This window comes from Rhodococcus sp. 320_ES (assembly GCF_059691855.1).
In genome coordinates this window covers 382518-440188 of record NZ_JCAWAG010000005.1, presented here as the reverse complement: position 1 = coordinate 440188, position 57671 = coordinate 382518, and the positions used below count along the sequence as shown (strand labels likewise).

General features: G+C 67.4%; 55 protein-coding genes (2 of these 55 cut by a window edge). 20 read left to right on the top strand and 35 right to left on the bottom strand.

What is annotated here, in order from left to right; all coding sequences use genetic code 11:
• The 3 genes in view from AC59JP_RS19755 to AC59JP_RS19745 are tightly spaced (at most 49 nt apart) and all read right to left on the bottom strand, a layout consistent with a single transcriptional unit that may run on beyond the window.
• Nucleotides 1-807, bottom strand: the 5' portion of a protein-coding gene (locus AC59JP_RS19755; RefSeq protein ID WP_497327670.1) for a ferredoxin reductase. Its footprint begins 309 nt before the window's first position; 807 of the gene's 1116 nt are visible here — the first part of the coding sequence; it begins with the start codon at nt 805-807; the stop codon falls past the left edge of the window.
• Between the two features lie 46 nt (nt 808-853).
• The gene (locus AC59JP_RS19750; RefSeq protein WP_497327669.1) at nt 854-1366 is read right to left on the bottom strand and encodes a DUF6912 family protein; all 513 of its coding nucleotides are present in this window, start codon (nt 1364-1366) and stop codon (nt 854-856) included.
• Nucleotides 1367-1415: 49 nt separating this feature from the next.
• Entirely contained in the window at nt 1416-2831 is a 1416-nt protein-coding gene (locus tag AC59JP_RS19745) for a WS/DGAT/MGAT family O-acyltransferase (RefSeq protein WP_497327501.1), read from the bottom strand.
• 204 nt (nt 2832-3035) lie between these two features.
• On the opposite strand from AC59JP_RS19745, the gene AC59JP_RS19740 reads away from it, so the two are divergent.
• A complete protein-coding gene (locus AC59JP_RS19740) occupies nt 3036-3569 on the top strand; it encodes an Rv3235 family protein (protein WP_497327500.1) in 534 nt (177 codons plus the stop codon).
• Between the two features lie 16 nt (nt 3570-3585).
• Here AC59JP_RS19740 and secA read toward each other — a convergent pair whose 3' ends face one another.
• From secA to AC59JP_RS19670, 14 genes are all read right to left on the bottom strand, one after another.
• Nucleotides 3586-6537 carry a preprotein translocase subunit SecA gene (secA, locus tag AC59JP_RS19735; RefSeq protein ID WP_497327499.1) on the bottom strand — a complete coding sequence of 984 codons (2952 nt, stop codon included), beginning with the start codon at nt 6535-6537 and terminating at the stop codon, nt 3586-3588.
• 149 nt (nt 6538-6686) lie between these two features.
• Complete coding sequence (gene hpf, locus AC59JP_RS19730; RefSeq protein ID WP_497327498.1) at nt 6687-7355, bottom strand: ribosome hibernation-promoting factor, HPF/YfiA family; 669 nt, start codon at nt 7353-7355, stop codon at nt 6687-6689.
• Between the two features lie 305 nt (nt 7356-7660).
• Nucleotides 7661-8332, bottom strand: coding sequence for a ComF family protein (locus AC59JP_RS19725; RefSeq protein WP_497327497.1), 672 nt, complete (start codon nt 8330-8332; stop codon nt 7661-7663).
• Nucleotides 8333-8370: 38 nt separating this feature from the next.
• Nucleotides 8371-10140, bottom strand: a complete 1770-nt coding sequence (gene lpqB / locus AC59JP_RS19720) for an MtrAB system accessory lipoprotein LpqB (protein ID WP_497327496.1) — start codon at nt 10138-10140, stop codon at nt 8371-8373.
• Nucleotides 10137-11837, bottom strand: coding sequence for an MtrAB system histidine kinase MtrB (gene mtrB / locus AC59JP_RS19715; protein WP_497327495.1), 1701 nt, complete (start codon nt 11835-11837; stop codon nt 10137-10139). Before mtrB ends, lpqB begins: the two co-directional genes overlap by 4 nt.
• 13 nt (nt 11838-11850) lie before the next feature.
• The gene (gene mtrA / locus AC59JP_RS19710) at nt 11851-12528 is read right to left on the bottom strand and encodes an MtrAB system response regulator MtrA (protein WP_497327494.1); all 678 of its coding nucleotides are present in this window, start codon (nt 12526-12528) and stop codon (nt 11851-11853) included.
• 4 nt (nt 12529-12532) lie between these two features.
• Nucleotides 12533-13210, bottom strand: a complete 678-nt coding sequence (locus AC59JP_RS19705; protein ID WP_497327493.1) for a dTMP kinase — start codon at nt 13208-13210, stop codon at nt 12533-12535.
• A gap of 16 nt (nt 13211-13226) precedes the next feature.
• Nucleotides 13227-14708 (bottom strand): adenosylhomocysteinase, encoded by a 1482-nt coding sequence (gene ahcY / locus AC59JP_RS19700; protein ID WP_497327492.1) that lies wholly within the window; start codon nt 14706-14708, stop codon nt 13227-13229.
• 16 nt (nt 14709-14724) lie between these two features.
• Nucleotides 14725-16029 carry an alkane 1-monooxygenase gene (locus AC59JP_RS19695; protein ID WP_497327491.1) on the bottom strand — a complete coding sequence of 435 codons (1305 nt, stop codon included), beginning with the start codon at nt 16027-16029 and terminating at the stop codon, nt 14725-14727.
• A 204-nt stretch (nt 16030-16233) separates the two neighbouring features.
• The gene (locus tag AC59JP_RS19690) at nt 16234-17703 is read right to left on the bottom strand and encodes an amino acid permease (RefSeq protein WP_497327490.1); all 1470 of its coding nucleotides are present in this window, start codon (nt 17701-17703) and stop codon (nt 16234-16236) included.
• 54 nt (nt 17704-17757) lie between these two features.
• On the bottom strand, nt 17758-18978 hold the full coding sequence (gene manA / locus AC59JP_RS19685) for a mannose-6-phosphate isomerase, class I (RefSeq protein ID WP_497327489.1): 1221 nt from the start codon (nt 18976-18978) through the stop codon (nt 17758-17760).
• Nucleotides 18978-20096 carry a tobH protein gene (locus AC59JP_RS19680; RefSeq protein WP_497327488.1) on the bottom strand — a complete coding sequence of 373 codons (1119 nt, stop codon included), beginning with the start codon at nt 20094-20096 and terminating at the stop codon, nt 18978-18980. The genes manA and AC59JP_RS19680 overlap by 1 nt, the downstream gene beginning before the upstream one ends.
• A 79-nt stretch (nt 20097-20175) precedes the next feature.
• Nucleotides 20176-21543, bottom strand: coding sequence for a phosphomannomutase/phosphoglucomutase (locus AC59JP_RS19675; RefSeq protein ID WP_497327487.1), 1368 nt, complete (start codon nt 21541-21543; stop codon nt 20176-20178).
• A gap of 126 nt (nt 21544-21669) precedes the next feature.
• Nucleotides 21670-22086, bottom strand: coding sequence for a DUF3499 domain-containing protein (locus tag AC59JP_RS19670; protein ID WP_497327486.1), 417 nt, complete (start codon nt 22084-22086; stop codon nt 21670-21672).
• A 144-nt stretch (nt 22087-22230) separates the two neighbouring features.
• On the opposite strand from AC59JP_RS19670, the gene AC59JP_RS19665 reads away from it, so the two are divergent.
• The gene (locus AC59JP_RS19665; RefSeq protein WP_497327668.1) at nt 22231-22647 is read left to right on the top strand and encodes a metallopeptidase family protein; all 417 of its coding nucleotides are present in this window, start codon (nt 22231-22233) and stop codon (nt 22645-22647) included.
• A gap of 26 nt (nt 22648-22673) precedes the next feature.
• Here AC59JP_RS19665 and AC59JP_RS19660 read toward each other — a convergent pair whose 3' ends face one another.
• The gene (locus tag AC59JP_RS19660; protein WP_497327485.1) at nt 22674-22991 is read right to left on the bottom strand and encodes a WhiB family transcriptional regulator; all 318 of its coding nucleotides are present in this window, start codon (nt 22989-22991) and stop codon (nt 22674-22676) included.
• 312 nt (nt 22992-23303) lie between these two features.
• Between AC59JP_RS19660 and cofD the strand changes: the two genes are divergently transcribed.
• Genes cofD through AC59JP_RS19645 form a run of 3 tightly spaced genes read left to right on the top strand, consistent with a single transcriptional unit; the run spans nt 23304 to nt 26213 of the window.
• Nucleotides 23304-24275, top strand: a complete 972-nt coding sequence (gene cofD, locus AC59JP_RS19655) for a 2-phospho-L-lactate transferase (protein WP_497327484.1) — start codon at nt 23304-23306, stop codon at nt 24273-24275.
• The gene (locus AC59JP_RS19650) at nt 24272-25645 is read left to right on the top strand and encodes a coenzyme F420-0:L-glutamate ligase (protein WP_497327483.1); all 1374 of its coding nucleotides are present in this window, start codon (nt 24272-24274) and stop codon (nt 25643-25645) included. The genes cofD and AC59JP_RS19650 overlap by 4 nt, the downstream gene beginning before the upstream one ends.
• Before the next feature lie 16 nt (nt 25646-25661).
• Entirely contained in the window at nt 25662-26213 is a 552-nt protein-coding gene (locus tag AC59JP_RS19645; protein ID WP_497327482.1) for an NUDIX hydrolase, read from the top strand.
• A gap of 3 nt (nt 26214-26216) precedes the next feature.
• Here the strand turns inward: AC59JP_RS19645 and manB are convergent, their stop codons facing one another.
• From manB to rfbD, 3 genes are read right to left on the bottom strand one after another with little or no spacing between them, the layout of a single operon-like run.
• The gene (gene manB, locus AC59JP_RS19640) at nt 26217-27293 is read right to left on the bottom strand and encodes a mannose-1-phosphate guanylyltransferase (protein ID WP_497327481.1); all 1077 of its coding nucleotides are present in this window, start codon (nt 27291-27293) and stop codon (nt 26217-26219) included.
• The gene (locus AC59JP_RS19635) at nt 27290-28192 is read right to left on the bottom strand and encodes a glycosyltransferase family 2 protein (RefSeq protein ID WP_497327480.1); all 903 of its coding nucleotides are present in this window, start codon (nt 28190-28192) and stop codon (nt 27290-27292) included. Before AC59JP_RS19635 ends, manB begins: the two co-directional genes overlap by 4 nt.
• Nucleotides 28193-28202: 10 nt before the next feature.
• Nucleotides 28203-29006, bottom strand: coding sequence for a dTDP-4-dehydrorhamnose reductase (rfbD, locus tag AC59JP_RS19630; protein ID WP_497327667.1), 804 nt, complete (start codon nt 29004-29006; stop codon nt 28203-28205).
• A 376-nt stretch (nt 29007-29382) separates the two neighbouring features.
• Between rfbD and AC59JP_RS19625 the strand changes: the two genes are divergently transcribed.
• Together AC59JP_RS19625 and AC59JP_RS19620 are read left to right on the top strand one after the other, a co-directional pair.
• Nucleotides 29383-30813 carry an LCP family protein gene (locus AC59JP_RS19625; protein WP_497327666.1) on the top strand — a complete coding sequence of 477 codons (1431 nt, stop codon included), beginning with the start codon at nt 29383-29385 and terminating at the stop codon, nt 30811-30813.
• 15 nt (nt 30814-30828) lie between these two features.
• The gene (locus AC59JP_RS19620; protein ID WP_497327479.1) at nt 30829-31542 is read left to right on the top strand and encodes a TIGR03089 family protein; all 714 of its coding nucleotides are present in this window, start codon (nt 30829-30831) and stop codon (nt 31540-31542) included.
• Here the strand turns inward: AC59JP_RS19620 and AC59JP_RS19615 are convergent.
• The 5 genes from AC59JP_RS19615 to AC59JP_RS19595 are packed head-to-tail and all read right to left on the bottom strand — an operon-like array spanning nt 31539 to nt 34536.
• A complete protein-coding gene (locus tag AC59JP_RS19615) occupies nt 31539-31892 on the bottom strand; it encodes a hypothetical protein (RefSeq protein WP_497327665.1) in 354 nt (117 codons plus the stop codon). The genes AC59JP_RS19620 and AC59JP_RS19615 overlap by 4 nt on opposite strands.
• Nucleotides 31893-31937: 45 nt before the next feature.
• Nucleotides 31938-32306, bottom strand: coding sequence for a fluoride efflux transporter CrcB (crcB, locus tag AC59JP_RS19610; protein WP_497327478.1), 369 nt, complete (start codon nt 32304-32306; stop codon nt 31938-31940).
• A complete protein-coding gene (crcB, locus tag AC59JP_RS19605) occupies nt 32303-32761 on the bottom strand; it encodes a fluoride efflux transporter CrcB (protein WP_497327477.1) in 459 nt (152 codons plus the stop codon). The genes crcB (AC59JP_RS19610) and crcB (AC59JP_RS19605) overlap by 4 nt, the downstream gene beginning before the upstream one ends.
• 7 nt (nt 32762-32768) lie before the next feature.
• On the bottom strand, nt 32769-33290 hold the full coding sequence (gene purE / locus AC59JP_RS19600; protein ID WP_497327476.1) for a 5-(carboxyamino)imidazole ribonucleotide mutase: 522 nt from the start codon (nt 33288-33290) through the stop codon (nt 32769-32771).
• Nucleotides 33283-34536: a 5-(carboxyamino)imidazole ribonucleotide synthase gene (locus AC59JP_RS19595; RefSeq protein WP_497327475.1), complete on the bottom strand. Its 1254-nt coding sequence runs from the start codon at nt 34534-34536 to the stop codon at nt 33283-33285. Before AC59JP_RS19595 ends, purE begins: the two co-directional genes overlap by 8 nt.
• Before the next feature lie 111 nt (nt 34537-34647).
• Between AC59JP_RS19595 and AC59JP_RS19590 the strand changes: the two genes are divergently transcribed.
• The gene (locus AC59JP_RS19590; RefSeq protein ID WP_497327474.1) at nt 34648-35193 is read left to right on the top strand and encodes a GtrA family protein; all 546 of its coding nucleotides are present in this window, start codon (nt 34648-34650) and stop codon (nt 35191-35193) included.
• 67 nt (nt 35194-35260) lie between these two features.
• On the opposite strand, the gene AC59JP_RS19585 is transcribed toward AC59JP_RS19590, so the two are convergent.
• Genes AC59JP_RS19585 through AC59JP_RS19570 form a run of 4 tightly spaced genes read right to left on the bottom strand, consistent with a single transcriptional unit; the run spans nt 35261 to nt 38684 of the window.
• Nucleotides 35261-36586, bottom strand: coding sequence for an ATP-binding protein (locus tag AC59JP_RS19585; RefSeq protein ID WP_497327473.1), 1326 nt, complete (start codon nt 36584-36586; stop codon nt 35261-35263).
• Nucleotides 36587-36593: 7 nt separating this feature from the next.
• On the bottom strand, nt 36594-37277 hold the full coding sequence (locus AC59JP_RS19580; protein WP_497327472.1) for a response regulator transcription factor: 684 nt from the start codon (nt 37275-37277) through the stop codon (nt 36594-36596).
• Between the two features lie 10 nt (nt 37278-37287).
• Nucleotides 37288-37842, bottom strand: coding sequence for a PH domain-containing protein (locus AC59JP_RS19575; protein ID WP_497327471.1), 555 nt, complete (start codon nt 37840-37842; stop codon nt 37288-37290).
• 14 nt (nt 37843-37856) lie between these two features.
• A complete protein-coding gene (locus tag AC59JP_RS19570) occupies nt 37857-38684 on the bottom strand; it encodes a biotin--[acetyl-CoA-carboxylase] ligase (RefSeq protein WP_497327664.1) in 828 nt (275 codons plus the stop codon).
• Between the two features lie 77 nt (nt 38685-38761).
• Here AC59JP_RS19570 and AC59JP_RS19565 point away from each other — a divergent pair, with 77 nt between their 5' ends.
• Entirely contained in the window at nt 38762-40423 is a 1662-nt protein-coding gene (locus AC59JP_RS19565; RefSeq protein WP_497327470.1) for an acyl-CoA carboxylase subunit beta, read from the top strand.
• Between the two features lie 18 nt (nt 40424-40441).
• Here the strand turns inward: AC59JP_RS19565 and AC59JP_RS19560 are convergent, their stop codons facing one another.
• The 3 genes from AC59JP_RS19560 to AC59JP_RS19550 are packed head-to-tail and all read right to left on the bottom strand — an operon-like array spanning nt 40442 to nt 44428.
• The gene (locus AC59JP_RS19560) at nt 40442-41776 is read right to left on the bottom strand and encodes a hypothetical protein (RefSeq protein ID WP_497327469.1); all 1335 of its coding nucleotides are present in this window, start codon (nt 41774-41776) and stop codon (nt 40442-40444) included.
• Between the two features lie 34 nt (nt 41777-41810).
• A complete protein-coding gene (locus tag AC59JP_RS19555; protein WP_497327468.1) occupies nt 41811-43154 on the bottom strand; it encodes a hypothetical protein in 1344 nt (447 codons plus the stop codon).
• Entirely contained in the window at nt 43151-44428 is a 1278-nt protein-coding gene (locus AC59JP_RS19550) for a glycosyltransferase (protein ID WP_497327467.1), read from the bottom strand. The genes AC59JP_RS19555 and AC59JP_RS19550 overlap by 4 nt, the downstream gene beginning before the upstream one ends.
• A gap of 211 nt (nt 44429-44639) precedes the next feature.
• Between AC59JP_RS19550 and AC59JP_RS19545 the strand changes: the two genes are divergently transcribed.
• Both AC59JP_RS19545 and AC59JP_RS19540 read left to right on the top strand, forming a co-directional pair.
• Nucleotides 44640-45929: a glycosyltransferase gene (locus AC59JP_RS19545; RefSeq protein WP_497327466.1), complete on the top strand. Its 1290-nt coding sequence runs from the start codon at nt 44640-44642 to the stop codon at nt 45927-45929.
• Nucleotides 45926-46801, top strand: coding sequence for a glycosyltransferase family 2 protein (locus AC59JP_RS19540; RefSeq protein WP_497327465.1), 876 nt, complete (start codon nt 45926-45928; stop codon nt 46799-46801). Before AC59JP_RS19545 ends, AC59JP_RS19540 begins: the two co-directional genes overlap by 4 nt.
• On the opposite strand, the gene AC59JP_RS19535 is transcribed toward AC59JP_RS19540, so the two are convergent.
• Both AC59JP_RS19535 and AC59JP_RS19530 read right to left on the bottom strand, forming a co-directional pair.
• A complete protein-coding gene (locus AC59JP_RS19535) occupies nt 46802-47629 on the bottom strand; it encodes an ABC transporter permease (protein ID WP_497327464.1) in 828 nt (275 codons plus the stop codon). It abuts the gene before it with no gap.
• Nucleotides 47626-48612: an ATP-binding cassette domain-containing protein gene (locus AC59JP_RS19530; protein WP_497327463.1), complete on the bottom strand. Its 987-nt coding sequence runs from the start codon at nt 48610-48612 to the stop codon at nt 47626-47628. The genes AC59JP_RS19535 and AC59JP_RS19530 overlap by 4 nt, the downstream gene beginning before the upstream one ends.
• 525 nt (nt 48613-49137) lie before the next feature.
• Here AC59JP_RS19530 and AC59JP_RS19525 point away from each other — a divergent pair.
• The 9 genes from AC59JP_RS19525 to AC59JP_RS19485 form a co-directional block, all read left to right on the top strand.
• The gene (locus AC59JP_RS19525) at nt 49138-50526 is read left to right on the top strand and encodes a condensation domain-containing protein (RefSeq protein WP_497327462.1); all 1389 of its coding nucleotides are present in this window, start codon (nt 49138-49140) and stop codon (nt 50524-50526) included.
• Nucleotides 50523-51977 (top strand): condensation domain-containing protein, encoded by a 1455-nt coding sequence (locus AC59JP_RS19520; RefSeq protein ID WP_497327461.1) that lies wholly within the window; start codon nt 50523-50525, stop codon nt 51975-51977. Before AC59JP_RS19525 ends, AC59JP_RS19520 begins: the two co-directional genes overlap by 4 nt.
• Entirely contained in the window at nt 51958-53322 is a 1365-nt protein-coding gene (locus AC59JP_RS19515; protein WP_497327460.1) for a condensation domain-containing protein, read from the top strand. The genes AC59JP_RS19520 and AC59JP_RS19515 overlap by 20 nt, the downstream gene beginning before the upstream one ends.
• Nucleotides 53323-53368: 46 nt before the next feature.
• Nucleotides 53369-53602: an acyl-CoA carboxylase epsilon subunit gene (locus AC59JP_RS19510; protein WP_497327459.1), complete on the top strand. Its 234-nt coding sequence runs from the start codon at nt 53369-53371 to the stop codon at nt 53600-53602.
• Nucleotides 53603-53635: 33 nt separating this feature from the next.
• A complete protein-coding gene (locus AC59JP_RS19505; protein ID WP_497327458.1) occupies nt 53636-54301 on the top strand; it encodes a Maf family protein in 666 nt (221 codons plus the stop codon).
• Between the two features lie 41 nt (nt 54302-54342).
• Nucleotides 54343-55227, top strand: coding sequence for a sulfurtransferase (locus AC59JP_RS19500; RefSeq protein WP_497327457.1), 885 nt, complete (start codon nt 54343-54345; stop codon nt 55225-55227).
• Nucleotides 55224-55640 (top strand): SufE family protein, encoded by a 417-nt coding sequence (locus AC59JP_RS19495; RefSeq protein ID WP_497327456.1) that lies wholly within the window; start codon nt 55224-55226, stop codon nt 55638-55640. The genes AC59JP_RS19500 and AC59JP_RS19495 overlap by 4 nt, the downstream gene beginning before the upstream one ends.
• An 85-nt stretch (nt 55641-55725) precedes the next feature.
• Entirely contained in the window at nt 55726-57168 is a 1443-nt protein-coding gene (locus AC59JP_RS19490; RefSeq protein ID WP_497327455.1) for a condensation domain-containing protein, read from the top strand.
• A 131-nt stretch (nt 57169-57299) separates the two neighbouring features.
• Nucleotides 57300-57671: the beginning of an acetyl/propionyl/methylcrotonyl-CoA carboxylase subunit alpha gene (locus AC59JP_RS19485; RefSeq protein WP_497327454.1), read on the top strand. The gene runs 1419 nt beyond the window's last position; only the first 372 of its 1791 coding nucleotides appear in the window; its start codon is at nt 57300-57302; its stop codon lies beyond the right edge, outside the window.

The window sequence follows — 57671 nt, the reverse complement described above, 5'->3', positions numbered from 1 at the left end:
GACGTGTTCGGCCTTCCAGAGCCGCTCGATGTCGTCCAGCATCGCCACGGGTCCACAGGCCCAGGTCTGCCTGGTCCGCCAGTCCGGGTAGTCCGAATCCAGGGTCGCGAGGTCGAACTTGCCGTCGCTGCGGGTCAATTGAATGTGCGAGACGAACTTCGGGTACCGGGCGTCCAAGGCGGCCAGTTCGTCGGCGAACATCACTTCGTCCGCGGTGGGCGCGGAGTGCACGTGCACCACGTCGCCGAGTTCCCCGCGCCGATCCAGGCTGCGCAGCATGCCGATGATCGGCGTGATTCCACTCCCGGCCGTGACGAAGAGCATCTTCTCGGGAGGCGGGTCGGGCAGCGCGAAATTACCCTTTGGCGCGGCCAGCCGGACGATGGTGCCCTCGTGGACGCCCTCGACGAGGTGGCTGGAGAGGAATCCTTCGGGCATCGCCTTGACGGCGATCGAGATCTGCTTGTCCTTCCAGTCCGGCGGAGAGGTCAGGGAGTACGAGCGCCAGTGCCACCGGCCTCCCACGTGCAGCCCGATGCCGATGTACTGACCCGGCAGATAGCCGAAGTCGAAGCCCCACCCGGGCTTGATGACGATCGTGGCCGACGTCTCCGTCTCCTTCTTCACCGCCACGATCCGCCCGCGCAGCTCTCGCGCCGACCACAGTGGGTTCGCGAGATGGAGGTAGTCGTCGGGAAGCAGCGGAGTCGTCAGACGGGTGACCGCTCCACGCACCATGTTCAGCTTCGGCCGACGTGGTGCCGACACACCGGCGGCGGGTGCCTCGAGCCAGTCCTTGATCCCCATCAACAGCCTCTCTTCACGCACTCGGTGGCACAGGAGTCCACGACCGTCACAGAAGGTCCAGCAGAAACGGTAGCTCCTGGGTGGCGTACCAGGCCAGTTGATGATCCTCGGCGTCGCCGAGCACGAACTCGGCGTCGGGGTCACCCAGATCGGCCGCGTCGACCACGTCGACGGCGGACCGAACCGCGGGCTCGGCCGCCGCCAGGTCCACGTGAACCGCGGCGACCTGATCGAGTGCGAGCGGGGCCTGCAAACGCACCACCGCATCGTCGAGATCCGGTCGCAACGTGACCGCGTCGACGTCGGCCGCGATCACCGCGCGGCGAAACATCTTGGCCGACCCGGCGGTGGTGTCCTCCTCGACGACACCGTCGTCCGACGCATCGCTCGCCTCCGCGGCCAGCAGGCGCAGGGACGCGCGCGCCGCTTCGGTCATCGCCACGTCGGCGAGCTCGTCGTCGTCGCCGGACGCGTACGCCTCCCGCAGAGCCGGCGTCACCGCGAACGCGGTCCGACTGATCGGGTTCATCTCCCGGTCCTCGAGCAACACCTGCAACATCCGGATGGTCGCCGGTACGAAGACCCTCACCTGTTTCTCACCCTCTGCTCTATCTGCCGCCGTCGCGAGCCGCGTCGAGCAACTCCTCGAGCGACTCGTGCAGGAGCGAGGTGATCACCTCGACGTCCGGCATCGCGTCGCGGTCCGCGTTCAAACCGTAGTAGACGTTGCCGTCGTAGGACGTCAGGCCGATGCTCAGCGCCTGATTGCGCACGAGCGGGGGCACCGGGTACATCTCGAGCATGCGCGCGCCGCCGACGTAGAGCGGAAACTGCGGACCCGGCGCATTGGTGACGACCAGATTGAAGACACGCTGCGAGAAACTGCTGCCGACGCGGGCGCCCATGGCGTGCAGTGTCGCCGGCGCGAAGCCCGACAGGCGCATCAACGTCCCCGCGGTGACGCCTCGACTCTGCCGGACGGTCGCCTCCGTTGCGTGCGCGATGTGCGAGAACCGCACCACCGCGTTGGGCTCGCCCACCGGCAGGTCCACGAGGAAGGACGACACCTCGCTGGGAGCGAGGTCGCTGATGTCGGGACCTTCACCGGAGACGTACACCGACATCGGGACCAGCGCGCGCACGGTGGTGAACGCGCTGATGGGCTCTCCGCGCGAGAGCAACCAGTTGCGCAGCGCACCGGACACGACCGCCAACACGACGTCGTTGATGTTTCCGCCGAACTTGCTGCGGATGGCCCGGTAGTCCTCCAGATCCGTCTTCGCCACCGAGAACCGACGGTTGCGCGATATCTCGGTGTTCAGCGGACTCGACGGCGCAGCCTGCGCCGCCGTGCGCACCACGGCCGCGAACTTGCTCAGTGCGCGCACCGCACCACCGGCCGTGCGCGCGACATCGTTGACCGCGGTGCGGACCGCCTCCACGCCCTCGCCCGGGCGCGCGATGATCTCGGCGACGGCCTGCAGCACCAGTTCCGATTCACTCGGTTCGTGGCTCGGCATCCATATCTCTTCCGCCATCGTCGGCGGTGTCTTGGTCGCATCGAGAATGACCTGGCTGATCTCGAGCGCCTTGTCCCCGTCCACGAGGGACGAGTGCGACTTGGTGAAGATGGCGAATCGGTTCCGCGTGAGCCCTTCGACCAGATACATCTCCCACAGCGGTCGCGTCCGATCGAGCGGTCGCGACGTCAGACGGGCGACCAGGTCGTGCAGCTGTTCGTTCGATCCCGGCTTCGGCAGCGCGGACCGGCGAATGTGGTACGTGATGTCGAAATCTCGGTCGTCGACCCAGACGGGCCGGGCGAGACCGAGAGCGACCTCGCGCACCTTCTGCCGATAACGCGGAACCAGGGCGAGCCTGCTCTCGACGATGCTCAGCAGGTCGTCGTAACTGAAGCCGTTGCGCGGAACCCGAAAGACCGCAAGCGATCCGACGTGCATGGGTGTGGTGCCCGCTTCGAGGAAGTAGAAGGACGCATCCTGAGTCGTGAGCCTGGTGGCCATCGCCCCTCTGCCCTCCCTGTCGAAAACAGACCGATCTTTCGGTGCACAGTCTTGCATGCCGCTCGTGGCCGGCTGCGAGCCGACAACCCGTGTAACGACAGTGATCGATCTCTTGCGAGCAGCCGCATCGGATGCGATGCTCTTACCGCCTCACCCGCTCTCCTCGGGTGCCGAGCATCCATCACGATGTCCACGAGGAGAGCCATGCCCGACACACCTGCCCACTTCCCGCGATACCTGGGGCGGGCGCCGAGGTCCGAACCGCCGCTCGTCGGGTCGCGCGCGCGGCACCTTCCCACGCGGCGACTGTCGGATTCGCCTCGGCCCGGGCCGCATTCGGGTCGAACCGGCCGAGCGTACTCACCGCCAGGCGGCTCGACAGAGAGCCGCGTCCTCGCGCTGCAGACGGTCGAGGCCCGCGAATTCGCTACCGCCGCACTGCGTCTCGTACTCGAAGTGGTGGACAGGCGCCGCGGGCCGTCGACGTTGACACACCTTCTCAGCCCGGCGGTGGTGGGCATGGCGGGCGCGTTGGCGACGGCGGCGGTTCCCGGTCGGCACCTCGGAGTTGCTGTGCTGCAACGAGTTCACGTCAGCGTGATCACCCCGAATCACGCCGAGGTGTTCGGGACGTACAGCCGCGGCGACCGCGTGTTCGCGATCGCCGCCGGTGCCCGTTACCGGCGGACCGCCGGACGGGCACCGTGCTGGACGATGACCTCGCTCAGGTTGTCGTGACCGACGAACCTGCACACTACTTGCGGCGCTTGGACTTCGCGGGTCGCTTGACCGGCTTGTTCCCCGCGCGTGCCGCCTCACGGCGCTCGCGGCGCGTACCTTCGCCGCCGCCGTCCGATTCGGCACCGGCGCCGCGCCGAACCACGGTTCCGCCGTCCTCGTCCGGTCCGGAGTAGGTCAACCTCGATGCCTGCTCGTCGCCGAGACCCTTGGCGCGCAACGCGGCCGGGGCCGCCGATCGCTCGGGCGCCGGTGCGGGCTGCTGAGTGGGCAGTGGCGCAGCCGTCTTGGGCGCCGACGTTTGGGGCGCCGACGTTTGGGGCGCCGACGTTTGAGGCGCCGACGTTTGAGGCGCAGCGGGCGCGGCCTTCGTCAGCGGCGCCGCCGAGCCGACGGGAGATTGCAGTCCGGCACCGACCTGAAGTCCCGCGGACGCGGCCGGACTGGGCTGCGTTGCCTCGACCTGCAGGTTGAACAGGAAGCCGACCGACTCTTCCTTCAGCCCCTCGAGCATGCCGGTGAACATGTCGTATCCCTCACGCTGGTACTCCACGAGGGGATCGCGCTGCGCCATGGCGCGCAGGCCGATGCCTTCCTTGAGGTAGTCCATCTCGTAGAGGTGTTCACGCCACTTGCGGTCGAGAACCGACAACAGCACGCGGCGCTCGAGCTCACGCATGCCGCCCTCGCCCGCGATCGCGTCGATCTCTTCCTCGCGGCGTGCGTAGGCCTGGCGCGCATCGTCGAGGAGCGCCTCGAGCAGTTCGTCGCGGGACAGATCGCCCTTCTCACCGAACTCGTTCTCGCCGGTGAGCGCCTTGTGGTCCAGCGACACGGGGTAGAGCGTCTTCAGCGCGGTCCACAGCTGGTCGAGATCCCAGTCCTCGACGTAGCCCTCGGCCGTCGCGCCGTTGACGTAAGCCGAAATGACCGAGGTGATCATCTCCTCGATCTGACCCTCCATGTCGTCGCCGCGCAGGATCCGGCGACGCTCCTCGTAGATGACGGTGCGCTGCTGGTTCATCACCTCGTCGTACTTGAGCACGTTCTTGCGGATCTCGAAGTTCTGCTGCTCGACCTGCGTCTGCGCGCTCTTGATGGCCTTCGAGACCATCTTGGCTTCGATCGGAACGTCGTCGGGGAGGTTCAGCCTGGTCATGATCGATTCGAGAGCGGCGCCGTTGAACCGCCGCATCAGCTCGTCGCCGAGCGAGAGGTAGAAGCGCGACTCTCCGGGATCGCCCTGACGACCCGATCGGCCGCGAAGCTGGTTGTCGATTCGGCGCGAATCGTGACGCTCGGTGCCCAGGACGTACAGGCCGCCGGCGTCGCGCACCTTGTCGGCGTCTTCCTTGACCTGAGCCTTCACCGAGTCGAGGGTGTCTTCCCACGCCTGCTGGTACTCGTCGGGGTTCTCGACCGGGTCGAGTCCCTTCTTGCGCAGCGCCAGGTCGGCCAGGATGTCCGGGTTTCCGCCGAGCACGACGTCGGTGCCGCGGCCGGCCATGTTGGTCGCGACAGTGACCGAACCGGACCGGCCGGCCTCGGCGATGATCGTCGCCTCCTGCTCGTGGAACTTGGCGTTCAGCACGCTGTGGACCACGCCGCGCTTGGTGAACTGCTTGGACAGGTACTCCGAGCGCTCGACGCTGGTGGTGCCGATCAGGACCGGCTGGCCCTTCTCGTGGCGCTCGACGACATCGTCGACGACGGCGTCGAACTTGGCTTCCTCGGTCTTGTAGATCAGGTCGCCGTTGTCGGTGCGGATCATCGGCCGGTTCGTCGGAATCGGAATCACGCCCAGGCCGTAGGTCTGGTGCAGCTCGGCAGCCTCGGTCTCGGCGGTACCGGTCATGCCGGACAGCTTGTCGTAGAGGCGGAAGTAGTTCTGGAGCGTGATCGTGGCGAGAGTCTGGTTCTCGGCCTTGATCTCGACCCGTTCCTTCGCCTCGATGGCCTGGTGCATGCCCTCGTTGTAGCGACGTCCGACCAGGACGCGTCCGGTGAACTCGTCGACGATGATGACTTCGCCGTCGCGGACGATGTAGTCCTTGTCCTTCGTGTACAACTCCTTGGCCTTGATGGAGTTGTTCAGGTAGCTCACCAGCGGGGAGTTGGCCGCCTCGTAGAGGTTGTCGATGCCGAGCTGATCCTCGACCAGCTCCACGCCCGCCTCGTGCACACCGACGGTGCGCTTCTTGATGTCGACCTCGTAGTGGATGTCGGGCTTGAGCAGCGGCGCGATGCGCGCGAACTCGGCGTACCACTTGCTCGACGCGTCTGCCGGTCCCGAGATGATCAGCGGTGTACGCGCTTCGTCGATCAGAATCGAGTCGACCTCGTCGACGATCGCGAAGTTGTGGCCGCGCTGGACGAGATCTTCGAGGGAATGCGTCATGTTGTCGCGCAGGTAGTCGAACCCGAACTCGTTGTTGGTGCCGTACGTGATGTCGGCGGCGTACGCGCTTCGGCGCTCGGCCGGCGACATACCCGACAGGATGACGTCGACGGACAGGCCGAGGAAGCGGTGAACGCGTCCCATCCACTCCGAGTCACGCTTGGCCAGGTAGTCGTTGACCGTCACCACGTGCACGCCGTCGCCGCCGATGGCGTTGAGGTACGCGGGGAGAACGCAGGTCAGGGTCTTACCCTCACCGGTCTTCATCTCCGCGACGTTTCCGAAGTGCAGCGCGGCGCCGCCCATGACCTGCACGTCGAAGTGCCGCTGCTGAAGCACCCGCCAGGAGGCCTCGCGTGCAACGGCGAATGCTTCGGGAAGGAGCTCGTCCAGCGTCTCACCGTCGGAGTACCGGCTCTTGAACTCGTCCGTCTTGGCGCGCAGTTCGTCGTCGGTCAAGGACTCGACCTGCGGCGACAGGGTGGAGACGTGGTCGGCGATGTGTTTCAGCCGCTTGACCATGCGACCTTCACCGACACGGAGCAGTTTGGAAAACGACAACGACGGCACTGGCTTTACTCGTCCTCAATACTCGGTGGTCATGACAGCGCGGGCTGACCCGGCGCAGCCCATGGTAGGCGTCTCACACACGACACCGCGGGTGGCCCGTCGTGATCGCGACGAGGCACCCGCGGCGCAGTGGTCGATTTTCCTCGCGTTCAGGTCAGCCGAATGAGCCCGTAATCGAAGGCGTGCCGGCGGTAGACGACGGACGGCCGGTCGGTGGCGCTGTCGTGGAAGAGGAAGAAGTCGTGGCCGACGAGCTCCATCTCGTAGAGGGCGTCGTCGACTGACATCGGGACGGCCGAGTGCGTCTTGGTGCGCACGATCCGGCCGGGGCCACCGTCGAAGTCGTCGGGGGTGTCCGGCTTGTCGGCGAGGGTGTGCTCGTGGACGTCCTCGTCGATCAGAGCGGCCGTGGCCTCCGCGACGGACGTGGGTCGCTTCTCTCCGTAGTGGACCTTGCGGCGATCCTTCGTGCGGCGCAGGCGACTTTCGAGCTTGGTGGTGGCGGATTCGAGTGCGGCGTAGAAACTGTCGGCGCAGGCCTCGGCACGCACGACGGGACCCTTGCCCCGCACGGTGATCTCCACGCGCTGGCACGACTTGGACTGTCGGCGATTGCGTTCGTGGAAGAGTTCGACATCGAACAGGTGAATCGTGGGATCGAAACGCTCGAGTCGTTCGAGTTTCTCGGTGACGTAAATTCGGAAGTGATCGGGTATTTCGACGTTACGGCCCTTCACGACGATTTCGGCGTGTGGCGCGTCCTGGCTCGAGCTGTCGTCCGCTTCTACGAAAACGGACGTTGGAGACGATGTCGTCATATAAACCTCCCGATACTGGCCGCGCTGCATGCGCGGCGACGCATGGAAACGAGCGCCGGGAAGGGAACCGCCCGGCACGTGCGGGAAGGCCGAAGCCCACCCGTCTTTCAGGTGGAGAGGCATCACCTCCAGCCGAAAGTCGCTCGCAGACGGGAACATTCGAGACCGAAACGAAATGCAATCGATCCGATCTTTCCCGTGACCGTAGTCCGTTGATTGCCCGTCCGCCACCGTTCATCGAATATTCACGGGAGGTGTTCAGGAATGTCGGGACCGAATGCCCGACCAAAGGGAACGAAAACGATCTACAACACAGACGCGACGACCACGACGGCATCCACAACGACCCCGTACGACGCGAGAGCCCGGACCGTCTCGGACGCGGTGGTACCGGTCGTCATGACGTCGTCGACCACGATCGTGGTGCCCGCGCCGAGGCGGGCCGCCGTCTCCGCGGAGATCCGCGCCCGCACGTGACCGGCCAGGTTGGATTCGCGAGCGCGAGCCGACAACCCCACCGAATCGCGGACCGTCCGGTCGACACCCACGACCGGGGCCACGAGTACGTTCTCCGGACGCAGAGCCAGCGCCGCCGCGCGGCACAGTCTCTCGACGGGGTCGCCGCCGCGCCTGCGCGCCGCGGTCCGCCTCGACGGAGCAGGTACGAGCGACAGCTGGGAGAGCTGCCACGGATCGATCTCACCCCGTCGCCGCAACGCCTGGACCGCTCCCCCGACGGCGTCGCCCAGAGGCCGCGCAAGGTCGCGGCGTCCGCGTTCTTTCGCCGACACCACGCTGCGCCGGCGAGGTCCGGAGTACGCACCCAGCGCCCAGCACGGCGCCCCGACCTCCGCTCGCGGGCTCACCGCGATCGGATCGGCGGCGAGATCGGCCCGGCACGCGGCGCACCAATCGGTTCCCGCCCGTCCGCACCCACCGCACTCGCGGGGCAATATCAGGTCCAGGAGCGTGTTCACGGCGCCGATCCTCCACGACGGCACCGACACGTCGGCGTCTAACCGGGCAGGACGGGAACCGCGGACGCTCCCGTCAGACCGGGAACCTCCCGCCAGTAGCGATCGCTCGCCGGGTCCGTGTTGTCGATCTCGAACACCGCGCGCGAGTCGGCCACGAAGACGCTGGTGGCCGACGCGTCGACCGAGACCACCGGGGCGGTGAGGTTGCGACTCGGGAGCGCGTCGAGGCGCGAACCGTCCACCGCGACCTGCACGATCGGGATGTCGGACGAGGCCCGAGCGACCACGACGGTGTCTCCCGTGCTCCAGTCGAGCGACAGCGCGGAACTGCCGAGCCCGTCCGCGACCGGCCTCGGCTCCCGCAGCGCGTAGACCCCGTTGGACTGCCGCACGACGACCGCGACGTACACCGACCCGTCGACGATCAGGGCCGCGCGAACTCCGTCCCGAGACAACCTCAGTTCGGTGATCTGACCGCCTATGCCCGCCAGCGCCGACGAGTCGACGCCCACCACGGACACCTGACCCGTCGCCGGGTCACGCACGGCGCGAACAACTCTCGTGCCGTCCACCACGGCCCAGACCGCGTCCTTGTCCGGTCCCCACGACGGGCGCGTGACCGAATTTCCCTCGGCGACCGGGAACCCCCCACCGCCGTACGTTCCGATGAACAGAGCGTCGGGCAGCTGCGGCGCGGCGCGGCCGGTATCCGACACCGCTCCGACGAGGGTGCCGTCCGCGGACAGCGATATCGACTTCAGATTGTTGACCGTGCCGAAGTAGCCGGACACAGGGGTGACGGAGGCGTCGTCGCCGATCTTCACCAGGCTGCCGCCCTTGAGTGCGTGCAGACCGATCGTCGCACCCGAGACGGAGAGCGGGTCGTACGCAGCCACCTCGGCCGTGGTCCACCCGTCCGGGTACGCCGAATCCAGCGGGACACCGTCGGACAGAATGACGTACGGCCCCGATACCTCGGACTCGGCGAGGGTCCAGATCACTTGCGCAGCAAGCAGTTCCCGGTTCGCGGCGTCGAGGTTGCCCAGCCCCGTGAGGTCGACTCGGATGCCGCCGAGGCCCACTCCCACCGACGACGTTCGCCCGTCGGCCTTCGTCACGGGTCCGCGCAGAGACACTCCGTTGAGGAGGTTGCGCACGGCGGGCGCGAGGGAGTCGCGCGGGCCGGAGAGCAGCGACCCCATCAGCTGCTCGGCGAGTCGGTCCTGAGCGACGGACACCCACCGCGGATCGGGAACCAGCGAGGTTCCCGTCGGGTCGGCGAAGTACAACGACTTGCGTTCGTAGCTGTTCAGAAACTGGGTGCGGTCCATGATCGTGCCCTCGGGCAGACCGTCGACGCGCCACTCGCCGTCCGTCCTCGACAGGGTCAGCCGAGCCTCGAACGAGCCTTCCTCGGCCTGATACTGCCCGCCCTGTTCGAGCTGGCCGACGCGGTTCGCACGGATGGTGTACTCGGCGGTGTCGCCGGATCGGCTGTCCTCGAGCACGTCTACCTTGTCGACGACGGTGGCACTCGCACCGTCGTTCCACCCCTGCGACGCCTCGGGGGTGAGGAACTGACGCGCGGCGGCGTGAGCGTCGGTGGGATCGGTGCTGGCCTTGACGAAATCGCGGACCAGCAGCTGCGGCTCACGGCCGGGCGTCGGGACGGGGAGCTCCGGGACGGCCGGTTCGCGGGCCACGGTGCCGAGTGCCTGCGGCGCCGACGAGGTCGGCAGGCTCGCACATCCGGACGCCACCAGCAGCATCGGAACCGCGATCGCGGCAGCGAGGCGACGGCGGATCATGTCGGCGGTTCCGCGGACGAACGGGCACGGGAGGCGATCGCCGGGCGGTCGTACGCCGCACCGGTCGGGTGACCGATCGGGGATCGGCGCGTCACCGGCCGCAGCGGCAGTGGACTGGTAACCACCTTGCGTCCGCGCACGCGAGGAAGCGTGAGCCGGAAGTAGGCCCCGTGACCGAGTTCTCCCCAGGCGTCGAGCTTGCCCTCGTGCAGCCGGGCGTCCTCGAGACTGATCGCGAGTCCGAGCCCGGTCCCACCCGAGCGTCTGACCCGGGACGGATCGGACCGCCAGAACCGGTTGAACACCAACTTCTCCTCACCGGGGCGCAGTCCGATGCCCTGATCGCGAACCACGATGGCAACGGCGTCGGCGTCGGCGCGCAGTCGCAGCAGCACCGGCTTTCCTTCCCCGTGGTCGATGGCGTTGGCCAGCAGGTTGCGCAGAATGCGTTCGACTCGCCGAGGATCGACGTCGGCCATCACCGGTTCCTCGGGCATGTCCATGATCAGCTCGGTACCGCTCTCGCGCGCCAGATGTCGCACCGTGGACACCGCCGCCTTGGCGCACATCCGCAGATCCAGCTGCTCCGACGCGAGCTCGGCGACGCCCGCGTCGTGTCGAGAGATCTCCAGCAAGTCGTTCAGCAGCGTTTCGAACCGGTCGAGTTCGTTGACGAGCAATTCCGACGAGCGCTTCAGTGCCGGGGGCAGATCGTCGGACGCGTCGTGGATCAGCTCGGCTGCCATGCGCACCGTCGTGAGCGGCGTCCGCAGCTCGTGCGAGACGTCGGAGGTGAACTGCCGCTGCAGGTTTCCGAACTCCTCGAGCTGAGCGATCTGCTTCGACAGGCTTTCGGCCATCTCGTTGAACGACATTGCGAGACGTGCGATGTCGTCCTCGCCGCGCACCGGCATTCGTTCCTTCAGTCTGCCGTCCGCGAACCGCACCGCGACGCGCGACGCGGACCTGATGGGCACCACCACCTGACGGGCCACCAGCATCGAGATGGCCGCGAGCAGCACCATCAGCACGGCCCCGCCGATCAGCAATGTGCCCCGCACGAGCGCCAGGCTGCGGTCCTCCCCCGCCAACGGGAACACCAGGTACAGCTCGAGCGTCGACAGATCCGACGCGGTGGGACTACCGACGATCAGGACCGGCCCGGAAAAACCGGTGGGATCGTTCGTCGTGGAGAACTGATAGCTGACCTGGCCGGCCTGCACGAAAGCACGCAGCGACTGCGGAATCTGGTCGGCGGGTCCGGTCGAGGTCTCCTGCCGCGATCCGTCTCCAGCCACGATGAGAACCGGGTCGAACGTGCCCGCCGAGCTCGAATCGGCGCCCGTCTCGGTGTCGCGGTTGGTCAGGGCCGAACGCACCAGCTGGAGCCGGTTGCCGAGGGTGGTGCTGTCGTCGGCGCCGGCGAGCTGACCTTCGACCTCGGCGCGCGCACGATCGAGCTCCTTGGTGGCCGCGTCGATCTTCGTCTCCAGCAGTCGATCGGTGATCTGGCTGGTCAGCACCACGCCGAGGATCGTGATCACGATGAGCGAGAGCGTGAGGGTCGAGACCACCACGCGCAGCTGCAGCGACCGCCTCCAGGCGTGGGACAGCGACGTGCTCAGCGAACGAAACCAGCGGATCACCGGGGAGAAGGTCCCGTTGATCCGCCGTCTGGATCTGGAGGTCCAGATCATCGAGTGGGTGCGCTCACGGTGGGCCGGCCTTGTAGCCGACACCGCGGACGGTCAACACCACCTCGGGGTTTTCCGGGTCCGTCTCGACCTTGGCCCGCAGGCGCTGGACGTGCACGTTGACCAGTCGGGTGTCGGCCGCGTGCCGGTAACCCCACACCTGTTCGAGCAGAACCTCACGCGTGAACACCTGTCGCGGTTTGCGAGCCAGCGCCACCAACAGATCGAACTCGAGGGGAGTCAGCGAGATGAGCGAACCGTCGCGGGTCACCTTGTGGGCCGGAACGTCGATGACGACGTCACCGATCGACAACAGTTCCGCGGGCTCGTCCTCGGTCCGGCGAAGGCGAGCGCGAACCCGGGCGACGAGCTCCTTCGGTTTGAACGGCTTCATGATGTAGTCGTCGGCACCCGACTCGAGGCCGAGCACCACGTCGACGGTGTCCGTCTTCGCCGTCAGCATGACGATCGGGACTCCGGAATCGGCGCGGAGGACGCGGCACACGTCGATACCATTCATGCCGGGAAGCATGAGGTCCAGCAGAACCAGGTCGGGACGGTTCTCGCGCACCGCAGCGAGCGCCTGCGTACCGTCGCCGACCACGACCGGTTCGAAGCCCTCGCCGCGGAGGACGATGGTCAGCATTTCGGCCAGAGCCGTATCGTCGTCGACAACCAGAATTCGTGGCTTCATGGTCCTATGGTGTCACTCCGGCGCCGTGTGGCCGGTCATTGAGAAGCGTCGCGGCGAGTTGAACCGGGTCGAGGTTGCCCTCCGGGCTTCCGTCGACGACGTGCCACGGCGACATCCACTGCCGCTCCGCCAGTCCCGCGTACACCGCGGCGGTTCGCTGTTGCAGCCCCGCATCACGCTCGTAGGCGTCACGAGCACGACTGTCGTCCTCGCGCTCGCGCTGCTGGGCTCGCTCGCGGGCGAGTTCGACGGGGACGCCGAGCAGCACCTGCGCGTCCGGAACCGGGAGCATCAGCCGATCGAACTCGAGCGCTCGAACCCACTCGACCATGGGCCCGTCCGCGTCCTCGTGAACACGCGCCGCCGAGTACGCAGCGTTCGACGCGACGTAGCGATCGAGGATCACCACGTCGTGTCGCCGAGTCAGTTTCACCAACTCGGACGCCGCGCTCGATCGGTCGAGAGCGAACAGCACCGCCATGGCGTTGACGCTGGTCTCGAGGTCGCCGTGCTCACCGGCCAACGCCTCTGCGGCGATGTCCGCGTGCACGGACTCGCCGTACCGGGGAAACCCGATGCGGACGACGTCGACGCCGGACTCCTCCCACGCGAGCGTCAGCGCGCGTGAGAGCGTGAACTTTCCGGCGCCGTCGACGCCTTCGATCGCAACGAGCTTGCCCATGGCGGCAGCCGCCGACTCAGTACCGGTAGTGCTCGGGCTTGTACGGGCCTTCGACGTCGACGCCGATGTACTCGGCCTGCTCCTTGGTGAGCTTGGTGATCGAGCCACCCAGCGCTTCGACGTGGATCTTCGCAACCTTCTCGTCGAGGTGCTTCGGCAGGCGGTAGACCTCGTTGTCGTATTCGCTCGGCTTGGTCCACAGCTCGATCTGCGCGATGACCTGGTTGGAGAAGCTGTTGCTCATGACGAACGACGGGTGACCGGTCGCGTTGCCGAGGTTCAGCAGACGGCCCTCGGACAGCACGATGATCGAATGTCCGTCCTTGAACTGGAACTCGTCGACCTGCGGCTTGATGTTGATGCGCGTGACGTCGGGAGCCTTCTCGAGACCGGCCATGTCGATCTCGTTGTCGAAGTGGCCGATGTTGCCCAGGATCGCCTGGTGCTTCATCTTGCGCATGTGCTCGAACGTGATGATCTTGAGGTTGCCGGTCGAGGTGATCACGATGTCGGCCTGCTCGATGAATTCGTCCACCGTGCGCACGTCGAAGCCGTCCATGAGCGCCTGGAGCGCGTTGATGGGGTCGGCCTCGGTGACGGTCACGCGTGCACCCTGACCCTTGAGTGCCTCGGCGCAGCCCTTGCCCACGTCGCCGTAGCCGCAGACCAGGACGGCCTTGCCGCCGATGAGGACGTCGGTGCCGCGGTTGATTCCGTCGATCAGCGAGTGGCGCGTGCCGTACTTGTTGTCGAACTTGCTCTTGGTGACGGAGTCGTTGACGTTGATCGCGGGGAACGTCAGTTCACCGGCCGCCGCGAACTGGTACAGGCGCAGGACACCGGTGGTGGTCTCTTCCGTGACGCCCTGGACGGACGACGCGATCTCGGTCCACTTGGTCATCGAGGACTCGAGCGAGCGGCGCAGCAGGCCCAGGAACACCTTGTACTCGTCGGAGTCGGCGTCGTCGTCGGTGGGCGGGACGACCCCGGCCTTCTCGAACTGCGCGCCGCGCAGCACCAGCATGGTGGCGTCACCGCCGTCGTCGAGGATCATGTTGGCGGGCTCGCCCGGCCAGGTGAGCATCTGCTCGGCCGCCCACCAGTACTCCTCGAGCGACTCTTCCTTCCACGCGAACACCGGGACGCCCTTGGGCTCCTCGGGGGTTCCGTACGGACCCACCACGACGGCCGCGGCGGCGTGATCCTGGGTCGAGAAGATGTTGCACGACGCCCACCGGACCTCGGCGCCGAGCGCGACGAGCGTCTCGATCAGAACCGCGGTCTGGACCGTCATGTGCAGGGAACCGGAGACGCGCGCGCCCTTGAGCGGGGCCACATCGGAGTACTCGCGACGCAGCGCCATCAAGCCGGGCATCTCGTGCTCGGCGAGGCGAATCTCCTTGCGGCCGAACTCCGCCAGCGAGAGATCCCGAACCTTGAAGTCGAGGCCACCGATGTTGTCCGCCACGAGGCCGTGTGCGGATGTCGTTGTTGTCATGCCCCCAGGCTATCGGTCAGGCACTCCGATCGAGACCCAGGGGCGTCGGCCGAGTGTTGGTGCCGCCGTAGAGCGGCGCGAACCGAGTCTCGATCGCCTCCCGCCGTCTCGGGTGCACGTTGGCGAGCGAGACGTCTCCGCCGTAGTGCGCCACCACCTTCGGGTCCATGAACCGGCGCCACAGGGGCGGCACTGCGGCGAGGACGACCATGGTGGCGTACCCGGCCGGCAACTGCGGCGCTTCGTCGAACGACCGCAGCGTCTGGAACCGACGTGTCGGATTCGCGTGATGATCGCTGTGCCGCTGGAGGTGATAGAGAAAGACGTTCGTCACGATCCGGTCGCTGTTCCAGCTGTGCCGCGGGGCGCACCGCTCGTACGTTCCGCGCTTCGTGCGCGCCCGCAACAGGCCGTAGTGCTCGATGTAGTTCACCGCTTCGAGCAGCAGAAAACCGACCACGGCCTGAATCACGAGGTACGGAAAGATCTGCGCCCCGAAGACCAGCATCAGCGCGGCGAACAGCACGACGCTCATGCCCCATGCGTTGAGCACGTGGTTGCGCACGGTCCAGGGGGACCGTCCTTTGCGGCGCAGACGATTCTTCTCGAGGGTCCATGCGGAGCGCACGCCGCCGATGACGCTGCGCGGCATGAACATCCACAGCCCCTCGCCCATTCGCGCGCTCGCGGGGTCGTCCGGCGTCGCCACGCGGACGTGGTGTCCGCGATTGTGCTCGACGAAGAAATGGCCGTAGAACGACTGCGCCAGAGCAACTTTGGCGAGCAGCTGCTCGGTGTTCTCGATCCGGTGACCGAGCTCGTGTGCCGCATTGATACCGACCCCGCCGACGAGGCCGACCGTCACCGCGTACCCGATCTTGTCGACGATCGTCAGGTCGCCGAACGCCCACATCCAGCACGCGACCAGGAGTGACGAGAACTGCACGGGCAGGAAGAGGAAGGTGCACCACCGGTAGAACCGATCCTCCTGCAAGGACTCCGACTCGTCGGGCGGGTTCACCCCGTCCTCGCCGGCCAGAATGTCGGCTGCCGGAATCAGGACGAAGAAGACCAGCAGTCCGCTCCACCAGAAGATGGGCCACCCGGTGTGCATGACGAGTTGGGACGGCAGCAGCGCGGACGCCGGCGCCAGCAGGCCCAGAACCCACAGGTAGCGCTTCGGATCTCGCCACCGCGAGACGGTTCGACGGTCGCTGCCCGACTCCCCTACGCGTTGTTCGGTAACTGATTCATCGGTCTCACGAGCGCCCCCCGAAAGCTTGTCGACCGAGCGTGCTGTTCGCAAAAAGCTCGAAAACATGCTCGACGATCCTCCAACCACAACGAAACAATCTTTCGGTTTGCCATTGGACCCTATAACAGGACAATGGACCGTTGTGTTGGATTCGTTATCGGACGGAGTCGTTTTCGACACCGGGAGCCGACGACGCGTCGGCCCGCGCCCGGAAACGTGCGATGAGCAGGCGGTTCAGAGCCGACAGATCCCGATGTGATCTACACCACGTCAGGAGGTGTGCGTGGTGCCGTTCAGCACCGAGTGCCGACGGCTGTACGCGAAGTAGACGATCACACCCAGCGCCATCCACACGACGAAGCGGATCCACGTTTCGACCGAGAGATTCAGCATCAGCCACAAGCAGGCAATGACGGACAGAATGGGCACGATCGGGACGAGCGGAACGGTGAAACCACGCTGAAGGTCCGGGCGGGTGCGCCGGAGCACCAGAACTCCGATGGACACCAGGACGAACGCGAAGAGCGTGCCGATGTTCACCATCTCCTCGAGCGTTCCGATGGGGAAGAACGTCGCGATCACGGCGACGACCACGCCGACGAGAACCGTGATGCGCACCGGAGTTCCGCGGCTTCCCGTGCGGGCGAGGCCGCGCGGCACGAGACCGTCGCGCGACATCGCGAAGAGCACTCGGGTCTGGCCCAGCATCAAAACCATCACCACCGTCGTGAGACCGGCCAGAGCGCCGAACGAAATGATGTTCTTGGCCCAGGTGATGCCGTTCAGTTCGAAGGCGGTCGCCAGCGTCGAATCGTCTCCCGCGAGGTCGGTGTACTTGACCATGCCCGTGAGAACCAAGGTGACCGCGACGTAGAGCACGGTGACGATGACAAGGGACCCGATGATGCCTCGCGGCAACGCACGCTGTGGATCCTTGGTCTCCTCCGCAGTCGTGGCCACCACATCGAAGCCGATGAACGCGAAGAACACGAGGCTGGCCGCGGCGAGCACGCCGTACCAACCGAACGTGCTCCCGCCCGCGCCGGTGACCGCCGAGAACAACGACTGCGTCAGACCGCTCCCCGTGTCGCTGGGTTCCGACGGCGGAATGTAGGGCGAGTAGTTGGACGCTTTGATGTAGAACGCTCCGACGACCACGACTAGGAGAACGACGGCGACCTTGATCGCGGTGATGACCAGCGATACTCGCGACGACAGCTTGATTCCCGTCGCGAGGACGACGGTCAGCACGACGACGATCAGCAGCGCGCCCCAGTCGATCGACACCGAACCGACGGTCACCACGGGTGAGGCCGTTCCGAGAACCTCACCGAGGTAGAGCGACCACCCCTTGGCCACCACCGCGGACGCCAGCGCGAACTCGAGCACCAGATCCCAGCCGATGATCCACGCCAGGAACTCGCCGAAGGTCGCGAACGAGAAGGTGTACGCACTGCCGGCGACGGGCACCGTCGACGCGAACTCCGCGTAACACATCGCGGCCAGTCCGCAGGTGATCGCAGCGAAGACGAACGCCAGCGAAACCGACGGTCCCGCAACGTTACCGGCGGTGCGCGCGGTGAGCGTGAAGATGCCGGCACCCACCGCGACGGCCACGCCGAACACGGTCAGGTCCCAGGCGCCCAGGTTCTTCTTGAGCTTGGTGTCCGGCTCGTCGGTGTCCTGAACGGACTGCTCGATCGATTTGGTTCGGAAGAGACCCGTTCGTCGTTCGCTCACGAGTTCACAGTAAACCGGACGTACGGCGCACCGAGACGAAACGACTCGCCGGATTCAGCCGACGGTCGCGACGAACACCCGAGCGGTGTCGGACGCGGTCCGCACCACCGGATCCGGGTCGGTCGCCGCCAGCCAGGCCGCCCCGCCGCGGCGGACGGTCAGCGTGTGGTCGTCGACGATCAGATCCACGTCGCCCTCGGTCACGAGCACGATGCGCGGGCCCGTCGACCCCGGAACGGCGGTGGTGACGTCGGTGTCTGCCGGCGTCAGATCCAGCCGGGCGATGGTGAATTCCGGAGCGGGGGTGGGATAGACGACCGGCGTCCCGCGGTCGCCCGTCGGATCCAGAACGGGAGCGTCGAGAGGTTCGAAGTCCAACACTCGCAACAGTTCCGGGACGTCGACGTGCTTCGGGGTGAGACCACCGCGGAGCACGTTGTCGGAGTTGGCCATGATCTCCACGGCCGTGCCCCGCAGGTACGCGTGCAGGTTTCCGGCGTCGAGGTAGAGGCCCTGACCCGGATCGAGAGTGATGCGGTTGAGCAGCAGCGCCGCCAGCACCCCGCCGTCGCCCGGGTAGAACTCTCCGAGCTCGAGAACGGTCCGCAGTTCGGGCACGAAATCACCCGAACCCGAGCCGAGAGCCACCACGCATCCTTCGAGCACGGAGGGCAGCACCACGTCCAGCGCGCGCTGGGGCAGAGTGATCCAGGACGTGAACAGGGCACGCAGACCCGACGAATCCGGTTGCGCAGCAAGCATCTCGGCGTACGGAGCCAGCTCCGGCACCGCGAGGTGATCGAACAGTTCGAGTGTGCGTTTCGGCTCACGGAACCCGGCGAGGGCATCGAAGCGCGTCAACGCGATCACGAGTTCGGGTTTGTGACTGCTGTCCTTGTAGTTGCGCACCGAGGAGTCGAGAGCGATACCGGTGGCGTTCTCGCGCGCGAATCCTTCGGCCGCCTGCGCCGAACTCGGATGAGCCTGCAACGACAGAGGTTCCTCCGCGGCAAGCAGTTTCAGCAGGAAGGGCAAACGTTCTCCGAACGCGTCGACCGTCGCCTTGCCGAGCTGCCCGATCGGATCCGATGTCACGACGTCCAGCAGCGACGCGTCCCCGGCTGCCGTACGCAGCGTCGCCGGATCCCCCGGATGCGCGCCGAACCACAGTTCCGCCTCGGGATGCGGTGACGGGGTCGGGCGACCTCGCAACGCCGCCAACGCGATTCGCGAACCCCACGCATACGACCGCGCCGCTCCGTCGAGCAGATCCACTATCGACCGCCTGTCAGTTGTACGTACGCCGCCGCCATTTCCACCCTCGACGCGATCACCAGAGCCTGCTCGACCGCCCGTGCCGTCGACGAACGAGACACGGTCACCGCGGGCGGGGAGGCCGCGTCCGGTGAGGACACCTCGGCCCGCACCACGTCCACCTCGCCCAGCATCGCGCTTCGGCGCCGCACCAGACTCTCGTCCGGTTCCGTGGACACGGTGAAGACCCGCACCGGATCGCTCGGCCTCGGACCGTCGAGCTCCTCGTCGTGGAACAGCGGATCGAAATCGGCCGCGCCCGGGGAAGCCGCACCACCCAGCGGACCGAAATCGCTCACCGCCGCAACGGCATCCGAGAGCTCACCGGCCGCCGCGACGGTTCCACAGCGCAGCAGGACTTCCTCGGCGTGCACGGCGATCTCGGTGGTGACGGGCGAGTCGCCGAGTATCAGCACCCGGCGTCCCGCCATCCGCGAAGCCAGTGCCTTTGCCGGGTTGTGAAAGGACTCCAAGCTCGGATGATTTCGTGCGGCCTCGTCGTCCAGCACGTCGGCGAGCGAGTCGAGGCCGGCCGCCGCGTCGTCTCGCGGGTCCACCGCGGCGAGAACGGCGACGATCACGGCGACGAACCGGGGCAACGTGTTTCGGTCCAGCACCTGCATTCGAGGGGGAAACATGCAGACGCGACCCGCGCCCGCTGCGCGTACAGGGCCCTCGTCGGGGACCGCCACCACCACCTCGGCGCGTCGACGCACGGCTGCGGCCACCGAATCGACGACACGCGGGTCACCCGCGTCGTCACCCGAGACCACCACGACGTCGAGCGGACCGACCCACGGCGGGGTGGCCGAGAGATGGACGAGGGGCAGTCCGGCCGCGCCGCCCAGTGCTGCGGCGGCGAGGGAGGCCGCACGACGAGCGCGTCCGGACGCGGCCACCAGCACGACGCTGCGCGGACGAAGGTCGACGAGGTGATCCAGCAGGCCCTCGGAGACGGCAGCAGCCGTAGCCCGCACCTGGGCGCCGGCCAGAGCTGCCGAGTGCAGAGATCCGTGAGTGTCGGCGGCCAGGACGGCGTCCGAGTCGTCGATGTCGACGACGGACGAAGGAGCAGTCATCGCCTTCTCACCTCCCTCACGAACCCCGTTGGTTCCTCCACGTATCGCGATGTACCCACTATGACAGTTCGCAGCCGGATCAGGCGCGGACGATACCCAGAATCTCCTCGACCAAAACGTCGACCTCGGCGGCGGTCCGGGCCTCGACGTTGAGGCGCAGCAGCGGTTCGGTGTTCGACGCGCGGATGTTGAACCATGCCGCGTCGCCGAGCGAGACGGTGACCCCGTCGAGGCGGTCGACCGACTCGGTCCGCGACTCGAACGCGGCGAGCACCGCATCGGTGCGACCGGAGGCGTCCGCGACCGTCGAATTGATCTCGCCGGACGCCGCGTACACCTCGTACTGCTTCATCAGTTCCGACAGCGGACGGTCCTGCCCGCCCAGTGCCGCCAGGACGTGCAGCGCCGCGAGCATGCCGGAGTCCGCACCCCAGAAGTCGCGGAAGTAGTAGTGCGCCGAGTGCTCGCCGCCGAAGATGGCGCCGGTCTCGGCCATCAGAGCCTTGATGAACGAGTGGCCCACGCGCGTCCGGACCGGGGTTCCGCCGAGCTTCTCCACCAGTTCCGGGACCGCGCGCGAGGTGATCAGGTTGTGAATGATGGTGGAGCCGGGCTCTTTTCCGAGCTCGCGCTCCGCCACGAGCGCCGTGATGGCGGACGGCGAGACCGGCTCACCCCGTTCGTCGACGACGAAGCACCGATCGGCGTCGCCGTCGAACGCGAGGCCGATGTCCGCACCGGTGTCGAGGACGAACTTCTGCAGGTCCACCAGGTTGGCCGGCTCGAGCGGGTTGGCCTCGTGGTTGGGGAACGTGCCATCCAACTCGAAGTACAGCGGACGCACGCTCACCGTCATCGGCTCGAACACGGCGGGAACCGTGTGTCCCCCCATGCCGTTTCCCGCGTCCACGGCCGCCACGAGGGGCCGTAGCTGCGAGGTGTCGACGAGGTCCCGCACGAATTGTGCGTAGTCCGCGAGAACGTCCTGCTCGGTGATGTCGCCCGGCGTTCCGTCGTACGGGGGCACCCCGTCGATCACCTCGCCGGTGATCGTGGCGAGGCCCGAATCCTGGCCCACCGGCTTCGCTCCCGCGCGGCACAGCTTGATCCCGTTGTACTTCGCCGGATTGTGGCTGGCGGTGAACATCGCTCCGGGGCAGTCGAACCGGCCGGAGGCGAAGTACAGCTGATCCGTCGACGCGAGCCCGATCATGACGACGTCGAGCCCCTGGGCGGTCACTCCCTCGGCGAACGCACGCGACAACTCGGGTGAGGACGCACGCATGTCGTGGCCGACGGTCACACGCTGAGCGCCGTCCTCGCGCACCAGCCGGGCGAAGGCGCCACCCACGTCACGAACGAAGTCGACGTCGATCTGCTCACCGACCACGCCCCGCACGTCGTACGCCTTGATGACGGCATGGACTTGTTCTGCGGATCGGGGCACTGTCGTTCTCCTGGTCGTCGGCGGTCGAGGGTCGTCGGCGGTGTCGGGTCTCGGCTGGGAGCTTCCGAAAGCGACGATCCGGGAGGAGCCTATCGGCCCGAGGCACCCTTCGGCGCGGCGTGAGCGTCAGTTGGTGGGGTCGGGAAGCACCCGCAGGTGCCCTCGCCGACCGGTTCGCACGTTCGGCACCGGGCGTTCCGCGGCGCTCGGCAGGTCGTTCTCGGTCCTGCTCACGCCGGCGTCCACGCTACGAACGGAGGTGGGGCGGTCTCGAAGTCCCGCTTCGCGAACAGCTTCGGCCAACGCGGTCAGATCGTCGTCGTCGGGAGTCGACGACGAGAACCCGCCTTCGTACCGCACCATCTCCCAGCCCTTGGGCGCGGTGATGCGCGATCCGTGTACCTCGCAGAGGTCCCACGAGTGCGGCTCCGCGACGGTGGCGAGCGGACCGACGACGGCGGTGGAATCGGAGTAGACGTAGGTCAACGTCGCAACGGCCGGTCTGTTGCACCCCGGCCGGCAGCACCCACGCACTGTTCTCACGAGCGATACCCTAGCCCGCTGACGCGGGCCCACCCGCGCAGACACGCAGAGCCGGGTCGGTACTGTTCCTGCGTGCCCACGCCACCTCGACGACCCCAGACCTCACGGTCGGTGGCGCGGCGCGGTCGTGGCGTCCGTGGGCAGATGTTCTCCGACGCACTGCCGGCGCACCGCACCCGTGCGGAGAAGTTCGACGGCGTCGTTCTGGAAGCCTTCGCGGACATCGACCGGCGCTGGCACGACAGGTTGACGAAGCTGGACATCGCTGTCGACGACGTTCCCAAGATCCGGGCCGTGGACCCCGAGTCGGTGAACTGGCCGCAGGAAGTGGTGGCCGAGGGGCCGGTTCCGCTGTCGCGTCTGGTTCCGGCGGGAGTGGACACGCGGGGCGCGACGACGCGAGCGAGGGTGGTGCTGTTCAGGCGGCCGCTGGAGCGGCGAGCGCACGATCGTGACGAATTGGCGGACCTGATTCACAGCGTGCTGGTGGAGCAGATCGCAACGTATCTGGGCCTGTCGCCCGACGTGGTCGATCCCGATCCGAGCGGCGACGAGGACTGACCGCCGGCACCGGATGGCGTTGTGGCTCAGATGATTCCGCGCTTGAGGCGACGGCGTTCGCGCTCGGACAAACCGCCCCAGATTCCGAAGCGCTCGTCGTGAGCGAGGGCGTAGTCGAGGCACTCGTCCTTGACCTCGCACCCGAGGCAGATGCGCTTCGCTTCTCGCGTCGACCCGCCCTTCTCGGGGAAGAACGCCTCGGGATCGGTCTGGGCGCAGAGGGCACGCTCCTGCCACTGATCCTCGAGCGACTCGTAGTCGTCGGATGGGACGAGCGTCAGTAACGGCGCTTCCGGGGCTTGTGTGTGCGAAGATCCGGCTGCGTCGAGCTGTTGTTCTGGCATCGTTTCCGCCTCCTCACCTGCTCGCGCGCAGTTGTTTTCGAGATTGCCGTCGAATGTGCCGTCGAGTGTCATTTCGAACCTCGATGGGAACAGACGTTCGAATGAGCGTTCGCCTCAAGCGATCTCGCTTGCCGAGCTCGTAATGACATGGTTGTGATTAGACACGTCGTGGTGTGTCGCGGTCAAGCGGACGGCGGTAAATCCAATACCATCCATCGCCCTGTTTTCGCGATACCCCGCGCTCACTCGGTGTTTCGCGTGCAGCCACACCGCACGAACTGCGATTCCGAACAGCGCCTAGGCTCGTTTCTCGTGAAAGTGACAGTCTTGGTCGGCGGGGTGGGCGGAGCCCGCTTCCTGCAAGGTGTTCGGGCATTGCTGGGCTCGATGGGAGTGGCGGACGAGAGCGACATCACCGCCGTCGTCAACGTCGGAGACGACGTCTGGATGCACGGCCTGCGCATCTGCCCCGACCTCGATACCTGCATGTACACCCTGGGAAACGGAATCGACACCGACCGCGGCTGGGGCCGGGTGAACGAAACCTGGAGCGTCAAGGAGGAACTCGCGGCGTACGGCGCCGAGCCGACGTGGTTCGGACTCGGTGACCGCGACATCGCCACCCATCTGATCCGCACCCGCATGCTGCGAACCGGCTATCCGCTCTCGGCCGTCACCGAAGCGCTCTGCGATCGATGGAAGCCCGGCGTCCGACTCCTCCCCGTCAGCGACGATCGCAGCGAAACCCACGTGGTGATCACCGATCCGGCCGACGGCGATCAGAAGGCGCTCCATTTTCAGGAATGGTGGGTTCGCCACCGCGCGGCTGTGACAACTCACAGTTTTGCCTACGTCGGCGCCGATCAGGCCTCGCCGGCGGAGGGCGTGCTCGACGCCATCGAATCGGCGGACGCGGTCGTCCTGGCGCCGTCGAATCCGGTCGTCAGCATCGGAGCGATTCTCGAAATACCCGGTATTCGCGGAGCACTTCGCACGACGCCCGCCAAAGTCGTCGGCCTCTCCCCCGTCATCGACGGCAAACCCCTCCGCGGGATGGCCGACGAGTGCCTCTCCGTGATCGGTGTCGAGACCACGGCCGAGGCGATCGGACGGCACTACGGCGCTCGGTCGGGCACCGGAATCCTCGACACGTGGCTCGTGCACTCCACCGACACCGCCGACGTTCCCGGCGTCGACGTGCAGTCGATCCCGCTGATCATGTCCGACCCCACCGTCACCGCAGAGATGGCGCGAGCCGCGCTACAGGCCGCGGGTGCACTGTGACCGACACCAGCGCTCCGAGGGACACCGCGATCACCGACCATTCCCCGGGCGCCGCGATCACCGTTCGACCGGTCGACAATCTGCCGGAGTTCCGTCCCGGTGACGATCTGGCCGCGGCCATCGCCCAGCGCGCACCGTGGCTCGAGAACGGCGACGTGCTCGTCGTCACCAGCAAGGTGCTCTCCAAAGTGGAAGGCCGCCTGGTGGCCGCACCCACGGACCCCCAGGAACGCGACACGGTGCGCCGCCGACTCGTGGAGCAGGAGGCGGTACGGGTGGTCGCCCGCAAGGGTCGAACGCTCATCACCGAGAACAGGTTGGGCATCGTGCAGGCAGCGTCCGGAGTCGACGGGTCCAACGTCGTCTCCGACGAACTCGCCCTGCTGCCCGAGGATCCCGACGCCAGCGCCGCCGCTCTTCGCGAGCGACTGGCCGAGACGATGAATGTCGATGTAGCCGTTGTGATCACGGACACGATGGGCCGGGCGTGGCGAGTCGGACAGACCGACGCGGCCATCGGATCGGCGGGCATCCGAGTCCTGCACCCCTACGCCGGCGGACGAGACAGCCAGGGCAACGACCTCGTGGTGACCGAGATCGCGGTCGTCGACGAAATCGCCGCGGCCGGTGATCTGGTGAAGGGCAAACTCGGTTCCGTACCCGTCGCGGTGGTGCGCGGACTCACCCCGGTCGACGACGGATCGACTGCGGCACAACTGGTTCGGCCCGGCGAGGACGATCTCTTCTGGCTCGGAACCGCCGAATCCATCCAGCGCGGGCGTCGCGAGGCAGTTCCGGCGCGGCGCTCCGTACGCGCGTTCTCCCCCGACCCCGTCGATCCGGAGGACATCCGAGCAGCCGTCGCCGACGCACTGACGGCGCCGGCGCCGCACCACACTCGTCCGATCCGCTTCGTGTGGGTTCGTACGCCTCGCGTGCGGACCGGTCTGCTCGATCGCATGCGCGAGAAGTGGAGAGCCGAACTCGAGGCCGACGGGCGCTCCGAAGCCTCCATCGAGGCGCGCCTGTCCCGGGGCGACATCCTGTATCGGGCACCGGAATTGGTGATTCCGTTCCTGGTTCCCGAAGGTGCACACGCGTATCCCGACGACAGTCGCCGCGCGGCCGAGCGAACCATGTTCACCGTGGCCGGCGGAGCGGCCGTCCAGGGACTGCTGGTGGCCCTGGCCGCGCGAGACCTGGGCAGTTGCTGGATCGGCTCCACCATCTTCGCCGCGGACGTGGTGCGCAGCGAACTCGGGTTGCGCGCCGACTGGTCCGCACTCGGCGCGGTCGCGATCGGCCATCCGGCCGAGCCGGCCGAGGCGCGCGCGCCCCGTGACCTCGGGCCGGAGTTGCTGGAGCTGTGACCGAGGGATTCGCACCGTGAGCGCGGAATCGTTGCACCGCACGGCGCGTCGGGCACTGGTCGACTGGACGGCCCGCGACGGTCACGACGACACGCTGCGCCACACCATGCTGGCCTTCCTCGACAGCGCACCGCTGGGGTGTCTGCGGGAGAATGTCGCCGGCCACATCACCGCATCGTCACTGGTCCTCGACGACGGCGGATGCCACGTGCTGCTGACCCTGCATCCGCGAATCGGCCGGTGGGTGCAGCTGGGTGGTCACTGCGAGCCGAGCGACGACGGCATCGTCGATGCCGCGCTCCGTGAAGCCGTGGAGGAGAGCGGGATTGCCGACCTCGCGATCGAACCCGGTCTGCTGTCGATCCACACGCACCCGATCACGTGCTCGCTCGGCGTGCCGACGCGACACCTCGACCTGCGATTCCTGGTGCGGGCACCGGCGAACGCGCACATCGTGCGCAGCGACGAATCCGTCGATCTGCGGTGGTGGCCCGTCGACGACCTCCCGGACAGCGCCGAGCGGGACACCATCGACGACATGCTGCGCCGCGCAGGGAGTATCGCGTAGGCGCTAGATGTCGGACGAGAAGCGCACGCCGCCGTCGGGCAGGGTGACTCCGGGCCAGACCCGAGCTCCGCGCAGCAGTTCGCACCGTGCGCCCACGTTGGCTCCGTCGCCGATCACCGCGTCGCGAACGAGTGCGCGGGGTCCGATACGAGCGCCGAACCCGAGAATCGAGCGTTCCACCACGGCTCCGGCCTCGACGCGGGCACCGTCGAACAGGATCGCGCCGTCCAGGCGGGCGCCGGCGCCCACCTCGGCTCCGCGACCGACCACGGTGCCGCCCACGAGAACTGCTCCGGGCGCCACCCCGGCACCGGGGTGTACGAGGGATTCACCGCGCGGACCGTCGAGGGCCGGCGACGGAGCGATTCCGCGAACGAGGTCCGCGGATCCGCGGACGAAGTCCTCCGGTGTGCCCATGTCGCGCCAGTAGGCGGTGTCCACGTGGCCGAACACGCGCTTGCCGTCGCTCAGCAGATTCGGGAACACCTCACGCTCGACCGACACCGGCCGATCCGACGGGATGGACTCGATGATCTCGCGCTTGAACACGTAGCACCCGGCGTTGATCTGGTCGGTCGGCGGGTCTTCCGTCTTCTCCAGGAACGCCGTGACGCGTCCGTCGGAATCGGTGGGGACGCAACCGAATGCCCTTGGATCGCCGACTCGGACGAGGTGCAGCGTGACGTCTGCTTCGGTGCTGTGATGGGTGTCGAGGACGGCGCGCAGGTCCGTTCCGCCGAGGACGTCGCCGTTGAACACCATGACGTTCTCGGCCCGCAGGCGCGGCAACACGTTTCGGATACCGCCGCCGGTGCCCATGGGGTCCGTCTCGGTGACGTACTCGAGCTCGAGCCCGAGCGCGCTTCCGTCGCCGAAGTGATCCTCGAAAACCTCTGCCTTGAAGGACGTTCCGAGCACCACGTGCTCGATGCCGGCCTCCTTGATGCGCGCCAGGAGGTGCGTCAGAAACGGCAGTCCCGCCGTCGGCAGCATGGGCTTCGGAGCGGAGAGGGTGAGCGGCCGGAGCCGAGTTCCCTTGCCGCCGACCAGAACCACTGCGTCGGTTGCCGAGCCCGTCATCGATTACCACCTTTTCGTTGCTCGTTCGAGGAATTCGTGTCGCGCTCCTTGGTCGCTGCACTGACGACCAGACGGGAGCGCACGGCGAGACCGCCGCGCAGCGCCCATCGCAGAGGAGCTTGCCATCGATCGGGGTGCCGGTCTGCCTGGAACCGATATGCGCTCTGGTGATGGGCGGGCAGCATCAGCTCGGGGTGACGGCCCGCGGCGTGGCCCTTGGCGTGGACCACCTCGGCCGTCGGGACGTAGACGTTCTGCCACCCGGCCTTCGACAGCCGGTCGCCGAGGTCGACGTCTTCCATGTACATGAAGTAGCGAGAGTCGAAACCGTTCACGGAGTCGAAGGCGGCCCGGCGCAGAAGCAAGCACGACCCGGAAAGCCATTCCACGGTGCGCTCCGACACCGCCTCGAGGTCCTGCCGGTAGCTCGCGGTCCACGGATTCGACGGCCACACGGTGCCGAACAGGGCGTGTCCCAAACCGGTCACCAGATCCGGCACACGCCGGGCGGACGGGTAGTGGGTGCCGTCGGGCTCCAGGATCAAGGGGCCGAGGGATCCGGCTCGCGGCCACCGCTCCGCGGCGTCGAGCAGCCGGTCGATCGAGCCCTCGGACCACTGCACGTCCGGGTTTGCGACGATCACGAACTCGACGTCCGAGTCGACCTCGGTCACGGCGCGGTTCGCCGCGCCGCCGTATCCGATGTTCTCCCCGGTGCGCAGCAACGTGACGTTGTCGTACGTGCGCTCCGCGGCTTCGGGCGATCCGTCCGTCGAGCCGTTGTCGGCCATGATCACCGACACCCGCCGCGTGGTGGCTCGGGTCAGCGAGGTCAGAAATCGATCCAGATGTTCGCCCGGCGAATAGGTCACCGTTACGACGGCCACATGGTCACTCACGCCGGTCAGACTATCGGCTGTCGGCCGCCGACCCCGCCAAGGCCGCGGCCAGAGCGTCCTTCCAGTCGCGCAGCGGTGTCAGTCCCGCCCCGGTCCAGGATGCGGGCGAGAGCACCGAATACGCAGGCCGCGGCGCCGGGCGTACGAACTGCGCGCTGCTGCAGGGACGGACCCGTTCGGGGTCGGACCCCACTGCGGAGAACACGGCGCGCGCCAGGTCGAACCACGTCGCACTGCCCGAGTTGGTCGCATGGACCACCGGCGGAACGGGGCCCGGGTGCAGCGCGAGTTCGAGCAGCGCGTCGGCCAGATCGGCCGAGTGGGTGGGCGAGCCGAGCTGATCGTTCACGACGTCGACGGTGTCTCGTTCACGCTCGAGACGCAGCATCGTCGCGACGAAGTCCGAACCCGACCCGGTGTAGACCCACGCGGTGCGCACCACGGTCGCGGACGGAAGTTCGCGGTGCAGGGCCACCTCCCCGGCCAGTTTCGTGCGGCCGTACGCCGTGCGCGGGGCGGTGGGATCGTCGGGTTCGTAGGGGACCGACGCATCGCCGGCGAACACGTAATCCGTCGAGACGTGAATCACTCGTGCGCCCACCTCGGCGCACGCGCGGCCGAGCACGGCGGGGCCGGTCTCGTTCACCCGCGCGGCATTCTCCTCGTCCGTCTCCGCCGCATCGACCGCCGTGTACGCGGCGCAGTTGATCACCACGTCGCCGGGCTGCACCGCGGATCGGACGGCCTCGAAGTCGGTGATGTCCAGGTCGGCGGAGGTCGCGCCGGTCGCGGAGCCGGGTGCTGCAGCGGCCATGACGCGGGATCCGAGCTGTCCGCCGGCGCCGGTGACGAGCAGGTGCGGGGCGTCGTCGCGTCGTCCACTTCGTTCCGTGTTCACAGCGTCAGAGTGTGGCACGCCGATCTCGCCTCCGGGGGACGAGCGGTTACGACGGCTAACCTCTATCTTTGTGACGGATTCTGATGTGCCGTGGGATCCGCAGGGATCGGAACGACGCCCCCGACGACGGCCGGCCGAGCGGCAGCGGATCGACGGACGGCGCGGCCGAGGTCGTAGACAGCGCGGCGCGCCGACGACTGCCCCGCGCGGGCGGGCCACGTCGCGCGGCGGTTCCCATCGCGGTGGCGAGCGCGGGGCCGCCGCCACGACACCGAAACGCAACCCGGGCCGGGTGCTCGTGGCGGGACTGTCCACGGTGGCCGTGCTTGTCACCGGAATCGCATGGCAGAGCGTCGATTCACTGCGATCGAACCTGGCGACGGTGTCGGATCTCGGTCTCGGCGACGGCGCGGACGGCGCCGTCGACATCCTGATGGTCGGAACCGACAGCCGCACCGACGCATTCGGCAATCCGTTGTCCCAGCAGGAACTGGACTCGTTGCGCGCCGGCGACGAAACCGCGTCGAACACCGACACCATCGTTCTGATTCGAGTGCCCAACGACGGGTCGTCCGCCACGGCGATCTCGATTCCCCGCGACGCCTATGTCGACGTTCCCGGAATCGGGATGTCGAAGATCAACGCCGCGTACGGCGCCACCAAGGAAGAGGACCGGCTGAAGCTGGTCCAGTCCGGGGTCTCCGACGCCGACGCCGAGGCGGAGTCCACCAAGGCCGGGCGCCAGGCGTTGATTCAGTCGGTCGCCCAGCTCACCGGGGTGACCGTCGACCACTACGCCGAGGTGGGTCTGCTCGGGTTCGTCCTGCTGACCGATGCCGTCGGCGGCGTCGACGTGTGCCTGAACGCGCCGGTGGACGAGCCGCTCTCCGGTGCCAACTTCCCGGCGGGCCAGCAGACGCTGACCGGATCGAACGCGCTGAGCTTCGTGCGTCAGCGTCACGACCTTCCCCGCGGCGATCTCGATCGCATCGTGCGCCAGCAGGTGTTCATGGCGTCGCTGGTCCACAAGGTGCTCAGCGCCCGAACATTGAGCAATCCGAGCACCCTGGGGCAGCTCAGCTCCGCGGTCCAGCGCTCGGTGGTCATCGACTCCGATTGGGACATCCTGCAGTTCGCAACGAAGTTGCAGGATCTCGCCGGCGGATCGGTGAAGTTCGAGACCATCCCCGTCGTCGACATCAATGCCGTCACCGACTACGGCGAGTCGATCGTGCAGGTCGACCCGTCCGCCGTGAAGGCCTACGTCGAGGGCCTCCTGGGCGGCGACGACACGAGCTCGCAGACCACGACGCCCACCGTCGACCCGTCGTCCATCACGGTGGACGTGGCCAACGACAGCGGAATCGACGGTCTGGCCTCCGCCGTGTCGAGCGCGCTCGGTAAGTCGGGTTATCGAGCCGGCCAGGTCGGAAACAACGACGGTGCATCCGTCACCACCACGACCGTTCTCGCGACGGATGCGGACAGCGCTGCGGCGACGACCCTGGCCGCCCAGCTCGGGAACGCGACGGTGGCGGCCGACCCGTCGCTGGGTGCCGACACGCTGCGCGTCGTTCTGGCGTCCGACTACGCCGGGCCGGGCGCCGACGGCTCCGCGGCACCGACCGACAGCGGGATCTCGCCGGCCGGCGATTCCGCGACGCCTGCTCCCCCAGCGCCGGCCATCGATGCCGGGCGCACGGGCCCGGCCTGCGTCAACTGACCGAGGAGTTTCGTCATGCCCGCCTCCACCCTCACCGACACGCTGCTGTCCCCGATTCTCGAATCCGACCCGGCAGGTCCGCGCATCACCTATTACGACGACGCGACGGGTGAACGCATCGAGCTGTCCGCGGTGACTCTGGCGAACTGGGCGGCCAAGACCGCCAACTTCCTGCGCGACGATTTCGGTTTCGCGCCGGGAGGCGTCGTGGCCGTCGCTTTGCCGGCGCATTGGCAGACCGCTGCGGTTCTCCTCGGTGCGTGGTGGGCGGGCGCTGAGGTGGTGCTCGACGCGCAAGCGCATGCGGACGTGGCGCTGGTGACCGCGGACGGTGTCGACGCGGCGAACGCGGACGAGGTGGTCGCGTTCTCGCTCGACGCGTTCGGCAAGGCGGTTCCGGATCTGCCGATCGGGGTGACCGATTACGCGACCTCGGTTCGCGTACACGGCGATCAGTTCGTGCCCTCCGGAGCGGGCACCGCGGTTCTCGACGGCCGCACGATCGACGACGTGCTGGGTGCCGCACGCGCGCGGGCCGCCGATCACGGCATCACCGCGACCGATCGTGTGCTCTCGAGTGCATCGTGGACCACGGCGGACGAGATCGTCGACGGTCTGCTGTCCGTGCTCGTCGTCGGGGCGTCCCTCGTGCAGGTGGCAGGCCCGAACGCCGATTCGATGGAACGCCGCATCGCCACCGAGAAGGTCACCGCGACCCTCGGCGGCTAGACGCCGTATCCGCCGTCGCGCAGGCCCGCTTCGATCTCGAATTTGTTGGCCGGACCGCGATGTCGACTTTCCTCGAGAAGATAACGAACGACGAAGGACAGCCCGAACCGAGCCCACTGGTCGGCATGCACCGATTCGTGTCGGAGCAGGGCGCGGGAGGGAACTCCTCCCGTGAGGAAGGCGCCTCCCACGCAGGTTCCGCCGCGCGCGAACCCCCACCGCATGTTCTCGCAGACGAACAGCGCGACATCGTCGTCGAACCGAATTCGAGCGCGCAACAATCGGGCCCATCCGAGCGCCAGGACGGTTGCGAGCCGGGCCTGCCGGGAGCCTCGCGCTGCGCGGGTCAGGGCACTCACAGAACCCACACTGCGCTCATCGAAACCACCACGCGCTCACAGAATCCACACCAGGACCAGGCCGAGCGCACAGGCGGCCACGGACGTCACCAGAGACCCCAGCGCGTTGACGGCAGCGGTCCCGGTTCTCCCCGCCTGCACCAGCCGAACGGTCTCGACGCTTGCGGTGGAGAACGTGGTGAAGCCGCCGCAGAATCCCGTGCCGAGCACGGCCTGCCAATCGGCCGACGCGTGATGAAACGACACCAGTCCGGCGAGAATCCCCAGCAGCAGGGAACCGGTCACGTTGATCGCGAACGTTCCCAGCGGGAACGATCCCGCCCACCGCCTCCGCACCTCGGCGTCGACAGCGAATCTGAAGACCGCGCCCACCGCGCCGGCCACGAGCACCGCGACAACGATCATCGCCGTGCCCGCGATCCCACCGCGCCGCCCACCGCGATGCCGGCGAACGCGGCCACGGCGCCGGCCACGACGGACACGGCGGCATAGGCCACACCCGTTGCCACAGCACCGTTCTCGGCCAGCCGTACGGTCTCGAGCGCGAACGTGCTGTAGGTGGTGAACGCACCGCAGAATCCGGTTCCGAGCAGCAGCCGGATCGACCGTCTCCGGCCGGTGTCCGGCCCGCGCCGCATCAACATCTCGAGCAGCAGGCCCAGCACGAACGCGCCGACGACGTTCACGACGAACGTCGCAACGGGCCAGCCGGTGTCCCCGTGCACCCACGCTTCCTCGACCGCGTACCGCAGCGCGGTACCCAGTGCGCCGCCTGCGAACACGAGGGCCAGTGCCTCCGGCCTGCGGTGCAGGGGCCGTTCGCTGACTACCCCATCGGAATCGACCGGCCCCTCGGACACGTCGAAATCAGCCCAGCAACGAGCGTCGCAGCGCCTCGTCCTTGTCCAGAACCATCGCCTCCAAAGATTTCTGGAACGACGACATACGTTCGCGCAGAACGGGATCCGACGATCCGAGGATGCGCACCGCGAGCAGGCCGGCGTTGCGCGCGCCTCCGATGGACACCGTGGCGACGGGTACACCCGCCGGCATCTGCACGATCGAGAGCAGCGAATCCATGCCGTCGAGGTATTTCAGCGGAACCGGTACGCCGATGACGGGGAGCGGTGTGGCCGAGGCGACCATCCCCGGCAGATGGGCTGCACCGCCCGCACCGGCGATGATCACCTCGATGCCGCGGTCGGCGGCACCGCTTGCGTAGTCCAGCATGCGCTGCGGTGTCCGATGGGCCGACACGACGCCCACCTCGAACGGAACACCGAACTCGGCCAACGCATGCGCCGCGGCCTCCATGGTGGGCCAGTCGGAGTCACTGCCCATGACGATGCCGACCCGGGGCCCCGTGGCGGCTTCTCCGGCGTCAGCCATCGTGATGATCCCATCCGTCGGTCCACTCGGCGTGTGAGAGCCAGTGCGCGGCGCGCTCGGCCCGTTCCCTCACGCCGGCAACGTATTCGGCGTCGTCGGCGGAACCCGAGGCGTCCCCGAGCACGTTGACGTGGCCGATCTTACGGTCCTCCCGCTCCCCCTTGCCGTACAGATGAACCTTGGCGTCGGGCATACGCGCGAACAGGTGATGCACCCGTTCGTCCATCGACATCGCGGGCGCGGCGGGCGCACCGAGGACGTTGGCCATCACCGTCACGGGAGCCAGTGGCGAGCTGTCGCCGAGGGGGTAGTCGAGCACTGCACGCAGGTGCTGTTCGAACTGCGACGTTCGAGCCCCGTCCATGCTCCAGTGACCGGAGTTGTGCGGGCGCATCGCGAGCTCGTTCACCAGCAGGCGACCGCTCGGAGTTTCGAACAATTCCACGGCCATCACACCGACCACACCGAGTTCGGAGGCGATTCTCAGCGCGAGGTGCTCGGCGTCGGCCGCGGTGTCACCGGACAGGCCCGGCGCCGGAGCGATCGCCACCGCGCACTGTCCGCGTCGCTGGACGGTCTCGACGACGGGCCACGTCGCGCCCTGGCCGAACGGGGAACGCGCGACCATGGCGGACAGCTCCCTGGCCATCTCGACCTTCTGTTCGACGAGCAGGGGCACACCCGATGCGAGTTGCTGCTCGACCACCTCTCGCGCGTGGTCGGCGTCGTCGAGCATCCAGACGCCGCGCCCGTCGTACCCGCCGCGGATCGCCTTGAGGACTACGGGCCACTGGTGTGCGGCTGCGAAATCGGTCACGTCGGACACCGTCGTCACCTCCGCGAACGCGGGAACGGGCATGGACAGCGACTGCAGTTTCCTGCGCATCTCGAGTTTGTCCTGCGCGTAGATCAGCGCGGTCGGGGGCGGCTGCACGTTGACCCCCTCGGCAACCAGGACGTCGAGATGCTCGGTGGGAACGTGCTCGTGGTCGAACGTGAACGCGTCGCTGCCGCGGGCTGCCGTACGCAGGTCGTCGAGATCGGAGTGGCTGCCGATCACCACGTCGGCGGACACGGCGGCGGCGGGATCACCGGGGCCGGCCGCGAGGACGCGCAGCGTCTGACCGAGGGCTATCGCCGCCTGGTGGGTCATCCGAGCGAGTTGACCACCGCCGATCATGGTGACGGTCGGCATGGAGGAGGTCGGTTCGCGGGGCGGCGTCTCACGGGGCTCGGTTCCTGTCACGCGATCATGGTGCCACGCCCCATGCCGAACGACTCGAATCGGTGGCCGAGGGCGCCGGGCTGCGACCACCGATTCGTCCCGGGCACCACATTGTTCGTAGACTCTGGCGTTGTGCCCTTGATCGACAACGTGATAGCCCGAGTCCCCCAGCCTTTCCGGGACCTCGCGCTGCGTCACAGCGAGCTGATCAAGTTCGCCATCGTCGGCGGCACCACCATGGTGTTCGACCTCGCGATCTTCTACTCGCTCAGTCTCACCATCCTCGAACCCAAGCCGGTGATCGCCAAGATCATCTCCGGCGTGATGGCCACCATTCTGAGCTACATCCTCAACCGAGAATGGGCGTTCAAGAATCGTGGTGGACGCGAGCGGCACCACGAGGCGCTGCTGTTCTTCACCATCAGCGGAATCGGCGTTCTGCTGGCCGCCGCGCCGCTGTGGATCGCCAACAACGTGTTCGACATTCGCGAGGCGCAGGAAAATCTGACGACGCGGGTGTTCGTCGACTTCGTCCTCAACTACATCATCGGCAATCTGCTGCAGATGGTCTTCCGCTTCTGGGCACTGCGCCGGTTCGCGTTTCCGGACGAGAACGGTCGAGTCGTGCTCGACGATGATCCGGCGGCCGACGAGGAAGAACAATTCGGGCACAGCTGAGGAGCGAAGCGGATCAGCCCGGTTGACAGCTGAGCAGCGGAGCGGATCAGCCCGAGTGCCAGCTGATTCAGCGAGGTTCGTGAATCCCTGCGCCGACGGGAACTGGAGTTTCGTCACGGACGGCCGGAAGGAACACGGCGAACAGAGCGGGTTTGCGCCGTTGAAGTTCGAGCCGTCCCCCGTCCGCTTCGACGAGCGCACGAGCAAGCGCCAATCCGACGCCGGTGGATCCGGCCCCGGAGAACCCACGGTCGAAGATGTGCGGTGCGAGGTCGTTGCTGACGCCGATTCCCTCGTCCGACACCTCGACGCACACCGTGGGCTCCATGTGGCCGCGAGCGGGCGCTCCGGAGACCAGTCGGACGGACACGGTGCACGTTCCGTCGCCGTGCTCGAGAGCATTCTGAACCAGCACCGACACCGCTTCGCGCAGCCGAGATCCGGTGACGGATGCGGTCACGTCCGGGTCGCCGCGCATGTCGAGTGTGCGGCCGGCGTCGCGGTAGGTGGAGTCCCATTCCTGGACGACTCCGGACAGTTCGTTCACGACCGAGACCGTCGACGCGCCCGCCGAGCCGTCGCTTCGGGAGGATCGGACGAGCTCGTCGATAGCGGACGTCAACCGGTCGACCTGAGCCATGGCCTCGTTCGCCTCGTCGACCACGGCCGGGTCGGGATACACCGACAGCTCGTCGAGACGGAGCCGCACCGCGGTCAACCGGCTGCGTAGCTGGTGGGACACGTCGGCTACCAGCGCGTGCTCACGTTGGAGCCGTCCCACGATCTCGACGGTGGCCGAGTCCAGGACGTCGGACACCCGGTCGAGTTCGGCGATGCCGTGCCGGGTCGCGTCCTGCCGGAAGTCGCCTTCGGCCAGGCGCGCGGCGCGTTTGGCCACCTGGAGCAAGGGATCGGCCAGCCGGCGTGCGGTCATGACCGCGACCACGGTCCCGGCTGCGATCGACGCCAGCACCACCAGCGCCACCGCGCCGACGGCTTGCTGCTGCAGGGTCCGCATGCGCGAGGACGGGACCTCGAGTCGGAGCGATCCGGACGTTCCCATCGACAGCGACTCGACGATCGGACTCGCGACGCTGGGCGCGCCGATGTCCATCCGCGACGCCGCGTCCTCCGGAGTCGGGTAGACCACGAGCAGGCGTCCACCCTCGGGAACGACGAGTCGAAGCGATGCGGTGTCGAGGGCGCCGTCGACGAACCCGTCGCCGCCCTCCTGGGAGATGATTTCCGCGGCCATCCGGTCCAACCGGGACTGCAGGTCGCTGCGGGTGAAATCCTCGACCCACAACCATGCCGTGTAGGTGAGAGGCAATCCGAGGAGCAGTCCGGTCAGGATGACGACGGCGAGGATCGATTGCAGAATGCGACGGCGCACGTCGAGCTCAGTCGGCGTTGATGCGGAAGCCGACACCGCGGACGGTGGCGATGCGACGCTCGGCGACGGGACCCTCGTCGCCGATCTTGCGGCGCAACCAGGACATGTGCATGTCGAGTGTCTTGGACCCGCGGAGCTCCGCATCGCCCCAGACCTCCTGCAGGATCACCTCGCGCGGCACCACCTGGCCGGCGTGATCGAGGAGGATCTTGAGAAGTTCGTACTCCTTGTTGGCAAGACCGATCTCGGCGCCGTCGACCAGAACGCGTCGCGCGGCGGAGTCGAGTTTGATGCCGCCCACTTCCACCACGGAGTCCTCGGCACCTGCTCCACGCCGGCGCAGCAGAGCCCGCACGCGCGCCATGAGCTCGGCGAGCCGGAACGGCTTTCCGACGTAGTCGTCGGCGCCGGCGTCGAGGCCGACGACGAAGTCGACTTCGTCCGTGCGGGCCGTCAGCATCAGCACGGCCAGCTCGGAACTGTGCGCCCTCACCTGGCGGCACACCTCGAGGCCGTCCATCCCCGGCAGACCCAGGTCGAGTATCAACAGATCGAACGACCCGGCCAGGGCCCGCTCGAGGGCGAGCGGTCCGGTCGCCTCCACGGTCACCGTGTACCCCTCTCGCCCGAGGGCGCGGGACAGCGGTGCGGCGATTGCCTCGTCGTCTTCGGCAAGCAGGACTTCGGTCACGTGAATCAGCTTACGAGTCTCGGTCGTCGGCGCGCCGGTAGCGATCGTCGGAGTCGGAGTCGCGGCGCATGTCCATGGCGTCGAACACCTGGTGGTAGAGCAGCGAATGGACGCGCTCCACCTGCGGAACGTCGTCGAATTCGAGGGGATCGTCGGACGAGGCCACGATGATCAACGTTCCGGTTCGCAGCATCCTGTCGACGAGCCCGTGCCGGAACTGCACGTTGCTGATGCGGCCGAGCGGGATGTCGATCCCCGATTGGGTCAGGATGCCCTGCCTGATCAGCACCCGCCGGTCGGTGACGATGAAGTGCGTGAAGCGCCAGGCGAGCAGCTTTCCCACGCAGCGCCACGCGATCACACCCAGCCACACCGCGACGACCACCGCGAGCAGGACGGTTCGGGTGGTTCCGTCCACCTGCTTCGTCACCAGCCCGAGGAGGAACCCCGCCACCGCCGTTGCGAGGAGGAACGTGACCGCGGGGAGGAACAGCATCTTCCAGTGCGGGTGCCGGTGGAGCAGAAGCTCCTCGTCGGCGGCGAGCATGTCCTGCGGGTACGCCATGGCGGAGATAGTAGTCAGACGACGGTGCGCAGGTGGGTGACGTCTCCGGCCGACACGGCGACGGGCGCGGAACCGGCTCCGTCGGGCCGGACCACGATGCGCCCGTCCTCGTCGACGTCGGTCGCGGTTCCGATCAGCTCGTTGTCACCGGGCATGACGACTCGCACGCGGCGTCCGAGCGTGCCGCACCGGGCGCGGTAGGGCTCCGCGAGGGACGTGGTGTCCCACCCTGCGTCACGCCAGGCGTCCACTGCCGAGCCCAGAGTGCGCAGCAACGACCGCACCAGCGTGTCACGATCGAGCACGGCCGCGTTCTCGATGGCCAGCGACGTCGCGGTCGGCACGGGTAGTTCCGCGGCCGTCATCGACACGTTCAGGCCGATACCGACCACCACCGTGGGGGCGGAACCGCCCGGTGCGACTTCCGCGAGGATGCCGGCCACCTTGCGCCCACCGATCAACACGTCGTTCGGCCACTTCAGCTCGGCTTCCACCTCGGCCACCGATCGCAGCACGTCCACCACGGCCACTCCGGTGAGCAGCGGCAGCCACCCGAGCAGTGCGGGATCGATACCAGGGAAACGCAGCAGAGCCGACACCGCCAGCTGCGACCCCGCGGGAGCGGACCACGGGCGTAGATGACGGCCCCGCGCGCTGTCCTGGAAGTCGGCCACCACGGCACTGCGATCCGGGAGGTCGGCGGCCGCGGCGAGCAGATCCGCGTTGGTCGACCCGGTACGAGCGACGACGTCGACCCGCGCCCAGGATCCCTGCGGTCCGTGCACCAGGGCCCTCTGCAGAGTCTTGGCGTCGAGGGGCGGACGGTCCAGGTTCTCCCACATCCGGCCGAGCTTAGAGACCCCGCGCTCGCCCAGGTCGGTGTGACCCACCGGACACCGTCATCGTAAGGTGCAGTGCTATGACGAGTGTTCAGGATGCGTCCGCACAGGAATCGGTAGCCGAGCAGACCGAGGGCGCCGCGGCGCCGGATATCCACACCACGGCGGGCAAGCTCGCCGAGTTGGCGGCGCGGCGCGCACAGGCCGAGTTGCCGATGGGTGAGGCAGCGGTCGACAAGGTGCACGCCAAGGGCAAACTGACCGCCCGCGAGCGCATCACCGCGCTCCTGGACGAGGGCTCGTTCGTCGAACTCGACGCCCTGGCCCGGCACCGCAGCGTCAACTTCGGCCTCGCCGAGAACCGCCCGTTCGGCGACGGAGTCGTCACCGGGTACGGAACGGTCGACGGCCGCGACGTGTGCGTGTTCTCGCAGGACGCCACCGTGTTCGGCGGCAGCCTCGGCGAGATCTACGGCGAGAAGATCGTCAAGGTCATGGACCTCGCACTCAAGACCGGACGCCCACTGATCGGCATCAACGAAGGCGCCGGCGCCCGCATCCAGGAAGGTGTCGTCTCGCTCGGTCTGTACGGCGAGATCTTCCACCGCAACGTTCGCATGTCCGGTGTCGTGCCGCAGATCTCGCTCATCATGGGACCCGCCGCGGGTGGTCACGTCTACTCCCCCGCGTTGACGGACTTCGTCGTCATGGTCGACGGCACGTCGCAGATGTTCGTGACCGGCCCCGACGTCATCAAGACCGTCACCGGCGAGAACGTCACCATGGAAGAACTCGGTGGCGCGCAGACGCACATGGAGAAGTCCGGTGTCGCGCACTACGTGGCGTCCGGGGAGCAGGACGCACTCGACTACGTTCGCGACCTGCTGTCCTACCTGCCGTCGAACAACCAGGCCGCCGCGCCGCGCCTGGCCCCGACGGACCCGATCGACGGCGCGATCGCCGACAGTCTCACGGCCGACGACCTCGAGCTCGACACCCTCATCCCGGACTCACCGAACACCCCGTATGACATGCACGAGGTGATCACCCGCATCCTCGACGACGGCGAGTTCCTCGAGGTTCAGGAAGGCCGCGCGCGCAACATCATCGTCGGCTTCGGCCGGGTCGACGGTCGCAGTGTCGGCATCGTGGCCAATCAGCCGATGTCGTTCGCCGGCACGCTCGACATCGCCGCTTCCGAGAAGGCCGCCCGGTTCGTCCGCACGTGCGACTGCTTCAACGTTCCGATCCTGACCTTCGTCGACGTTCCCGGATTCCTGCCCGGCACCGGACAGGAGTTCGACGGCATCATCCGCCGCGGCGCGAAGTTGCTGTTCGCGTACGGCGAGGCAACGGTCGGCAAGATCACCGTCATCACCCGCAAGGCGTACGGCGGTGCGTACGACGTCATGGGGTCCAAGCACATGGGCGCCGACGTCAACCTGGCGTGGCCGACGGCTCAGATTGCCGTGATGGGTGCGTCCGGCGCCGTGGGCTTCGTCTACCGCAAGCGTCTCGCCGATGCCGCCGCGGCCGGCGAGGACGTCGACGCACTGCGCATCGAGCTGCAGAACGAGTACGAGGACACCTTGGTGAACCCGTACGTCGCTGCCGAGCGCGGTTACGTCGACGCGGTCATCCCGCCGAGCCACACCCGCGGCCAGATCGTCTCCGCTCTGCGGCTGCTCGAGCGCAAGCTGGTGACTCTGCCTCCGAAGAAGCACGGCAACATCCCGCTGTAGCGTCGAGAAGGTCGGATCTCACCAGAAGGTATGGGAGAGCGACCATTCGGCGAGTTCGGCGCTGATCGATTTGCGGAGCACGTCGGTGTCGCCGAACCAGTCCGGTGAGATTCCGAAGAACGTGACGGTGACCTTGTCGCCGTACTCGACGGCCCATGCGGCGATCGCGGGTCCCTGGGTGCGGCGGTCGGCGGCGTCTCGACCCTGCATGATCGCCCGGATGCCGAACGACTCGGCGGTGAGGTCACCGAGCCGCAGCGCGCTGTCCGGCGCTGCGCCGAGGTTGGACACCGTCACGTCGGGCCCGGCGATCGACCGCATCATGCCGCCCAGCAGGGCGTCGGGCAGCAGCCGCGCGACGGTCTGCAGGTTGTCCGCGACGGTGTCGTCCGAGTCCGCGTAGTCGGAGAACGCCTTCTTGCTGAGCGCCCGGATTTCCTGCAACCCGGCCTCGGGGCCGATCTCGCCGGGGACGCGAATCCACACTCCGCCCGATGCATTGGCGCGCTCGTCTCCGTCGCTGCGATTGCTCACCGCGATACAGATCTTGGTGCCCTGCGGTCCCATCGGGTATCCGGATCGCCGCAGAAGTCCGCCGAGCAGAGCGGTGAACAGACTGTTCGCCGTCCCCCCGTGTTCGGCCGCGCGCGCCACCCACTCCGCCTTGTCCAGATCGACGATCGCGAGGGTGGTGTCCGGTCCCGGCCCGTGCTGCCGCGGCGCCGTGGATTCGGCGTCGTGCTCACGAGCAGGCCCCTTACCCTTGGCCTTTCGTCCCTCCCAGAGAGGTCTGGCCAGGATGCGTACGGCGTTGGCTGCGGCGCCGATCTGACCGACCGCGTCGGCGACGTCGCCTCGCAGTCTCGCCGACCCCGTGAGCTCGTCCGGGGCAGGCAGCGAGTTGGTCGGCGTCCCCTCGTGCGCTCGGGCGAGCGCGTTGTACACCGCCTGGCCGTCGGCGACCATGTGCGACACCAACAGCGCGAGCACGAATCGTCCGGACTCCGTGGTCGCGTGTTCGAGCTTCCATCCTCGTCCGGCGATGGGATCGAGATCGGCCTCGCGCAGCCGGTGATCCACCCACGCACCCACCGCCGCGTCGTCGATCGGTTCGGCCTCGGAGTAGACGGCGGGCACCGTCTCCACACGGACCCAGCGGTCCCGCGCCACGGGGACTCGCGAGGGCATGACCTTTCGGTTCAGAGCGCCCGCGGCAAGTTGGTCGTTGAACGCCTCGACCACAGCGTCACCCGGATGACGCGGATAGATCCACATGTACTGGATCGGGGCAGTCCAGCCAAACAGCCGCTCCGCGAGAGCGTACGACTCGTCCGCTCCTGCAACACGATTCATCGAGAACACTCCTCCTCTTTACGAACCCACCCGCTCACCAGAAGCGGTGCGGCACGTTCCACCCGGTCAACTCCGCGGACAAGAGTCCACGCAAGCGTGCCGCGTCGGGCACGTGCTCCTCGTCGAACGCGAGCACGGCGAACGTGACGGTGCCATCGGCCTCGAGCAACCACGACTGCAGACCCTCTCCGAAACGCTGCGGCCCCGCGGGATCGACACCCTGCGCCATCCCCCGAAAGGAGACGAACTCGGCGCGGGTGCCCCCGAGGGTCAGCGCCGACGCGTCGACGGTGCCGAGGTTGGAGACCATCACGTCGGGCATGCCGGATTCACCGGACATCACGATCGACGTCACCACCGACAGAGGTAGCACCTGCAGAAGCCGCTGGAGATGAATCATGGCCGGACGCCGACCCTGTGAGAGAGCCGTGAACGCTTCCTTGCACAGACGCCTGATCTCGGTCAGGTCGGTCCCGGGGCGGACCCGCTCGGGCAGGACCACCGATACACCGCCGGTGGCGTTCGCTCGATCGTCCCCGTCACCGCGCAGGCTCATCGGAATGCCGACCTTGACCGCGGAGAGATCGGGGGCGTAGCCCGACGCCCACAGCGCGCCGGCCACGACCGCGACGAACAGCGAATTGCTGGTCCCGCCATGCTCTTCGGCTGCACGTTTCCAGTCGGCGCTATCGACACGCACCACCGCCCGAGAGCCCGTGGCGGTCGGGGCCCGGTCGGACATGGGCGATCGCGCCGGAACCGGCGGCGGCGGTGTGGACGCCCCGCCGCGGCGCTCGACCACGGACGTCGCCGCGGTGGCGACCGCTCGTGCCACACCGGCGACCGCTCCCACGATCTGTGCCGCCGCGTCCACGACATCGCCTGCGACAGTGGGAGGACGCAGGTCCGAACGATCGTCTGCGGGTCGAACGGCGGACATCGCCTCCTGCGCCGCGGACACCAGCGACTGCCCGTCGGCCACCAGGTGCAGACAGGTGAGCGAGAGAACGAATCCGCCGCTGGTGGTCTCCACACCGCGCAGTTTCCATGCGGTGCCGAATTCGGCGTCGAGGTCCGTGGTCGCCAGATCGTGTGCAGCCCAGTCGTGTCCGGCGGCGGGGTCGATGGCGTCGTCGTCGATTGTCAGCGACGGCCTCAGCACCGACCGCGCCCATCGCGGTCGCGCCAGCGGGATCGCGGGCCGCACGATCCTCCGATTCAGTGCGCCGTCGGCCAGAGCGTCGTTCATGCGCTCGACCGCGTCCCTGTCGGGTGCGGTCTCGAACGACCACGCCAGTTGGAGAACGACCGACCACCCGAACGCCTCCTTCAGAAACCAGTAGGTGAAGTCTTGGTCCTGGAGCCTGCGGGTGGTCACCGGCGCACCGCCAGCGACTCGACGAGGTCCGCAGCGTGCGCGGCCGCAGCACCCGGATCGACCATCGATCCGGCGAACGCGGCTGCCGCAGCGCCTGTCTCGGGGGACAGCACCGTGCGCAGGCCGTCCGTCAAGGTGTCGACCGTCATCGCGCGCAGCGACGTCGACGCGCCCACACCCAGCCGTGTCAGCCGACTGCCCCAGAAGGGTTGGTCCGAGGACACCCAACACACCAGAGTCGGTTTTCCCGCGCGCAGACCGGCCGCGGTGGAGCCCGCTCCCCCGTGGTGCACGACGGCGCGACACTGCGGGAACAGCCGATCGTGATTCACCGCGCCGACGATCCGCACCGGACCGTCGTGCCGGACGGACTCACCGAAGTCGTTCCAGCCCATGGAAATCAGTGCCCTCTCGCCCACGGCGGCGCACGCGCTCGCGATGGTCGAGACCAGCTCCGCGGGGTCGGGTACGGGCATCGACCCGAATCCGAAGTAGACCGGCGGTGGGCCCTGCGCGATCCACGACGACGTGTCGTGGTCCAGTTCGACGTCTTCTCCGATGGACGCGCGGGTCTCGGCGTCGAGATCGAGGAATCCGACGAAGGGGCGATGGTCCGCCCACTCGGCCTGAAGTTCCGGGCACAGCGAGGGGTCGTACGCCTGGATCTCGATACCTCCGGCGGATTCGACTCGCGGCGGTACGCCCGACCGCACCGTCGCCAGACCCAGTCGACGACGCAGAGCATTCTCCCGGTGTGCGGTCAGCGCCCACAGCAGGCCGTCGTAGGCGGACCACGTCGCCGACGTGGCCCACGAGGGCAGTGAACCGGGTGCGCCGGGCAATGGGGAGACGAGGCTGTTTCGGCGGATCGGGGCATGTTGCAGTGTCGCGAAGGCCGCTCCGCGGTGTTCTGCGACCGACAGGGCGATCTGCTCCGTGGTCACACCTGTCACCACCACGTCGGCCCCGTCGGTCAGCTCGAGCGTGTCCTCGACCATGCCGTCCCAGCCGTAGTTCCACAGCTCGGCCACCGCCGCCGCCCGCTGCCGCAGCGAGCCGGTACGAGTTCCGTGGCGAACCAGGTCGGAGTTCATGTGCGCGCGGGTGTCGTACCCGAAGGGCCGCGTCTTCAGTCCGGCCTCCGCGGAGAACGATTCGAGATTGGGCGGAACCCCCATCGTCACGTCGTGCCCCCGGCGCTGCAGGTGCGCACCGAGCACGACTGCCGGTTGAACGTCGCCACGAGTTCCGCTGACGGTGAATACGATGTTCAACGATGCTCCCGTCGGATACCGACACTGCGGTCGGTGTACTTGCTCGGGCAAACTACGACCCTATCGCCGCGTCCGGCGCGGCGGGACGAGACCATTCTCACAATTGCCGATGTCTATGTGACGCACCACGACACTGTGCCGCAAATCTTTGCGGCACAACACGATCTGCGAGCATGGGGCATCATCGTCGCTGGAGGGGAGGGTGATCCGAGTGAAGTTCGTTCTGTCGTTCGGTGGCAGTCGCGGTGACGTGCAGCCCGGTGTCGCTCTCGCTGCGACGCTGCTCGGTCGTGGGCACGAGGTGGCAATGGCCGTCCCGCCCAACCTCGTTCGGTTCGTCACCGACGCCGGCGTGTCGGCACACCCGTGCGGAGACAGCACGGACGACATACTCCGTTCCGAACTCGTCTCGCGGGACCTCAAATCGTCCAACCCCCGTCGGCGGTTGAGGGCCGTCTCGGAACTGACGCTCCGCGGCGGCCGCTCGACGCAGCGGACCCTGATGGACCTGACCTCGGATGCGGACGTGATCGTGGGGTCCAGCGTCGGACAGGAACGCGCCCTCAACGTCGCCGAGAGCCACCGAATCCCCTACGTTCCGATTCACTACTGCCCGGTCCGGAGAAACGGCATCGTGTCCATGGTGCCCGTCGCGTCCGGCCTTGCGGCGCCGATCACACGCGCGAGTTGGACCGTGCTGGAACAGATTCTGTGGCAGGCAACCCGCCGCGTCGAGAACGAACTGCGTGCCGATCTGGGCCTGCCGGCGGCCACCGCTACCGCCGCGGCGCGCATCGCGCGACGGGGCGCGCCCGAGATTCAGGCGTACGACGGTGCGGTGTTTCCCGGCCTGAGCTCCGAATGGGGCTCGGCGCGGCCCCTGGTCGGGTTTCTCGACCTCACCGACGCCACCCGCAGTCGCCTCGACCGCCCTGACACCGGTACCGACCACGCACTCGAAAGGTGGCTCGACGCCGGACCGCCGCCCGTGTACATCGGCTTCGGGAGCATGACCGTTCCGAATTCGGACAGAATCGAAGCCGCCATCGTCGCAGCCGCCGAGGCGACAGGTCGGCGCGTGTTGGTGACGTCCGGGTGGAGCAACTTCATGCGCCCACGGAGCGATCACGGCAGCAACCTGTACGTGATGTCGTCGGTCGACCACGCGCGCATCCTGCCTCGGTGTGCGGCAGCGGTGCACCACGGCGGCGCCGGATCCACGGCGGCCGGATTGCGCGCGGGGTTGCCGACACTCGTCTGCTGGTTCGGCGCCGATCAACCGATGTGGGGCCGGCAGATCACCGAACTCGGTGTCGGCAGGGCACTTCCGGTCCGCGCGATCACCGAGAAGACGCTGACGGCAGCGCTGCTCGACGTTCTCCGCGGCGACCGCGCCGAGGCCGCTGCGTCGTTGCGCCGCCGCCTGACACCGGCAACCGACGCCGCGGATACTGCCGCGAACCTGATCGAATCCGTCACACGATCGAAGGAGAACCGATGAGTGCGAGGTACCTGTCCGTCGTCGTTCCGGCGTACAACGAGGCGGACAGCATCGGTGAGTGCCTCGACCGTCTGACTCGGCAACTCGATCACATCGCCGAGATCATCGTGGTGGACAACAACTCCACGGATTGCACGCCGTCCATCGTGGCGTCGTTCGCGGATCGGTTCCCAGAGGTGACCTTGATCAACGAGTCCGAGCAGGGACTCGTGTTCGCGCGTAACGCCGGTCTCGACGCGGCAATGGGCGACGCGATCGCTCGGATCGACTCGGACACCCGTGTCCCGGAAGGCTGGGCACGCTCGATCACCGAGTTCCTGGATGCGGACGTCGACACACGCTGGGCCGCAGTGTGCGGGCGCGGCGAAGCATACGACCTGCCGTACGGTGACGCCGTCGCTCGCATCAAGGAACGCATCAACCCGTTCGCACGCAAGAAGGTCGGCGACCAGGGCGTACGGGATGTCCCGGTTCTGTACGGCTCCAACATGATTCTGCGCCGGGACACCTGGGCGGCGATCTCCGACAAGGTCAGTATGCGACGAGACGTCTTCGAGGACGTGGACACCGGCCTGTGCGTTCAGGAGGCAGGTGGACGCAATGCGTTCCTGCCGCACATCACGGTCGGAGTGTCCGCCCGGCGGATGGAATCCTCGCTCCCCTCGTTCGTGACATACATGAGCTGCCTGCCCAGAACGCTTCTGCTGCATCGCCGGTACGCGTTGGCGGCAGGAGCCGCGCTGGTGTACCTGCCGTCGGTGACGATGTTGCACGCAGCACGCCTGCTGGTGATCCGCGCCTACGACAAGGACTCCGGCCGCTTCGCCGCCCGAAACCTGCTCCGCCCGAACGAGGATCGTGTGATGCCCTGATCACGCGCGGCGCATGTACACGCGCAGTGCAGTCGGGGCGGCGACGGCGAACACGGCGAACGCGCCGAGCAGGGACCACAGGATCTGCACCCCGAATTGACCGTCGTTTGCAAGCTGGCGCACGGCGGAAACAAGGTGCGACACCGGGTTGACGGCGGCGAACGCCTGCATCCACTGCGGCATGGTGTCGACGGGTACGAGGGCGTTCGACATGAACGTCAGCGGCATCAGCACCAGCATCGAGACACCCTGCACCGTCGACGCCTTGCTCATCAGGACGCCCATCAACGCGAATATCCAGCTCAGGGCGAAAGCGCACACGATGGTCAGGACGCAGGCGGCGGCGACGCCCACGACGCTGCCCGGTCGGTATCCCAGCGCCATCCCCACCGCGATCGTGATGACCGCCGCGACGGCGTACCGCACCACGTCGGCGAGGAGGGAGCCTGCGAGCGGGGCGATGCGGGCAATCGGCAACGACCGAAACCGGTCGAACACACCCTTGTTCATGTCTTCGCGCAGCTGCACACCGGTGGTCACCGACGCTGCCAGTGCGACCTGCACGAGGACACCCGGGATCAGCGTCGGCAGGTACGACTCGACGTTGCCCGCGATGGCTCCGCCGAAGATCCCGGCGAACATGACCGTGAAGACCACTGGCAGGACCAGAACGTCGAACAACTGCTGCGGGTTGTGCTTGAACTTCAGCAGCCCTCGGTAGGCCATCGTGCTCGCCTGCGCCGCCGCCGAGCGCACGGACACTCGGTACACGGGCTGCGTGGTGGTCACGGCGCGCCCGATGTCGCTGGGTTGCCGAACGACGGTCATGCTGCACCCTCCTCGGGCGGTACGTCCGGTCGATCGGTGATGGCGAAGAACACCTCGTCGAGAGTCGGCTTCTGTACGGCGATCTCGGCGACACCGACATCGGCCGCGCGCAGCGCGACCAGCATCTCCGGCACTGCCGCCATGTCCACGACCGGGGATCGGAGCGAGCTTCCATCGGAGGCGATCTCGACCCTCGAGCCCGTGAACCGCTCCACGATGGAGGCGCCGCGCGCGGCCGACTCCGAATCGGCCAGCGCAAGAACGAGAGTGGAGTTGCCGACGGCGGACTTGAGATCGTCGGCAGTGCCGTCGGCCACCACGCGTCCCTTGTCGACCACCACGATCCTGTCGGCCAGCTGATCCGCCTCGTCCAGATACTGGGTGGTGAGAAGGACGGTGGTACCGCCGGCGACGAGCGACTCGACCGTCGACCACATTCGTGCTCGGGTCCGCGGATCGAGACCCGTCGTCGGTTCGTCGAGAAACAGCAGAGGCGGATTCGTGATCAGACTGGCCGCCAGGTCGAGTCGGCGACGCATTCCACCCGAAAAGTGTTTCAGCGCTCTACCACTCGCTTCGGTGAGGTCGAACTCCACGAGCAACTCTGCGGCACGGTGCTTGGCCGAGGCGCGGGAGAGTCCGAGCAATCGGCCGAACACGGTCAGATTCTCGGTGGCGGTCAGGTCCTCGTCGACGGACGCGTACTGACCGGTGACGCCGATCGAACCGCGTACCGCCGTGGCGTCTCGCACGACATCGTGGCCGAAGATCTTCGCACTGCCTGCGTCGGGTCGCACGAGAGTGGCGAGCATCCGGACCAGTGTGGTCTTCCCCGCGCCGTTCGGACCGAGGACGGCGCAGACGGTGCCGGCGGGAACCCTGAGGTCGACGCCGTCCACAGCGCGGAAATTACCGAATTGTTTGGTCAGTCCCCTGGTCTCGACGGCCCATTCACAGTGTGGTGCCGCAATCGTGGTTGCCACAATCGTATTCTCCGAATCGAATCGCGGTGAACATCCTTTATACGGGGTCGGCGCCGGTATCGTGATGTGGGCCTGCGAGACAGTGCTCACCCGCGGCGGTCACAGTGAGGCCGGCCACCACCCGGACGGTCGGTTTCGGCAATCGGGCACACGATACCGATGTCGATTTCGGTCGTGAACTGTTGCAGCGCACTGATTTTGACTGCACCGATGTGGACATTGCCACGTACGCGACGTCGGTCCAACTGTCGCCGTTCACCCGGTGATTCGCGTCTGCCCAGCACCTGGTTTGTTGTGACATCTACTGAAAACACAAACGTAACCCGCACGTTGTTGAAGCTTTTACGAATTGGTTTGGCTACACAGTCGCGAATATCTGTCAATTACGTCGAAAGTGATTCAGAACACCGAGCTTCGAAATGAAGTACCGACTTTGATCACTTATTGTTTGTGCCCTACCGTTACCGGAGCGAAGCAGAGCACCCACACCGATGTGGCCCGGAGGGAAAGGGACGTACATCGAGCATGGAATTCACGGAGTTGGCCGACTATCCCTTGCCGGCGGGCATTCTCACCGAGTGGACGCCCACCGCACGGGGCGCATGGAGCGAAGACGAGCGACCGCTGGCGTACACCCACGAGGCCCACTGCCGTCACAGCATGGCGGCGAGTGCCGACCCGAACTCCGAGGCAGCCTGGATCGGTGCCGCCTTCGAAATCCAGTCGGGCTACGACCCCGACGCCGTGCGCCGCGCCCTGCGCGCGTGGACCGTCCGCCACGAAACGTTCCGATCGACTGTCGCCGCGCAGGAGGGCGGTGAGCTGACACGGCTCACGGTGCCGAGCGAGCGAGTGGACATCGAATCGCACACCGACGGCGACATTCGTTCCGGCACGGCGATACACGATCATCTCGTCCGATACTTCGGATCCAGGCTCTCGCCCTTCCGGTGGCCCCACTGCCTCGTCACCACGGTCCACGATCCCGAGCACGACCGGTTTCTTCTGATCTTCGCGGCCGACCACTCCGTCATGGACGCGTACTCGATGCTGCTGGCGGTCAGCGAACTTCGCCGGCTCTACGAGTTCGAGCGCCACGGAACCGATCCCCGTCTCGCGGAGATCGGCAGCCACGTCGACTTCAGCGCCGTCGACAGGCATCTCGGCGACTCGGTCACGAACGACCACCCCGCAGTCGAGACATGGTCGACCTTTCTACGCTCGGCCGCACCCGCCGCGCCGACTTTCCCCGCGTTTCCCTTGCCCGTGATCGCCGACCGCTCCGCGAGCACATCCTCGCACCAGAGCAGCCTGTCGTCGTGGTTGCTCACCTCCGACCAGACGGACGCGTTCGCGCGCACGTGCCGGTCACACGGTCACGGCATGCAGTCCGGTATCCTTGCGGCACTGGCGATGACGGGACGGCGCCTCACCGACGACGACACCCTGAAATTCGTCATGCCGATGCACACCAGGTACGAGCCGCGCTACGCCCAGTCCGTGGGCTGGTACGTGGGCGTGGTCCCCATCGAGGTGACCATCGACCCGGACGCGTCTCTCACGCAGTGCCTGCCGGCGGCGACGTCGGCAGTCGAGGACGTCAAAGGCCTGGCGCGACTGCCCTACTCGAAGATCGCCGACATCCTCGGCGTCACCGACACACCGCGGTTCGTCGTGTCCTATCTCGACCTGCGTCACACGCCGGACTCGGACCGGTGGGCCGGCTGGCGCGCACGCACACTACGAGGTGCTGCCACGTCGGCCGACGAAGTCTATTTCTGGATCCTCCGGACGCCGTTGGGACTGAACGTCTCCGCACGGTTTCCCAGCAACGAGACGGCCTCGCGCAACGTTCACCGATTCGTCGCGACATTGGCGTCGACCGTGCGCAGCACCGTGATGGCGGACCGATGATCATCACCGCGATGAACAACTGGAGACCCGCGCCGGGTGTCCTGGTCGAATGGCATCCGACGGCGCGCGCCCGCGAACTCGCCGACGCCGCGCCCGTCGACGAGACTCCCCCGTCGTTTCTCCAGGACGGGCACATTCGGTCGTACCACGCCAAACACGAGGCGGGAGAACGGCATCGGGCGTACCTCGGTGCATCCACCGAGGTGGACGCCGACCTCGACGAGGCCGCGCTCACCCGCACGCTGCAACGCTACGTCCGCCGACACGAAGGTCTACTCACGACGTTCTCGGTGGACGGGGCCACGGTGACACGTCACCTGATCGACACTGCTGCCGTCGAATTCGAGGCGACGGACGTCGGGTCTGTCGACGACGACGCCGAGTTCAGGAGCTACGTCGACGCCCGCTTCGGACGTGAGGCGACACCGATCGGCTGGCCCGGCTTCTGCGTGGGCGCCGTCCGCCGCCCCGGGAGCTTCACCCTGTATTACGGGGTCGATCACGGATTTTCCGACGGCGCCTCACAAATCCTGGTGATCTGGGAACTGGTCGACCTGTACCTATCCGAGACGGAGGGCACGGAGGCGGCGGACACGGCCGAGATCTCGCAGAGCTTCCTCGAGTACGTGCGGCGTGAGCAACACGCGGCCGCGGCCGTCTCTTCCGACTCTCCCGCCGTCGCCGAGTGGACGCGGATCCTGTCCGAGCGCGGCGGCGCCATGCCGCGCTTTCCGCTCGACCTCGGGCTGGCACCGGGCGAGACGGCTCCGGTTCGTCCGGTCGAGCTCGACCTGCTCGACGCGACGGACGCCGACGCCTTTGCCAAGATCTGCCACGACTGCGGAGCGCGCACCAACGGCGGCATTTTCGCGGCGATCGCGATCACGGACTACGAACTCGCCGGTGTGCGGGACTATTTCGGCATCACGGTACTCAGCACCCGCGGACGCGATTTCGCCGTCTCTCAGGGGTGGTTCTGCAACTTCGCACCCGTGGCCTTCGACGTGACCGGTTCCCGGACGTTCACCGAGCTGGTCGCCGTCGCTCAGGAGGGCTACGCGCGCGCCAAGGCCATCGCGAACGAACCCGTCCACGCCGTACTGGGGACGTTGATCGCGTCCGGCGTGGCCGGCCCCGACGTCGCGTCCAGCCCGAACCTGCTCTCCTACATCGACTTCCGACGTTTCCCCGGCGCGGGGTCGCCGACGGACGATCGCGCCGTGCTCTTCACCGGTGAGGGACGCACGGCGAACGCGTCGATGTGGATCAATCGGGACCACCGTCACCTGTATCTGGGCTCGCAGACCCCCGACACGGCTGTGGCGCGCGAGAACATCGAGCGCTATCACCGTCACCTCGCCGCGGTGTTCACCGCCGTCGCTCGCGACGGCGACTACGTGCTCACCGATCCGAACAACACGAAGGGCGCCCGTGCAGGTCACCACGATTGACCAAGTCGACCTCGACCCCGGGCGGTTTCTGCGGTGGACTATCGGCACGAGCGGTCCCGGTCCGGACGTCTCGCCGGTGCCGCCGTCCTTCAATCAGCTGTGCCACCTCGACGACACCGACGGTGGAAGCACCTGGCTCGCCGCGACATTCGACGTTCACGGCCACGTGGACGAGGACGCGCTCACCCGCGCCTTCACCCTGCTGACCGCCCGGCACGGCTCGCTGCGCAGCGCGTTCGAACGCGCTGCCGACGGCGGTGTGCGGCGATTGCTCTTCGCACCCGAGTCGATCACGCTGGATCGTCGGGAGCCCATCCGGACGTCGACACCGGCGCGGACGCGTGAGGTGGTGTGGGCGGCGCTCAACCGGGAGTGCCACCCGTTCGCCACACCTGCCTACCTGTGGGCGGCTCTCGATCGAGCGGATCGGTCCACGGTCGTGTGCGGTTTCGATCATGCATACATCGATGCGTATTCGGTGTCGCTGATCGTGCACGATCTGCATCGGCTCTACCGCTTCTGCCTCGGGGACGGCACGTTCGACGCACCGACCGCGGGAGACTTCGTCGATTACTGCGCCGAAGAGTGGACGGCCGACGTCGTCGACCCCGACGATCCGCGCATGCGGTCGTGGCTGTCGTTCTTCGAGACGCACGCGAACACCCCGCCGCCGTTCCCGCTCGATCTCGGTGTCGCGGACGGCGCCACCCACCCACAGGCAGTCGATCTGAGTCGACTTCTGGGGTCGGAGGAGACTCGGCAGTTCGAGGAGTTCTGCCGCTCCAACGGCGCCAGCCTCTACGCCGGCGTTCTGTCCGCCATGGCGCATGCCGTCCGGCGCCTCGGTGGTGGACGCTGCCTGTCGCTGCTGTTTCCCCTGCACACCCGAACCGACGAGAGATGGCAATCCGCCGTCGGCTGGTTCACCACGAACGCTCCGCTCGACGTGGTCACCGCCGACGAGTTCGTCGACACCGTCCGAACCACCGGACCTGCACTCCGGCACGCTCTCACCCTCGGGTCCGTCCCCCTGCCCCAGGTCATCGAGACCATGGGCGGACTCGAACGGGCCCGCAAGGACATCTTCATGGTGTCGTACGTGGACTACCGACGACTGCCCGGCAACGAGGACCACCGCCGTCTCGGCGCGCGGCACATCTCGAACGTCACAGTCGCCGACGACGCGCAGTTCTGGATCTCCCGCACGGACGACGGTGTGGCGATCCGCAGCCGCTTTCCCGACACCTCGACGGCCCACGACACGGTCTCGCGGTTCCTCGCGGAAACGTCCGCCGTGCTCGCGGAGGCTTCGGCCCCGGAACCGGCGGCGTCCGTCGTGCACTAAAGTCGGAGCGAAACAGACAGACGTGTTCAGAAGGCAGAGGTGGGTTGTGACTGCAGTCGAGGATCGCTCGAAAACGACAGGTGACGACATCACCATCGTCTCCGGGTCGCCCACCGACGACGAGATCGCAGCCCTGGTCGCCGTGATCGTGGCCGCCCGTTCCGCGTCGAGCCGGGCCGTGCCGGACTCCTGTCCCCGCGATCTGTGGGGCCTCCCCGCCAACCAGCTCCGCAGCGGAATGCCGTTCACTCCCTTCGCATTCGGGGTCGGCGCACCCTGACCGGGGCCTTCCTGTGACACGTCTGGTGGACCGGTGACACGTCTGGTGCTGGCGTCCCAATCGCCCGCGCGACTGGCCGTTCTTCGCGCCGCCGGAGTCGATCCGTACGTCCGAGTGTCCGGCGTCGACGAAGACGCCGTGGCCGCGTCGCTGGGCGAGCACGCGACACACGAAGAGACCGTCACCGCTTTGGCCGAGGCCAAGGCTGCGGTGGTCGCCGAGTCCCTGATCGACGACATTCTTTCCTCTTCCGGCGCAGTCGACTTCACCTCCGCGGTCGTGATCGGGTGCGATTCCATGCTGTCGATCGGCGGCGACCTTGTCGGCAAACCGGCAGACGTCGACACCGCCCGCACTCGCTGGTCGCAGATGGCGGGTGGCTCGGGACGACTGCTCACCGGGCACGCCGTCGTCCGCGTCGACGACGGAGTCGTCACCGATCGTGCCGGCTCTCATTCGTCCACCACGGTCACCTTCGGCACTCCGTCGCCGGACGACCTCGAGGCGTACCTCGCGTCCGGTGAGCCGCTGAAGGTGGCGGGCGCGTTCACTCTGGACGGTCTCGGCGGCTGGTTCGTCGACCGGATAGACGGCGATCCGTCGTCGGTCATCGGTATCGGACTTCCACTTCTGCGCCGTCTGCTCGTCGGGGTGGGCGTCACGGTCGCCGACCTGTGGTCCGCCAACTCACCCCGGTAGGCTCGACTTCACGTCATGCCCGCACTGCTCAGGAGTCGACCGTGCCCGTCGCGCCAGATGCCAATCCCGCTTTCTCCTCCTACGCCCACCCCGAGCGACTGGTCACCACGGAGTGGCTCTCCGCCAACATCGGCTCGACCGGCCTTCGCGTCGTCGAATCCGACGAGGACGTCCTCCTCTACGACGTCGGGCACATCCCCGGAGCGGTGAAGATCGACTGGCACCTCGACCTCAACGATCCGGTCACCCGCGACTACATCGACGGCGCCGCGTTCGCAGATCTGATGAATCGCAAGGGAATTGCGCGTACCGACACCGTCGTGATCTACGGCGACAAGAGCAACTGGTGGGCGGCGTACGCGCTCTGGGTGTTCACGCTCTTCGGTCACGAGGACGTGCGACTGCTCGACGGAGGTCGTGACGCGTGGCTGGCCGAGAACCGTGAGACCACCCTCGACGTGCCCGAAACAAGTGCGTCGGACTACCCGGTCGTCGAGCGTAACGACGCAGCCATCCGCGCCTTCAAGGACGACGTGCTCGCCCACCTCGGCAACGGCCCGCTCGTCGACGTACGCTCGCCCGCCGAGTACACCGGCGAACGCACCCACATGCCCGACTACCCGGACGAAGGCGCGCTGCGCGGCGGACACATCCCGTCGGCCGTGTCCATTCCGTGGGCGAAGGCCGCTGCGCCGGACGGCCGCTTCAAGTCCGCGGACGAGCTCCGCGAGGTCTACGCCGACGTGGCCTGCGACAGCGAGGTCATCGCGTACTGCCGCATCGGCGAACGGTCGTCGCACACGTGGTTCGTCCTGACTCATCTGCTCGGGTACGACAACGTGCGCAACTACGACGGCTCGTGGACCGAGTGGGGCAACGCGGTGCGGACGCCGATCGCCACGGGTGCGGAGCCGGGCACCGTATGAGCGGGCTCCCCGCAGCCCTGGCAGAGATCGTCGACGACTTCGCGGCCGTGGAGGGGCAGGACAAGATCACCATGCTGCTCGAGTTCAGCAAGGAATTGCCCGAGCTGCCTCCCGAACTCACCGAAGCGGCGATGGAGCCGGTTCCGGAGTGCCAGTCCCCTCTGTTTCTGGCGGTGGACGCGTCCGATCGCGATCACGTTCGGTTGCACTTCAGCGCCCCGGCGGAGGCGCCGACGACACGCGGATTCGCCTCGATCCTGCAGCAGGGTCTGGACGGGCACTCGGCCCAGGAAATACTGGGTGTGCCGGACGACTTCTACACCGAGCTCGGCCTGGCCCAATCGGTGAGCCCGCTGCGCCTGCGCGGCATGTCGGCGATGTTGAGCCGGGTCAAGATGCACCTGCGCGCCTGACGGGCTCCGCGCGGCTTTGTGCAGACATACGCCGCAGCGACTAGCATTCGGGTTTCACCGAACGGATGCGAAAGGTCGGCGCCGCGTGGAATTCACCGAACTGGCCGACTACCCCATACCCGCCGGGACCATCACCGAGTGGATTCCGAGCGTGGGTCCGCACGCGTCGACGCCCGAGACGGCCGGCTGGCAGGACGATCCGCGTCCCACGTCGCACGTTCACGAAGCGCACCTGCGCAGGACGCTCGCCAACCCGACTGCGGGACGTGAGTCGTGGCTCGGCACCGCGTTCGAATGCCCGGCGCCGCTGAACAAGAAGGCGTTCCGATCAGCCGTCCTGGCGTGGATCGATCGTCACGAGGGCATGCGCACCAACGCGTCGATCGACCCGGACACCGGTGTACTGTCCCGGGTCACCGCTCCGGTCGGAGCAACCGACATCTGGGTGATCGAACAGGACACCACCACGCGCTCCGACGAGGTCTTCGAGCACCTGCAGCACCTGTTCGACGAGTACACCTCTCCCCTGGCCTGGCCCTCCTACGCGTTCGTGACTCTCGAGCCGGCCTCCGAGACGGAGACCTTCACCGTCTTCTTCGCCGCCGACCACTCGATCATCGACGGACTGTCCGTGGTGCTCATCGCCCACGAGCTCACCATGCTCTACGACGAAGCTCGCACCGGTGAGCCCGCCGGCCTGTTCGGCACCCGCAGTTACCTTGACTTCGGCGTGGCCGAGCGCGCTGCGATCGCCGATGTCGGCAACGATCACGTCGCCATCACCGAGTGGGCGCGCTTCTTCGACCGGTGCGGGGGCCGGTTCCCACCCTTCCCCGGCGACATCGGCGAGCCCGCCGGTCGAGTTGCACCGCAGGGTGGGTTGTCGGCGTGGATTCTCGACACCCGCGAAGCCGACGCGTTCTCGATCGCCTGCCGAAAGATGGGTCAGGGCCTCTTCGCCGGGCTGATGGCGGCCATGGCCATGGCGGCTCTGCAGTCGTCGGGCACCACTCGTTTCGCCACGGTGACTCCGGTGCACACGCGATACGACCCGTCGTGGGCCGCCTCGCTCGGGTGGTTCGTCGGAGTCAGCCCGCTCGCGTTCGACGTCGACGAGTCGGACACGTTCGGTGACGTCATAGAGCGAGCCCAATCGGAGGTGGCGCGCGTCAAGGACGTGGGCCGGATCCCGCTCGACGTCGTGCTGGACCGGCTCGGCGTGACGTCCGACCCCGAATTCGTCGTCTCGTTCATGGACGTGCGGTTCGCACCTCACGCCGACCGGTGGCCGTCCATCAACGCGCGGGCCCTGCGCAGCCGCAAGTACGACCACGACGTCTACGTATGGCTGAACCGGACGCCGCAGGGCCTGAACGTCGCGGTGCGGTTCCCGAGTACCGAGCAGGCCAGCAGTGCGGTGCATACCTTCGTCGGCGCATTGCGCAGCGTGCTGAAGGTCGTCGCCGCGAGTGGCCGGGCCGCCGCGGTCGATCGCTTTCCCGACGGCGCGTTCGTTACCGGTCGGTAGCTCGGTTTTCACGCGCGTCATCGGCGATCCCCTGTCGGGGCGCCGACTTTCACCACCTACACTCCGAAACGAGTAGTTGTCAGTCCGCGCGCAGTCACGCGGATCCGTCCACGTCGTCACAGGAGGCACCGTTGCCCAGTCATGCCAGCGCGCACATCACCAAAGTTCTCGTAGCGAACCGCGGTGAAATCGCAGTACGCGTGATCAGGGCTGCAGCCGATGCAGGCCTCAAGAGCGTCGCCGTGTACGCCGAGCCCGATGCCGATGCCCCCCACGTTCGACTGGCAGAAGAAGCATTTGCGCTCGGTGGTCAGACCTCCGCGGAGTCCTACCTGGCCATCGACAAACTGATCGACGCCGCCGCCAAATCCGGCGCCGACGCGGTGCACCCGGGCTACGGATTCCTCTCCGAGAACGCGGACTTCGCACAGGCCGTCATCGACGCCGGTCTGATCTGGATCGGACCGTCGCCCCAGTCGATCCGCGACCTCGGTGACAAGGTC

Excerpts from the sequence above, each read along its gene's own strand:
- AC59JP_RS19750 (WP_497327669.1), bottom strand. The coding sequence starts at position 1,366 with ATGTTGCAGGTGTTGCTCGAGGACCGGGAGATGAACCCGATCAGTCGG.
- AC59JP_RS19745 (WP_497327501.1), bottom strand. The coding sequence starts at position 2,831 with ATGGCCACCAGGCTCACGACTCAGGATGCGTCCTTCTACTTCCTCGAA.
- AC59JP_RS19740 (WP_497327500.1), top strand. The coding sequence starts at position 3,036 with ATGCCCGACACACCTGCCCACTTCCCGCGATACCTGGGGCGGGCGCCG.
- hpf (WP_497327498.1), bottom strand. The coding sequence starts at position 7,355 with ATGACGACATCGTCTCCAACGTCCGTTTTCGTAGAAGCGGACGACAGC.
- lpqB (WP_497327496.1), bottom strand. The coding sequence starts at position 10,140 with ATGATCCGCCGTCGCCTCGCTGCCGCGATCGCGGTTCCGATGCTGCTG.
- mtrB (WP_497327495.1), bottom strand. The coding sequence starts at position 11,837 with ATGATCTGGACCTCCAGATCCAGACGGCGGATCAACGGGACCTTCTCC.
- mtrA (WP_497327494.1), bottom strand. The coding sequence starts at position 12,528 with ATGAAGCCACGAATTCTGGTTGTCGACGACGATACGGCTCTGGCCGAA.
- AC59JP_RS19705 (WP_497327493.1), bottom strand. The coding sequence starts at position 13,210 with ATGGGCAAGCTCGTTGCGATCGAAGGCGTCGACGGCGCCGGAAAGTTC.
- ahcY (WP_497327492.1), bottom strand. The coding sequence starts at position 14,708 with ATGACAACAACGACATCCGCACACGGCCTCGTGGCGGACAACATCGGT.
- AC59JP_RS19695 (WP_497327491.1), bottom strand. The coding sequence starts at position 16,029 with ATGTTTTCGAGCTTTTTGCGAACAGCACGCTCGGTCGACAAGCTTTCG.
- AC59JP_RS19680 (WP_497327488.1), bottom strand. The coding sequence starts at position 20,096 with ATGACTGCTCCTTCGTCCGTCGTCGACATCGACGACTCGGACGCCGTC.
- AC59JP_RS19665 (WP_497327668.1), top strand. The coding sequence starts at position 22,231 with ATGTTCTCCGACGCACTGCCGGCGCACCGCACCCGTGCGGAGAAGTTC.
- AC59JP_RS19660 (WP_497327485.1), bottom strand. The coding sequence starts at position 22,991 with ATGCCAGAACAACAGCTCGACGCAGCCGGATCTTCGCACACACAAGCC.
- manB (WP_497327481.1), bottom strand. The coding sequence starts at position 27,293 with ATGACGGGCTCGGCAACCGACGCAGTGGTTCTGGTCGGCGGCAAGGGA.
- rfbD (WP_497327667.1), bottom strand. The coding sequence starts at position 29,006 with ATGGCCGCTGCAGCACCCGGCTCCGCGACCGGCGCGACCTCCGCCGAC.
- AC59JP_RS19620 (WP_497327479.1), top strand. The coding sequence starts at position 30,829 with ATGCCCGCCTCCACCCTCACCGACACGCTGCTGTCCCCGATTCTCGAA.
- crcB (WP_497327478.1), bottom strand. The coding sequence starts at position 32,306 with ATGATCGTTGTCGCGGTGCTCGTGGCCGGCGCGGTGGGCGCGGTCTTC.
- purE (WP_497327476.1), bottom strand. The coding sequence starts at position 33,290 with ATGGCTGACGCCGGAGAAGCCGCCACGGGGCCCCGGGTCGGCATCGTC.
- AC59JP_RS19575 (WP_497327471.1), bottom strand. The coding sequence starts at position 37,842 with ATGGCGTACCCGCAGGACATGCTCGCCGCCGACGAGGAGCTTCTGCTC.
- AC59JP_RS19570 (WP_497327664.1), bottom strand. The coding sequence starts at position 38,684 with ATGTGGGAGAACCTGGACCGTCCGCCCCTCGACGCCAAGACTCTGCAG.
- AC59JP_RS19565 (WP_497327470.1), top strand. The coding sequence starts at position 38,762 with ATGACGAGTGTTCAGGATGCGTCCGCACAGGAATCGGTAGCCGAGCAG.
- AC59JP_RS19560 (WP_497327469.1), bottom strand. The coding sequence starts at position 41,776 with ATGAATCGTGTTGCAGGAGCGGACGAGTCGTACGCTCTCGCGGAGCGG.
- AC59JP_RS19540 (WP_497327465.1), top strand. The coding sequence starts at position 45,926 with ATGAGTGCGAGGTACCTGTCCGTCGTCGTTCCGGCGTACAACGAGGCG.
- AC59JP_RS19535 (WP_497327464.1), bottom strand. The coding sequence starts at position 47,629 with ATGACCGTCGTTCGGCAACCCAGCGACATCGGGCGCGCCGTGACCACC.
- AC59JP_RS19525 (WP_497327462.1), top strand. The coding sequence starts at position 49,138 with ATGGAATTCACGGAGTTGGCCGACTATCCCTTGCCGGCGGGCATTCTC.
- AC59JP_RS19520 (WP_497327461.1), top strand. The coding sequence starts at position 50,523 with ATGATCATCACCGCGATGAACAACTGGAGACCCGCGCCGGGTGTCCTG.
- AC59JP_RS19495 (WP_497327456.1), top strand. The coding sequence starts at position 55,224 with ATGAGCGGGCTCCCCGCAGCCCTGGCAGAGATCGTCGACGACTTCGCG.